Origin of the sequence: Sulfurimonas sp., from assembly GCF_018698455.1 — a bacterium.
Taxonomy (GTDB): Bacteria; Campylobacterota; Campylobacteria; order Campylobacterales; family Sulfurimonadaceae; genus Sulfurimonas.
The window spans coordinates 56,538-114,208 of the sequence record NZ_JABIOQ010000006.1 but is presented as its reverse complement, the minus strand read 5'-3'; the positions used below and the strand labels follow the sequence as shown (position 1 = coordinate 114,208).

Annotated in this window: 58 protein-coding genes (2 of these 58 cut by a window edge); 23 read left to right on the top strand and 35 right to left on the bottom strand. The window is 33.4% G+C overall.

Annotated features, from left to right (window positions below; all coding sequences use genetic code 11):
- The 4 genes from HOG88_RS01270 to uvrC form a co-directional block, all read right to left on the bottom strand.
- Positions 1–1,872, bottom strand: partial view of an ATP-binding protein gene (locus tag HOG88_RS01270; protein WP_295002309.1) — the 5' portion only. 1,359 nt of this gene lie to the left of the window's left edge; 1,872 of the gene's 3,231 nt are visible here — the first part of the coding sequence; the start codon lies at positions 1,870–1,872; its stop codon lies beyond the left edge, outside the window.
- A gap of 3 nt (positions 1,873–1,875) precedes the next feature.
- A complete protein-coding gene (locus HOG88_RS01265; protein WP_295002307.1) occupies positions 1,876–3,414 on the bottom strand; it encodes an Hpt domain-containing protein in 1,539 nt (512 codons plus the stop codon).
- 12 nt (positions 3,415–3,426) lie between these two features.
- Positions 3,427–3,840: a PAS domain-containing protein gene (locus tag HOG88_RS01260; RefSeq protein ID WP_295002305.1), complete on the bottom strand. Its 414-nt coding sequence runs from the start codon at positions 3,838–3,840 to the stop codon at positions 3,427–3,429.
- Positions 3,841–3,909: 69 nt separating this feature from the next.
- Positions 3,910–5,709: an excinuclease ABC subunit UvrC gene (uvrC, locus tag HOG88_RS01255; protein WP_295002303.1), complete on the bottom strand. Its 1,800-nt coding sequence runs from the start codon at positions 5,707–5,709 to the stop codon at positions 3,910–3,912.
- An 89-nt stretch (positions 5,710–5,798) separates the two neighbouring features.
- Here uvrC and HOG88_RS01250 point away from each other — a divergent pair, with 89 nt between their 5' ends.
- From HOG88_RS01250 to HOG88_RS01205, 10 genes are all read left to right on the top strand, one after another.
- On the top strand, positions 5,799–5,972 hold the full coding sequence (locus tag HOG88_RS01250; RefSeq protein WP_295002301.1) for a hypothetical protein: 174 nt from the start codon (positions 5,799–5,801) through the stop codon (positions 5,970–5,972).
- Entirely contained in the window at positions 5,972–7,420 is a 1,449-nt protein-coding gene (locus HOG88_RS01245) for an FAD-binding protein (protein WP_295002299.1), read from the top strand. Before HOG88_RS01250 ends, HOG88_RS01245 begins: the two co-directional genes overlap by 1 nt.
- On the top strand, positions 7,420–8,772 hold the full coding sequence (nhaD, locus tag HOG88_RS01240) for a sodium:proton antiporter NhaD (RefSeq protein ID WP_295002296.1): 1,353 nt from the start codon (positions 7,420–7,422) through the stop codon (positions 8,770–8,772). Before HOG88_RS01245 ends, nhaD begins: the two co-directional genes overlap by 1 nt.
- Positions 8,773–8,891: 119 nt before the next feature.
- Complete coding sequence (gene guaA, locus HOG88_RS01235) at positions 8,892–10,430, top strand: glutamine-hydrolyzing GMP synthase (RefSeq protein WP_295002294.1); 1,539 nt, start codon at positions 8,892–8,894, stop codon at positions 10,428–10,430.
- A gap of 32 nt (positions 10,431–10,462) precedes the next feature.
- Entirely contained in the window at positions 10,463–11,098 is a 636-nt protein-coding gene (locus tag HOG88_RS01230) for a uroporphyrinogen-III synthase (RefSeq protein ID WP_295002292.1), read from the top strand.
- Between the two features lie 356 nt (positions 11,099–11,454).
- Positions 11,455–12,720: a phosphoribosylamine--glycine ligase gene (gene purD, locus HOG88_RS01225; RefSeq protein ID WP_295002290.1), complete on the top strand. Its 1,266-nt coding sequence runs from the start codon at positions 11,455–11,457 to the stop codon at positions 12,718–12,720.
- Between the two features lie 9 nt (positions 12,721–12,729).
- Positions 12,730–13,179 carry an RDD family protein gene (locus HOG88_RS01220; RefSeq protein ID WP_295002288.1) on the top strand — a complete coding sequence of 150 codons (450 nt, stop codon included), beginning with the start codon at positions 12,730–12,732 and terminating at the stop codon, positions 13,177–13,179.
- Entirely contained in the window at positions 13,172–15,337 is a 2,166-nt protein-coding gene (locus HOG88_RS01215; RefSeq protein ID WP_295002286.1) for an LPS assembly protein LptD, read from the top strand. The genes HOG88_RS01220 and HOG88_RS01215 overlap by 8 nt, the downstream gene beginning before the upstream one ends.
- A 13-nt stretch (positions 15,338–15,350) precedes the next feature.
- The gene (locus HOG88_RS01210) at positions 15,351–16,007 is read left to right on the top strand and encodes a phosphoribosyltransferase (protein ID WP_295002284.1); all 657 of its coding nucleotides are present in this window, start codon (positions 15,351–15,353) and stop codon (positions 16,005–16,007) included.
- Positions 16,004–18,184, top strand: a complete 2,181-nt coding sequence (locus HOG88_RS01205) for a polyribonucleotide nucleotidyltransferase (RefSeq protein ID WP_295002282.1) — start codon at positions 16,004–16,006, stop codon at positions 18,182–18,184. The genes HOG88_RS01210 and HOG88_RS01205 overlap by 4 nt, the downstream gene beginning before the upstream one ends.
- 26 nt (positions 18,185–18,210) lie before the next feature.
- Here the strand turns inward: HOG88_RS01205 and mnmH are convergent, their stop codons facing one another.
- Both mnmH and selD read right to left on the bottom strand, forming a co-directional pair.
- On the bottom strand, positions 18,211–19,299 hold the full coding sequence (gene mnmH / locus HOG88_RS01200) for a tRNA 2-selenouridine(34) synthase MnmH (RefSeq protein ID WP_295002280.1): 1,089 nt from the start codon (positions 19,297–19,299) through the stop codon (positions 18,211–18,213).
- Position 19,300: 1 nt separating this feature from the next.
- Positions 19,301–20,335, bottom strand: a complete 1,035-nt coding sequence (gene selD / locus HOG88_RS01195) for a selenide, water dikinase SelD (protein WP_295002331.1) — start codon at positions 20,333–20,335, stop codon at positions 19,301–19,303.
- A 63-nt stretch (positions 20,336–20,398) separates the two neighbouring features.
- On the opposite strand from selD, the gene HOG88_RS01190 reads away from it, so the two are divergent.
- The gene (locus tag HOG88_RS01190) at positions 20,399–20,875 is read left to right on the top strand and encodes a haloacid dehalogenase (protein WP_295002278.1); all 477 of its coding nucleotides are present in this window, start codon (positions 20,399–20,401) and stop codon (positions 20,873–20,875) included.
- Between the two features lies 1 nt (position 20,876).
- On the opposite strand, the gene HOG88_RS01185 is transcribed toward HOG88_RS01190, so the two are convergent.
- The 4 genes from HOG88_RS01185 to HOG88_RS01170 form a co-directional block, all read right to left on the bottom strand.
- Positions 20,877–21,395 carry a 3'-5' exonuclease gene (locus tag HOG88_RS01185; RefSeq protein ID WP_295002276.1) on the bottom strand — a complete coding sequence of 173 codons (519 nt, stop codon included), beginning with the start codon at positions 21,393–21,395 and terminating at the stop codon, positions 20,877–20,879.
- A complete protein-coding gene (locus HOG88_RS01180) occupies positions 21,392–21,658 on the bottom strand; it encodes a hypothetical protein (RefSeq protein WP_295002274.1) in 267 nt (88 codons plus the stop codon). The genes HOG88_RS01185 and HOG88_RS01180 overlap by 4 nt, the downstream gene beginning before the upstream one ends.
- A 63-nt stretch (positions 21,659–21,721) precedes the next feature.
- Entirely contained in the window at positions 21,722–21,940 is a 219-nt protein-coding gene (locus HOG88_RS01175; protein ID WP_295002272.1) for a cold-shock protein, read from the bottom strand.
- Between the two features lie 186 nt (positions 21,941–22,126).
- Complete coding sequence (locus HOG88_RS01170; RefSeq protein WP_295002270.1) at positions 22,127–22,384, bottom strand: hypothetical protein; 258 nt, start codon at positions 22,382–22,384, stop codon at positions 22,127–22,129.
- A 159-nt stretch (positions 22,385–22,543) separates the two neighbouring features.
- Here HOG88_RS01170 and HOG88_RS01165 point away from each other — a divergent pair, with 159 nt between their 5' ends.
- Positions 22,544–22,900 carry a hypothetical protein gene (locus HOG88_RS01165; protein ID WP_295002268.1) on the top strand — a complete coding sequence of 119 codons (357 nt, stop codon included), beginning with the start codon at positions 22,544–22,546 and terminating at the stop codon, positions 22,898–22,900.
- Here HOG88_RS01165 and HOG88_RS01160 read toward each other — a convergent pair.
- Positions 22,881–24,497: a YcaO-like family protein gene (locus HOG88_RS01160; RefSeq protein ID WP_295002329.1), complete on the bottom strand. Its 1,617-nt coding sequence runs from the start codon at positions 24,495–24,497 to the stop codon at positions 22,881–22,883. The genes HOG88_RS01165 and HOG88_RS01160 overlap by 20 nt on opposite strands.
- Positions 24,498–24,675: 178 nt before the next feature.
- Between HOG88_RS01160 and HOG88_RS01155 the strand changes: the two genes are divergently transcribed.
- Positions 24,676–24,888, top strand: a complete 213-nt coding sequence (locus HOG88_RS01155; RefSeq protein ID WP_295002266.1) for a response regulator — start codon at positions 24,676–24,678, stop codon at positions 24,886–24,888.
- 113 nt (positions 24,889–25,001) lie between these two features.
- Entirely contained in the window at positions 25,002–25,199 is a 198-nt protein-coding gene (locus HOG88_RS01150) for a hypothetical protein (protein WP_295002264.1), read from the top strand.
- On the opposite strand, the gene HOG88_RS01145 is transcribed toward HOG88_RS01150, so the two are convergent.
- The 12 genes from HOG88_RS01145 to HOG88_RS01090 form a co-directional block, all read right to left on the bottom strand.
- Positions 25,185–25,418 (bottom strand): thioredoxin family protein, encoded by a 234-nt coding sequence (locus HOG88_RS01145; RefSeq protein WP_295002262.1) that lies wholly within the window; start codon positions 25,416–25,418, stop codon positions 25,185–25,187. The genes HOG88_RS01150 and HOG88_RS01145 overlap by 15 nt on opposite strands.
- The gene (locus tag HOG88_RS01140) at positions 25,415–25,609 is read right to left on the bottom strand and encodes a hypothetical protein (RefSeq protein ID WP_295002260.1); all 195 of its coding nucleotides are present in this window, start codon (positions 25,607–25,609) and stop codon (positions 25,415–25,417) included. Before HOG88_RS01140 ends, HOG88_RS01145 begins: the two co-directional genes overlap by 4 nt.
- Positions 25,606–26,520: an AraC family transcriptional regulator gene (locus HOG88_RS01135; protein WP_295002258.1), complete on the bottom strand. Its 915-nt coding sequence runs from the start codon at positions 26,518–26,520 to the stop codon at positions 25,606–25,608. The genes HOG88_RS01140 and HOG88_RS01135 overlap by 4 nt, the downstream gene beginning before the upstream one ends.
- Positions 26,521–26,523: 3 nt before the next feature.
- On the bottom strand, positions 26,524–28,074 hold the full coding sequence (locus HOG88_RS01130; protein ID WP_295002256.1) for a hypothetical protein: 1,551 nt from the start codon (positions 28,072–28,074) through the stop codon (positions 26,524–26,526).
- Between the two features lie 268 nt (positions 28,075–28,342).
- Positions 28,343–28,621, bottom strand: a complete 279-nt coding sequence (locus tag HOG88_RS01125; protein WP_295002254.1) for a type II toxin-antitoxin system RelE/ParE family toxin — start codon at positions 28,619–28,621, stop codon at positions 28,343–28,345.
- A complete protein-coding gene (locus HOG88_RS01120) occupies positions 28,622–28,879 on the bottom strand; it encodes a hypothetical protein (protein WP_295002252.1) in 258 nt (85 codons plus the stop codon).
- A gap of 55 nt (positions 28,880–28,934) precedes the next feature.
- Positions 28,935–29,846, bottom strand: a complete 912-nt coding sequence (locus tag HOG88_RS01115; protein WP_295002250.1) for a cation diffusion facilitator family transporter — start codon at positions 29,844–29,846, stop codon at positions 28,935–28,937.
- A gap of 11 nt (positions 29,847–29,857) precedes the next feature.
- Positions 29,858–30,802, bottom strand: coding sequence for a permease (locus HOG88_RS01110; protein ID WP_295002248.1), 945 nt, complete (start codon positions 30,800–30,802; stop codon positions 29,858–29,860).
- Positions 30,803–31,207: an arsenate reductase ArsC gene (locus HOG88_RS01105; protein ID WP_295002246.1), complete on the bottom strand. Its 405-nt coding sequence runs from the start codon at positions 31,205–31,207 to the stop codon at positions 30,803–30,805.
- The gene (locus HOG88_RS01100) at positions 31,204–31,527 is read right to left on the bottom strand and encodes a metalloregulator ArsR/SmtB family transcription factor (protein ID WP_295002244.1); all 324 of its coding nucleotides are present in this window, start codon (positions 31,525–31,527) and stop codon (positions 31,204–31,206) included. Before HOG88_RS01100 ends, HOG88_RS01105 begins: the two co-directional genes overlap by 4 nt.
- 63 nt (positions 31,528–31,590) lie before the next feature.
- Positions 31,591–32,274 (bottom strand): methyltransferase domain-containing protein, encoded by a 684-nt coding sequence (locus HOG88_RS01095; RefSeq protein WP_295002242.1) that lies wholly within the window; start codon positions 32,272–32,274, stop codon positions 31,591–31,593.
- On the bottom strand, positions 32,274–33,161 hold the full coding sequence (locus HOG88_RS01090; protein ID WP_295002240.1) for a rhodanese-like domain-containing protein: 888 nt from the start codon (positions 33,159–33,161) through the stop codon (positions 32,274–32,276). The genes HOG88_RS01095 and HOG88_RS01090 overlap by 1 nt, the downstream gene beginning before the upstream one ends.
- Before the next feature lie 150 nt (positions 33,162–33,311).
- On the opposite strand from HOG88_RS01090, the gene HOG88_RS01085 reads away from it, so the two are divergent.
- A complete protein-coding gene (locus tag HOG88_RS01085; protein WP_295002238.1) occupies positions 33,312–33,680 on the top strand; it encodes a helix-turn-helix transcriptional regulator in 369 nt (122 codons plus the stop codon).
- 10 nt (positions 33,681–33,690) lie between these two features.
- On the opposite strand, the gene HOG88_RS01080 is transcribed toward HOG88_RS01085, so the two are convergent.
- The 8 genes from HOG88_RS01080 to HOG88_RS01045 form a co-directional block, all read right to left on the bottom strand.
- The gene (locus HOG88_RS01080; protein WP_295002236.1) at positions 33,691–34,344 is read right to left on the bottom strand and encodes a TerB family tellurite resistance protein; all 654 of its coding nucleotides are present in this window, start codon (positions 34,342–34,344) and stop codon (positions 33,691–33,693) included.
- Positions 34,345–34,581: 237 nt separating this feature from the next.
- Entirely contained in the window at positions 34,582–35,640 is a 1,059-nt protein-coding gene (locus HOG88_RS01075) for a response regulator (RefSeq protein WP_295002234.1), read from the bottom strand.
- 89 nt (positions 35,641–35,729) lie between these two features.
- Positions 35,730–36,662 (bottom strand): SPFH domain-containing protein, encoded by a 933-nt coding sequence (locus tag HOG88_RS01070; RefSeq protein ID WP_295002231.1) that lies wholly within the window; start codon positions 36,660–36,662, stop codon positions 35,730–35,732.
- 85 nt (positions 36,663–36,747) lie between these two features.
- Positions 36,748–37,080 (bottom strand): hypothetical protein, encoded by a 333-nt coding sequence (locus HOG88_RS01065; RefSeq protein ID WP_295002229.1) that lies wholly within the window; start codon positions 37,078–37,080, stop codon positions 36,748–36,750.
- A gap of 92 nt (positions 37,081–37,172) precedes the next feature.
- A complete protein-coding gene (locus HOG88_RS01060; protein WP_295002227.1) occupies positions 37,173–37,340 on the bottom strand; it encodes a hypothetical protein in 168 nt (55 codons plus the stop codon).
- A gap of 72 nt (positions 37,341–37,412) precedes the next feature.
- Complete coding sequence (locus HOG88_RS01055) at positions 37,413–38,636, bottom strand: hypothetical protein (RefSeq protein WP_295002225.1); 1,224 nt, start codon at positions 38,634–38,636, stop codon at positions 37,413–37,415.
- Positions 38,637–39,412: 776 nt separating this feature from the next.
- A complete protein-coding gene (gene serS, locus HOG88_RS01050; RefSeq protein WP_295002223.1) occupies positions 39,413–40,663 on the bottom strand; it encodes a serine--tRNA ligase in 1,251 nt (416 codons plus the stop codon).
- Positions 40,664–40,676: 13 nt separating this feature from the next.
- Positions 40,677–41,588 (bottom strand): methylenetetrahydrofolate reductase, encoded by a 912-nt coding sequence (locus tag HOG88_RS01045; RefSeq protein WP_295002221.1) that lies wholly within the window; start codon positions 41,586–41,588, stop codon positions 40,677–40,679.
- A 56-nt stretch (positions 41,589–41,644) separates the two neighbouring features.
- Here HOG88_RS01045 and serB point away from each other — a divergent pair, with 56 nt between their 5' ends.
- The 3 genes from serB (at position 41,645) to HOG88_RS01030 (ending at position 43,014) form a co-directional block, all read left to right on the top strand.
- Complete coding sequence (gene serB, locus HOG88_RS01040; protein WP_295002219.1) at positions 41,645–42,268, top strand: phosphoserine phosphatase SerB; 624 nt, start codon at positions 41,645–41,647, stop codon at positions 42,266–42,268.
- Positions 42,269–42,583: a hypothetical protein gene (locus HOG88_RS01035; RefSeq protein ID WP_295002217.1), complete on the top strand. Its 315-nt coding sequence runs from the start codon at positions 42,269–42,271 to the stop codon at positions 42,581–42,583.
- Positions 42,584–42,675: 92 nt separating this feature from the next.
- Positions 42,676–43,014 (top strand): cytochrome C, encoded by a 339-nt coding sequence (locus tag HOG88_RS01030; RefSeq protein ID WP_295002215.1) that lies wholly within the window; start codon positions 42,676–42,678, stop codon positions 43,012–43,014.
- A gap of 20 nt (positions 43,015–43,034) precedes the next feature.
- On the opposite strand, the gene HOG88_RS01025 is transcribed toward HOG88_RS01030, so the two are convergent.
- Positions 43,035–44,759 carry an OmpA family protein gene (locus HOG88_RS01025; protein WP_295002213.1) on the bottom strand — a complete coding sequence of 575 codons (1,725 nt, stop codon included), beginning with the start codon at positions 44,757–44,759 and terminating at the stop codon, positions 43,035–43,037.
- A gap of 215 nt (positions 44,760–44,974) precedes the next feature.
- Here HOG88_RS01025 and HOG88_RS01020 point away from each other — a divergent pair, with 215 nt between their 5' ends.
- From HOG88_RS01020 to HOG88_RS01000, 5 genes are read left to right on the top strand one after another with little or no spacing between them, the layout of a single operon-like run.
- On the top strand, positions 44,975–46,705 hold the full coding sequence (locus HOG88_RS01020; RefSeq protein ID WP_295002211.1) for a long-chain fatty acid--CoA ligase: 1,731 nt from the start codon (positions 44,975–44,977) through the stop codon (positions 46,703–46,705).
- Positions 46,702–47,991, top strand: a complete 1,290-nt coding sequence (locus HOG88_RS01015) for a thiolase family protein (RefSeq protein ID WP_295002209.1) — start codon at positions 46,702–46,704, stop codon at positions 47,989–47,991. Before HOG88_RS01020 ends, HOG88_RS01015 begins: the two co-directional genes overlap by 4 nt.
- Complete coding sequence (locus tag HOG88_RS01010; protein ID WP_295002207.1) at positions 47,991–50,099, top strand: 3-hydroxyacyl-CoA dehydrogenase NAD-binding domain-containing protein; 2,109 nt, start codon at positions 47,991–47,993, stop codon at positions 50,097–50,099. The genes HOG88_RS01015 and HOG88_RS01010 overlap by 1 nt, the downstream gene beginning before the upstream one ends.
- Before the next feature lie 3 nt (positions 50,100–50,102).
- A complete protein-coding gene (locus tag HOG88_RS01005) occupies positions 50,103–52,367 on the top strand; it encodes an acyl-CoA dehydrogenase (RefSeq protein WP_295002205.1) in 2,265 nt (754 codons plus the stop codon).
- A 9-nt stretch (positions 52,368–52,376) separates the two neighbouring features.
- Complete coding sequence (locus HOG88_RS01000; protein ID WP_295002203.1) at positions 52,377–54,515, top strand: alpha/beta fold hydrolase; 2,139 nt, start codon at positions 52,377–52,379, stop codon at positions 54,513–54,515.
- 17 nt (positions 54,516–54,532) lie between these two features.
- On the opposite strand, the gene bioV is transcribed toward HOG88_RS01000, so the two are convergent.
- The 3 genes from bioV to HOG88_RS00985 all read right to left on the bottom strand — a co-directional run.
- On the bottom strand, positions 54,533–55,054 hold the full coding sequence (gene bioV / locus HOG88_RS00995; RefSeq protein ID WP_295002201.1) for a pimelyl-ACP methyl ester esterase BioV: 522 nt from the start codon (positions 55,052–55,054) through the stop codon (positions 54,533–54,535).
- Positions 55,055–55,173: 119 nt separating this feature from the next.
- Complete coding sequence (locus HOG88_RS00990) at positions 55,174–55,557, bottom strand: DUF302 domain-containing protein (protein ID WP_295002199.1); 384 nt, start codon at positions 55,555–55,557, stop codon at positions 55,174–55,176.
- Between the two features lie 121 nt (positions 55,558–55,678).
- Positions 55,679–57,671, bottom strand: the 3' portion of a protein-coding gene (locus HOG88_RS00985) for a CHASE domain-containing protein (RefSeq protein WP_295002197.1). Its footprint extends 869 nt past the window's final position; 1,993 of the gene's 2,862 nt are visible here — the last part of the coding sequence; its start codon lies beyond the right edge, outside the window — the gene reads right to left on this strand; the stop codon is at positions 55,679–55,681.

Genomic DNA, 57,671 nt, shown 5'->3' with positions numbered 1-57,671 from the left:
GAATGTCGTACCTTCTCCTGGTTCACTATGAAGGTCAAGTGTACCGCCCATAAGTTCGATAAATCTTGATGAAATAGTTAAACCAAGACCTGTACCACCATACTTACGTGTAATAGATGTATCGGCTTGTGAAAAAGCTTCAAAAATTCTAGATTTTTGCTCACTTGTTACACCAATACCGCTGTCTTGTACCTCAAATTTAACACGAGTGATACCCTCTTCAGAGTCAATTTTTCTAATGTCCACATTGATTGCACCAGCACTGCTCGTGAATTTAACTGCATTAGAAAGAAGGTTAATAATAACCTCTTTAATCTTAGTTGGATCACCTTTAATAGGGTGCTCAAGTTGAGGATCAATAAAACAACCAAGGTCAATATGTTTTTCACTTGCACGAACGGCATATACATCAACTGCAGATTCAAATTCTTCTGCAGGATTAAATGCGATATCTTCGATTTCAAGTTTATTTGATTCGATTTTAGAAAGGTCAAGAATATTATTAATAATCTCAAGAAGGTTTTCAGATGATTTTTCAATAATCTCAACAAACTCTGTTTGCTCTTCTTCAAGACCAGTATCTTTAAGAAGTTCAGTAAATCCAACAATACCATTGAGTGGTGTACGAATCTCATGTGACATATTTGCAAGGAACATTGATTTTGCTTCACTTGCTTCTTGTGCAGATTCTTTATCGAGTCGTGTTTGTGTAATGATACTTTCAAGAAGTTGGTATGCTTTTTCTGTACCCTTAGTATTGTTAAGATTAATGTTGTTGTCTTCTCTACCATCATTCGTATCTTTTGCAACACGCTTTAAAACCTCTTCTAGGTTTCTGATATTTTTTGCAATTTCATTAGAAAGGAGGTAGCCTAAAATAGCAAGTAAGATAGAGACAGCCCAAATAGTTAATGTGACAGTAAGTAGTTGAAGAGCATCAAGTTTTACAACTACAGCTCGTGCATCCATTTCATTAAGAACTAGTTCTTCAGCTTGAAAGATTATATTATCTTTTTCAGAGATCATTGCAAACCAGATTCCTGAACTTGTCTCAAACTCCCCACTATCAGCTGCTAAAATAACATCTGTTCGTTCGGTGTTAATATCATCGAAAAGTTCTAATGCATCCTCAGTTGTATAGATGGCATCTAGTGCTGAAATAAGAGTTGAATTTTTAAGAGTGTCATAACTAAGATTATCTGCTTTTGAAATAAGTGACATCCAAGTATTAAGCTCTCCCTCCTCAAACTCAGAAGCACGCGCAATGGCAAATGAAATGAAGTCACGTTCGTCAGCACTTGATGCGTTCGCACGAATTAGTGTAGTATACTCAATCGCATATGTATTAATTTCTGGATCAATTTGATTAGATGTAATTTTTTCTAATTCTGCAACAGCACTTTGTATAACTTTTCCATAGACATTTTTATATACGTCCTCAAAGTTAGTTTGTTGTTCATCTACAAGGATACGCATTTTTTTAATCTCTTCTAGATTTTGAGAAATAGTTTTAATGCTTTGACATGTTTTACAATTACTCATACCATTAGAATGTTCATGTAAAACTGATTTTTCTTTAATATGGCTAAGATATGAGAGTTCTTGTTGATCAACAAGTGCTCTTTGTTTAACAAGTGAACGTAATGTATTTTGAGATGAATTTCCAAGGTACATTACTGTCATTCCACGCTCACGTGAAATATTGTTCACTAGTGAATTTAGCTGTCTATTTACAGAAAGTTTATCCTGTAAAACTTGAGCAATTTTATAATTTTCATATGACTGATAAACATAATAACTCGTAATTGAAAATAAAATTACAATTGGAAAAAGACTGATTAGTCTTAGTCTGTTTTTTAATCCTAGTTGCATATTTTAAACCTCCGCTTGTGATATTTGAGCTATGATAGCATCAATTGTACTAATTGCTTCTCGGATTACTTCATTATCTGAAGAGTTAATAATAGTCTTGAGTTCTTCATTGAATGATGTGATTCGCATGTTGTCACCCATGCCTCTAAGCTTTATAGCTTCATGACTTGATGTTACAAAATCACCAATTTTTGTTGCTTCTTGTATGTTTTGAATGATAATTTTTGACTCATTAACATAGTCGTCAAATAATTCATTAAAAGTTTCTTGGTCGAGTCCTATGTCATTTGCCGTTGATACTTTAGAATAAGTACTCTTGGGAGCAGCTTCCGGAGTTACTTCTGGTTCGTCTATATCAAGAGTAGACTCAGGCTCTGTTGTTTCTACACTAAGTGCAGGTTCTGGCACTTCTACAGGATCACTATAAAGATCATCATAATCATCTTTAAAATCGATAGTGAATTCATCATCTTTCTCTATTTTAGGTTCTGGTATAGATTCTATTACAAGTTTTGTTGCTATTTGTGCTACTTCGGTTGGTTTCTCAACAGTAATTGTATCTCCAGCTAACTTAGCAATTATATTGTAAAATTTTGCAAGGTTTTCTTCTATTATCAAAGCATCCTCTGATGAATTAATAAGAACTAGTGCTTCAAGTGCATTCTCTATTCTTAAGTTTGCTGCAACACCTTTTAGTTTATGAGATAAAATCTTTAGGTCATCGCAGTTACATTCATTTAATGATGCATATAAAGCATTTTTAAAGTCTTTTGATTGTTCAATAAAATCACAAATAAATTCTTCAATTAGCTCAAGAGGAAGACCTAACTCCTCTGCAGCAATAGATGGATCAAATACATATCCATCACTAAAAGTTTTTTCTGTTACCGGAGTTTCACTACCTTGAATACTTAAACTATCTTCAATATCTAGAACTAAATCTTCCATATCTATAGTTTCTTCAATGATCTCTGGGGCAACTTCTATACTTTCTTGGAGTTCAAGAGGAGTGTCATCAGTTTGCATATCTAAATCAATTTCAAGAGGTGTTTCATAAGGGTCATGAGTAACACGATTATACTCTTGTGTCGCTGGTTCACTATTATGAGTTGCTACAGGTACTAAAGAATCAAATGTTTCTACAGCATATGGTTCTCTTGAAGGTATCGATTTATTAGCTATATCTTTTGATATTTCTTGTGTATCTTTATTGCTTAATTCTACTAATTTATTCAAATGAATTAAATAAGCTTTCGAAGAAGGACTATCTACAAGAAAAGCTCTGTTAATCGTTATAGTGGCTCTATAGTTTTTATTATTAATATTAATAATAACTTTTGATTCTTCGCTTGAGTTTGCACAGGCAATAAAGTCAATCCAATGAACATGTTTGAAATTATGAATATAGCCTGGGGTTTTTACAAAAAGATCAGCAAAGTCTGAAGCTTCTCGTTTTAATTCTTCTAAATCTTTAAGTCCTAAGCTTTTTAAATCTGACTCATCAATACCTAGAAATTCTTTTTTATAATTATAAATTAGCATATATCTCTTCCTTTACGCTTCAGACTGCAACATTTTGTTATATGTCTCTTTGTTTTCATCAATATCTTTTCTTGATGCAATTTTTCTTACGGCCATATATCCAGTAATGTTTCCATCTTTATCTTGAGATGGAAGTATTTCAGTATCTACCCAATAATATTGACCATCTTTTCTTAGATTTTTGACAAGACCATTCCATGCTTGAGCACCTTGGATAGTTACCCACATTTTAGAAAATACTAACTCGGGCATATCAGGATGTCTTACAATACTATGAGATTGTCCAACAAGTTCATCAAGGGGATACCCAGATATGGAACTAAATGCCTTGTTTGCATAGACAATGACACCTTTTAAGTCAGTTTGACTAACAATAATTTCATCATCAAAAAAATATTCTTGATCAATTGGTGTTACTTTGTTCATTTAAAACCTTTATATAGTTGTGAAAACTAGAATAAGTAAAAATATATCATAATTGAATAAAAAGAAAACTTATGTATAATATTTTTTTATGATATTTGCATCTTTTGTATTTAAAACTGTACTTATTTCCCCAACTGATACATTTTTTAATTCTTCGAATGTTCCAAAATGTTTGAGTAGTTTCACTATTTTAGCCTGCGAAATTCCATGTAAACTTAAAAGCTGACTCTCTTTATCGAGTTTTAGTTTTGTTTTTTTATGGAAAGTAATAGCACTTCTATGGGCTTCATCTCGAAGATTCTGTACCCATTGAAGTCTTTTATCAGAATTTTTTAGTCTAAATACTTCATCTTTTGTATAGATAATGTCATTCGCTTTACCTTTAGCCCTATGTGTTTTTGCATCTATCTTTTCTTTAGATATAGCTAATACATCTAAAAAAATTCCATTAGAGTTTAAGATTTCAAGTGCAAGTTTGAGAAGTGTGGCTCCACCGTCTAGAAGCCATAGGTCAGGTGGTGATTCTTTACAAAACCCTGCCACTCTTCGACTTAGCACCTCTCTCATTTGTCCATACTCATCCTTAGCCTCTAAATGGTATGTTCGGTAAGATTTTTTATCAAAAGAAGAATCATCATAAACTATCATAGCCCCGACAACTGCTTGACCCGATATATGAGAATTGTCAAAAACTTCAACTCGGTAAGGTGTCTTTTGAAGTTTACAAAGTTCTTGTATATCTTCTTGAATTTTATGTGAAGTAACATTTTTATCTTTTTTTAGCAGTTCATTAGCATTAAGCACGGCAAGTTCTATTAGGTCTTTGCGTTTACCTTTAATAGGCATAGATATAGAAGCCTTCTTTGAAAATATTTTACTTAAGTGAGTTTGCAGTAGGTCTACAGAATCAATCTCTTGTGCTATAAGAATAGGTGCTATAATTGGAGGCTTTTCGTCCTTATAAAAATTAAGAATCGTTCGAAAGTAAAGTTCTTGTGTTGTAAAGCTATCATCAACATGTATGAAGTTATGCGAAGAAGATATGATTTTTCCATTACGCATAAACACTCGTATGACAACAGCTCTCTTTTGAGTGTTTTTGACAACAAAAATATCATAATTCTCATTACTTGCAAAATCAATCTCACTTTTAATTTGAGAACGAGAAATTCTTTGGATTCTATCTCTAATCTCACCTGCTTCTTCAAAACGCATCTCTTGTGCATAAAATTCCATTTTTTCTTGGAGTTCATTCACGAGTAATTTTTTATTTTCAATGAGAGATATTGCTTTGTTTACCTCTTGAGAGTACCTTTCTTTTGAAATAGGGAGTTCACAAGGACCTAGGCATTTTTCTATCTGGTAGTACAAACAGAGTTTTTTGGACTTTAAACAGCTTTTCTTTTGTACTAGTTTACACGTCTCATAAAGAGAATCTAGAATATCCCGTGCAGCAACAGAGTAAGGCCCATAGTAAGTAATGTCTTTGGATTTTAAAATTTTTCTTGTAATATCAAAACGTGGGTACTCTTGTGAGTAATCTATGTATATATATGGATAGGTTTTATCATCTCGTAGTAAAATATTATACTTAGGGTTGAGCTGTTTTATAAGAGAGTTTTCTAGTATAAGTGCATCATGTTCGGAATTTACAACGATGTAGTTTAAAGAAACAGTTTGCTCCAGCATGCGTATGATTCGTAATGAAAGTTTAGCATTAGGTCTAAAAGGAGTAAATTGCCAATAACTTTTGACACGGTTAGCTAAGTTTTTTGCCTTACCTATATATAGTATATGTCCATTTTTATCAAAGTATTGATAAATTCCAGAAGATGAAGGAAGTTGTTTGATTGTTTCTTCAAGTATCATTGGTCTCTTGTCTCTTTATGTATAGTTTAAAAACATTTTAATCCTATTTACTATATTATCCATATAATATTTTACGAGTGGGAATTAATTTGAATAATATTTTTTATATGTTTATTATAACAATCTTTGCATTAAGTTTTAATGCTTGTGGATATAAAGGGGCACCTTACTATGAAGAAGTGCCAAGCGAAGATGAAAATGTAAAGTTTATTCTGAAAAAAAAGAGTTTTCTTAATCTTGAGAATAATACGAGCTGTGAATAATGTTTAAATATGATGTAATTATAATAGGTGCTGGTATTGCAGGGCTTTATGCCGCGATGAAGTTACCAAAAGAGAAAAAAGTTTTAATAATTAACAAACGAGAAACTTTCAAGTGTAATTCATTTTATGCTCAAGGTGGAATCGCTTTAGCTAGAGATAAAGCAGATATTCCTGTGCATATAAAAGATACGATAAACGCAGGGGATGGGCTTTGTGATGAAGCAGCTGTATCTGTTTTATCAAAGTTTTCTCGTGAAGTAATTGATGACTTAGTTGATAGCGGTTTTGAATTTGACAAAGATAATGAGGGTGAGCTTCTTTATACCAAAGAAGCTGCACACTCTTGTGAGAGAATTTTACATGCGGGCGGAGATGCAACAGGGCGTTACGTACACCACTTTTTACTCTCCAACAACCCTCATGCAATGCTCGGAGATGCTAGAGTAGTTGATCTACTTATAAAAGATGGTATTTGTTATGGTGTGACGGTTTTGGATCATAGAGAGACAAGAAATATTTATGCAGATAATATTATCATCGCTAGTGGTGGATTAGGTTCGCTTTATGAGTACCATACAAATGCACCTTGTATCAGTGGAGATATTCAAGGACTTTGTGTTGAAAAGGGGATAGAGTTAGAAAGAATGGAGATGTTACAGTTCCATCCAACGGTTTTTGTGAACAGTTCTGATGCTCAAAAACTTCTCTTGACTGAAGCTCTAAGAGGTGAAGGGGCGACAATTGAAGATGAAAGTGGTGCAAGATTTTTGTTTGACTATGATGAGCGGGGAGAGTTGGCATCTCGAGACATAGTGAGTAAATCTATATATCTTCATAAAAAGAAGACAGGACAGAATGTTTATTTAGTATTTAAAAATTTTGATGAAAAGTATTTTGAGCATAGATTTCCAAATATCTGTTCAAACTTAAGAGGACTAGGCTTTAATGTTCCCTCTCAAAGAGTGCCAATTTCGCCAGCATTTCACTATGCTATAGGTGGAATTAAAACGGACTTAAATGCAAGAGTGCCAGGTGTGCAAAATCTTTATGCTATTGGTGAAGTCGCTTCAACTCGTGTCCACGGTGCAAATAGACTTGCTTCAAACTCCCTTCTTGAAGGTCTTGTTTTCGCAAAAATAGGGGTTGAAGATATCCTAAGTAAAGATAAAGAGTATGACACTTGCGAATTTGAAGTGAACAACAGGGTAATGAGTCTCAAAGAGGATAAAATAAAGAAAAATCAATTAAGACGAATTATGTGGGAGAATGTATCTATAATAAGAACAAAAAATGGATTAAATGATGCTTTAGAGTCAATTAATGCACTTTTGAATGAAAAAATTGGTACACTACTGAAATTTCGATTATTAACAGCAAAAGAGGTCGTTCTAGGGGCAATTTCTAGAAAAAAATCAATTGGTGTTCATACAATTCAAGAGGAGATATAATGGAACAAAGTCCAGTAACAGACACAGTAACACAGGTTATTTCACATGCTGCAGCAGATGTGAACCTTGCCACAACATGGGTAGGTTGGTTAAGTTTAGCTATTTTCGTATTAGCTTATTATTTTATAGCTACAGAAGACAAATATGAGGTAAACAAAGCAAAACCAGCACTTTTTGCAGGTACATTTATGTTTATGCTTATTGGTGTATATTATGCAATTAATGGATTGAATCCAGATCCACTTCATGATGAGCTAGAGGTACTAATCTTAGAAATCGCAGAGATTTTCTTCTTTTTACTAGTAGCTATGACATTTATAGAAACTCTTATAGAACGTGGTGTTTTTGATCTTATGAAGTTTAAGCTAGTTTCAAAAGGCTATTCGTACAAAAAACTTTTTTGGTTAACTGGTCTTTTAGCATTTTTTATCTCTCCAGTTGCAGATAACTTAACAACAGCACTTATTCTTTCAACCGTACTCTTTACAATTGATAAGAAAAACCTTGCATTCTTAGTTCCTGGTGCTATCAATATTGTTGTTGCTGCAAATGCAGGTGGTGCATGGTCTCCATTTGGTGACATTACTACACTAATGGCTTGGACAGCTGGTAAGGGTCAGTTTGTAGACTTCTTATACCTTTTCCCTGCTTCTGTTGTTGGTTGGGTAATTACAGCTTCTTTACTTAGCATGTCAGTTCCAAAAGGGCAACCACCATTTGATGCTTCAACGGAAACGAAACCAGTTGTTGCAGATGGAGGAATGGGTGTTGCATATTTTGGAATACTGACAATTGTTATGGCTGTTCTTGGTCATCAATTTTTTCACTTCCCAGCAATGTGGGGTATGATGTTTGGTATGGCTATACTTAAACTCTATGCTGTTCATCTTCATAAAAGTGGGAAGAATGGTTTTAATATCTATATAAATATGCAAAAAGTTGAAAACGATACACTTCTTTTCTTCTTTGGTATTTTATCAGCAGTAGGTGCATTGCATTTCTTAGGTTTCCTCCACTATATACATGACCTATATACATCGTTTGGCCCAACTATTTCAAATATTGGTGTTGGTTTTCTTTCAGCTATTGTTGATAATGTTCCTGTAATGAGTGCGATTTTAAAATCATCTCCTGAGATGGGACTTGACCAGTGGTTGCTTGTAACTTTAACAGCAGGTATCGGTGGAAGTCTTATCTCTTTTGGTTCTGCAGCAGGTGTAGGTGTTATGGGTAGACTTCATGGTATCTATACTTTTGGTGCACACATGAAACACTCTTGGACTATCTTAGCTGGATATATAGCTTCAATTGCTGTTTGGTATTTTCAGTTTCAAATTTTGGGTCTCTACTAACCTTAATAACACTAGCTGCATTTAAACGCAGCTAGACTCTCTTTCGTGTAAATCAAAAATTAATCTTATTTATAGTATCCTGTCATCAATAAATTATTCCATTTTTTAAAGGTATTTCCATGACAAATGTTAGCATCATCGTTTTAGATTTCGGTTCTCAGTACACACAGCTTATCGCTCGTCGTCTTCGTGAAGATAAAATATATTGTGAAATTTTACCTTACCATACTTCAGCAGAAGAGATAAAAACAAAAAACCCAAAGGGTGTTATTTTAAGTGGTGGTCCATCTTCTGTTTATAATGAAGATGCATATAAAGTAGACCAAGGTGTTTACTCTATGGGTATTCCAGTTCTTGGTATCTGCTATGGTATGCAGTGTATTGCTGTTGACTTTGGTGGAAGTGTTGTCCGTTCAGATCATCATGAGTATGGAAAAGCAGAACTTAAACTAGAGACTGCTTCTCCTCTTTTAGCAGATTGCGATGATGATAGAATTGTTTGGATGAGTCACTCTGATAAAGTAGATGTTCTTCCAGAAGGTTTTGCACCAATTGCCACATCAGAAAATTCTCCATATGCAGCTATTGCAAATGAAGAGAAACGTGTTTATGCAATGCAATTTCATCCAGAAGTTCAACACTCAGAAGAGGGTTACTTAATGCTTCGTAACTTTGCAAAAAATATCTGTGGTGTTACTGAAAAATGGAAAATGGAGCACTTCTTGAAAGAACAAATAGAAGGTATCCGTAAAAAAGTAGGAACTGGTAAAGTTCTTTGTGGTTTAAGCGGTGGAGTTGATAGCTCTGTTGTAGCTGCTATGCTTTATGAAGCTATTGGCGATCAACTTATTCCTGTATTTGTAGATAATGGATTGTTAAGAAAAGGTGAACGCGAGCAAGTTGAAGAAGTTTTTAAAATCAATCTTAAAACACCACTCATTACAGTTGATGCTGTAGACAACTTTTTAGGAAAACTAGAAGGTGTATCTGACCCTGAGACAAAACGTAAAATAATCGGTCATACTTTTATTGAAGAGTTTGAAAAAGAAGCTAAAAAACATGATGGAATTAAATTTCTTGCTCAAGGGACACTTTACCCTGATGTTATTGAGTCTATCTCTGTAAATGGTCCATCGGAGGTTATTAAATCTCATCATAATGTTGGTGGATTACCAGACTGGATGGATTTTGAATTAATTGAGCCACTTCGTGAACTTTTTAAAGATGAGGTTCGTAAAATTGGTTTAGAGTTAGGTCTTCCAGCAAGTATGATTAACCGTCATCCATTCCCTGGACCAGGACTTGCAATTAGAATCATGGGTGATGTTAATGTTCCTGACTTAACTATTCTTCGTGAAGCAGATGTAATACTTCTTGATGAACTCAAAGCTAGTGGGTACTATGCTAAAACTTGGCAAGCATTTGTAGTTTTGCTTAACGTAAAATCAGTTGGTGTTATGGGTGATAACCGTACATACGACAATACAGCATGTGTAAGAGTTGTTGAAGCAGTTGATGGTATGACTGCTACATTTGCACACTTACCACACGATTTACTTGAGAGAATTTCAAGAAGAATTATCAATGAAGTTGATGGAATCAACCGTGTTGTTTATGATATTTCAAGTAAACCACCAGCAACAATTGAGTGGGAATAAAGTAAGAAAAGCACAAAAGAGTAGGAAGTTTTATGTCTAAGCAAATATATCTCTTCTCTACTTCTTTTCATCCAGATGTAATAAGTGTGAACTCTCTTGATATAACACTCCTTAAACCTTCTATAAATTTTTGTGATTATGATTATTTAATTATTACATCAAAACAAGCAGTGAGAGCACTACAGCAGTATGACACAACAACCTTTATAGATAAGAGAGCACTTTGTATCTCAGAGGTCACTGCTGCCTCATTTGAAGAGATTGATGGAACAGTTCTAGAGGTAGGCAGTGGTTATGGAGATGACTTACACAAGAGTGTTAGTCAGTATCCTAAAAAAACAAAATGGCTTTACCTAAGAGCAAAGAAGGTTGCATCAAATTTTGTAGAGACTTTAACTCATGAGGGTTATTGTATTGATGAAGAGATAGTCTATGAAAGTAAATGCTCTGATGAGATGAAGAATATAGAGATTGAGGACAATGCAGTCCTTGTATTTACTTCACCTTCTAGTATAAATTGTTTTTTGCAAAATAATCAAATTTCTCTAACGAATAATGTAGTTGTAATTGGCACTACAACGGGAAAATCACTTCCTCCTGGGCTAACATTTAATATAGCAAAAGAGAATACAATTGAGAGCTGTATAACACTGGCTAAATCTTTATAAAAAAAAATAAAGTTTGAAAGTGTATAATATAACATATAGATAATCTGAGTGGTTCGAGCAATCGCACCAATGAGGGTTCTACATTTTCACTTTGAGAACTAGTAGAGCTTTTGTGTGTCAATGTTTTCACTTGAGCTATGTTATGCATAGCGAGAAAATGTCGCCGTTATAAAGCACTCACTTCTCCTAAATTAGGCTTTTAGAACCAAGCCAAATGCGAGACGGCTGCTCGGGTTATCTTTTTATAATAAATCATTCCCTCCACTATATTTTTCATATAAAACAGCTATTTAAAATTGACTCTATGTTATAATAAAGAGAAAATATAATGTCTATATAATATTGGAGAATAACATATGAAAATTTTGATTTTAGGTAGTGGTGGTCGTGAGTACTCTATTGCAAGAGCTATAAAAAATGAGACAGAGGATCATGAACTTTTTTTTCAACCAGGAAATGGTGCTACTGATAACCTAGGAACTAATCTAAATATTAAAGACTATAATGAACTTGCAGTATTTGCACAAGAAAATGAAATAGAACTGACAATTGTTGGACCTGAAGCTCCACTTGTTGATGGCGTGGTAAATATTTTCAGAGCACAAGGACTGACTATTTTTGGACCAACCAAAGAAGCAGCTCAACTTGAGGGCTCAAAAGTTTATATGAAAAACTTTTTAGCAAAGTACAATATCCCTACAGCCGGCTTTATTGAGAGTGACTCAATCGAAGATTTATATAAATTTACTGATACACTAAGTACACCCATTGTTGTGAAGGCCGATGGTCTTTGTGGTGGAAAGGGTGTAATCATTGCTATGAGTCATGATGAAGCAAAGCAAGCAATCGGTGAAATGTTAAGTGGAAAAAGTTTTGGTGATGCAGGTAAAAAAGTAATAGTTGAAGAATTTCTTGATGGTTTTGAACTTTCAATGTTCGCTATTTGCGATGGGGATGACTACATACTTCTTCAAGCAGCACAAGACCATAAGCGTTTACACAATAATGATGAGGGACCAAACACTGGTGGAATGGGTGCATATGCTCCTACACCTCTTGTTGATGAAGAACTTTATCAAAAGGTAAAAGACAGGGTTATCGTTCCAACACTAGATGGTATGAAGAAAGAGGGTGCTCCTTTTGAGGGTGTTCTTTTCATTGGAATTATGGTTGTTAATGGTGAGCCAATTACACTCGAGTTTAATGTACGTTTTGGCGATCCTGAATGTGAAATCCTTATGCCTCTTATGACTTCATCTGTTTCAGATATGTTCTTAAAAGCTTCAACAAACCGTTTGAATGAGATAAAAGTAGAGTTCTCTAAACAGTATGCAGTTGGTGTTGTAATGGCATCACAAAACTATCCTTACTCAAGTTCAACTCCTGCTGAAATAATCGTAGATGAAGTACATCATGAAGAGATAGCAAACAATACTCATATTTCTTATGCTGGAGTAAGCAAAGAAGATGATGTTTTATATGCTAATGGTGGTCGCGTTTTAGTATGTGTTGGATTAGGTGACACTATTAAGCAAGCTAGAGACAGAGCATATCTGAGATGTGGACAAGTTCATTTTGTTGGTAAAAAACTTAGAACAGACATCGCTTATCAAGCACTTTAGGATATAAATTTGAATGAAGATATAGAAACATTACTTCATAGAGAAAGTATAGTCTTGGCACCTATAAAGAAAAGAGCAGTGGCGTTTATGATAGATGAAACATTACTTTCACTTTTACTGATATTTGCTCTGTGGGATTCTTTTGTAAATGCTCAAACAATGGAAGAAATGATAAACCTTACAAACAGTTTTGTTTTAGAGTACATGATGATGAAGTTTATTTACCAAGCATTTTTTGTAATGCAATATGGTGCTACTTTAGGGAAAATGGCGATGAAAATAAGAGTTATCGAACTTAAAACTGTGGCAAATCCAAATGTTTTAGTATCTCTTAATCGCTCATCTGTACGCATTTTGAGTGAAACAATTTTATATCTTGGTTTCTTATGGGGAATGTTAGACCCATCTCGCCAAGCATGGCATGATAAAACAGCAAGAACTCTGGTTGTAGATGCTTAAACTTCTTTTTCTCTTCACACTCTTTTTAAATCTTTATGCAATGGATAAAGTAGAAATATATGCCTCCTCGATGGATACTAAAGATTCAACTGTAGAAGCGAGGGGAGGGGTTAGTGTAATCTATAAAGATTATGTTTTAAGTGCGCAGAGGGCTATTTATAATAAAACAAGTGGTGATTTAGAACTATTTGAAAATATTAGAGTAACTAAGGGACGCGATTATAAAATTCTTGGTAAATATGCAAAACTCAATATTGCTAAAAAAGAAAAAACATTTGAACCATTCTATATGTCTGAACTTAAATCCAAAGTATGGATTAGTGGAGAAGAAGGAACTTCAAAAGAAAATGATATAAAAATTAGTTCTGGAAGTTTGAGTGGATGTGATCCCTTAGACCCACTTTGGAAGATGGAATTTAGTTCCTCTGAGTATAACTCAAAAACTAAATGGATGAACCTTTACAATACAAGACTTTATATAGGAAGTGTACCTGTTTTATATACTCCATATTTTGGATATTCTCTTGACACGACAAGACGTTCAGGACTTTTAATGCCATCGTTAGGAGTTTCTGACCAGGAAGGCACATTTTATGAACAACCTCTTTACATTGCCGAGTATAATTGGTGGGATACAGAGATTAGACCTCAGTTAAGAACATCTCGTGGATATGGAATCTATCAAACAACTAATTTTGTAGATTCAAAAATTTCTCATGGTCAGTTTAGTACGGGTTACTTTAAAGAGAATAAAGAGTATTTTGAGCAGAATGAACTGCAAAATGATTCACACTTTGGTTTTGATTTTAATTATGTAAATAGCGACTTTATCAATCAATGGCTTGGTACTGAATTTTCAGGACAATCGGGCATATATATAGATATAAGTCACATGAATGATGTAGATTATATAAATCTTTCTTCAAATGATACACAAAATAACTCTACTGCAACACAGTTACTATCGCGTGTAAATATGTTTTATAATACAAATGATAATTATGTAGGCACATATCTTAAGTATTACCAATCTTTAATCCTGCCAAGTAACGATGATACTGCACAAAAACTTCCATCTTTACAATATCATTATTATATTGATGCACTTTTGAAAAACCATTTACTTTACTCTTTAGATGTCAAATCTAAGAATATAACAAGAAGTATAAATAAAAAAGTTATTCAGACAGATCTCAATATTCCTATTTCTTTACAAACACCACTTTTTGATGAATACTTAAATATTGAATATAGGGCAAATGTTTATGTACAGCATTCAAAGTTTAGTGGTACTGAAGATACTGATATAACAGGAGTTGATTATAATGATGGGTATATTTTAAGAAATTATCATACTGTTTCTTTAAATAGTGAACTTACTCGTGCATATGAGGATGTGACACATTTTGTAGGACTTGGAGTTTCTTATAAGAAAGCTGGAACAGAGAGTAAGAATGGCTTTTATGATGATAACGATGAGTTTTGTTCAAATATATTAAATATAGATAGTAGACAGTGCGAGTTTTATAATATTTCAGCAGTTCAAGAGGAAGCACAGATAGATGTAGTCCAGTATTTATATAATGAATCGTCTGAGGAAATTTTATATCATAGACTAGCACAACGTATATCTTATGGAGAAGTTGCAGATAGATATGGTGAACTTGAAAATGAGTTAGAGATAAGGCCGACTAATTATCTAAAGTTTTATAATAATATGTTTTACAATTATGAAAAAGATCAATTTTCAAAAGTATTTAATAGCGCGACTTTGAGTAACTATGGAGCTAATCTTGGAGTTTCGCATCTTTATAAAAATAGTTTCATTGAATCACCTGAGCAGTATACAAGTTATTTAACATCTACTCTAAGCTATACTTATAAGAGCAGTTACTTTTTTAGTGGACAATATAGTTATGATATGGAAAGAGAAGAGGCGAAGAGTTTGGCGATTGGGCTTACTTATAAGAAAAGATGTTGGGATTTTGGAATCAAATATAGTGAAAATAATCGACCTATATTAACGACAAGTTCTTCAACAGGTTCTTCAACAAGTTCTTCTATTTATGATAAGTATATCTATGTCACTATAGTTCTTAAACCATTAATGCAGTCTAATTCAGCTTCATTTTTAACATATCAGTTACCTCAAGAGTAGGAGAAGTCTTTTTATGAGAAGATATAAAAATTTTATTGTTGATAGAGAAGATGCAGCTCAAAAGCTCAAAGAGATTATTCCAATGGCAAGGCTAAAAGAAGAATCTTGGGATATTATAGCTGTTTCCAATGGTGGTTTAGCGATTGGTGCTAGTATAAAGGGAAAATTAAAAAATCCTCTAAATATACTATTTTTAGAAGCTATTTATGCTCCTAATAACGATGAATGTGAAGTGGCACGTGTCAGTGAGAGTGAAGAACTTGTTATAAATGAAAGACTTGTGAACTCTTTTGAGATTAAATATGATTATATTTATGGAGAAGCACACCGCAAGCATGAAGAGAAAATTTTAAGTTCTATTTACAAGTACCGAAAAGGGCATCCTTTTCCTTCGATGAAAGATAGAGTAGTTCTTTTAGTTGATGAGGGTAGTGAGAGTGGTAGTAAGTTTATGACGGCTCTTAAAACCATACTAGTGCAAGAACCTAAGGCGGTATATATTGCTGTTCCTGTAATCCCAAGTGATATACTAGAAGAGTTAGAGAGTTTTGTAGATGATATATTCTTTTTGCATGAAATAGATGATTATGTTGAAACATCACTTTATTATAAAGAATTAGAAAAGATAGAAGACGAAACAATAGAAAAATTATTAGAGGAAAACAAATGAAATATGATGTAAATTTAGAGTTAGAAAATAGAGAAGAGTCCTACTCTTTTGGTGATGTTGCAAAACAAGCAAATGGTTCTGCATGGATAAAGTCAGGGAAAACAGTAATTTTAGCAACTGTAGTGATTAATGAAACTGAGATAGTTAAAGAGGACTTTTTACCTTTAACTGTTCAGTATATTGAAAAAACATATGCAGTTGGAAAAATCCCAGGAGGTTTCTTTAAACGCGAAACAAAACCAAGTGACTTTGAAACACTTACTTCTCGCATAGTTGACCGCTCACTTCGTCCACTTTTTCCAAAAGGATTTGGACATCCTACTCAGATTACTATTATGACTTTTTCAGCTGATAGTGAATCTGATTTACAAGTTCTAGCTTTAAACGCAGCATCAGCGGCTCTTTTTACTTCAGATATTGATATTAATACTTCTGTATCTGCTGTTCGTACTGCAAAAGTAGATGGTGAATTAGTTATAAATCCTACACTTTCTCAGTTAAAAGACTCTACTTTAGACCTGTATCTTTCTGGAACTAAAGATGACTTACTTATGATAGAAATGCGTAGTTTTGGTGGAGAAAAGATAGAAGTGACTGATATGATCATTGATCCTATGTTAGATCCAGCTATGAGTGGGGCTGTTATGAGTTCTCATGTTTCTAACGCGATGAATGAAGATGAACTTATAGAAGTTTTTGAGAAAACTCAAGAAGCACTTTTCGCATCAAATGCAAAATATGAGAATGAATTTGCAGCATTTAAAAAAGATGTAGTCTCTACTGATCTTAAAGCACATACTCTTAACTCTGAAATGGTTTCATATGTAAAAGATAATCACCTTAGTGATATTGCAAACGCGATGAAACAAATGGCAAAATCAGAACGCTCTACAGCTTTGAGAACACTCCGAAAATCTATACTTACACTTAAAGAAGAATGGGCAACAGTTGAAAATGAAGTTCAGTTAAAAGATGCAATAGACAGTGTTAAAAAAGCGGAAGTTCGTGCTCAAATTTTAAATGAGAATGTTCGTGCTGATGGCCGTACTTTAACAGAGGTTAGACCTATTAGTATAGCTACAAATGTACTTCCAAATGCACACTCATCATGTCTCTTTACTCGTGGTCAAACGCAGGCTTTAGTAGTCCTTACTATGGGTGGACCTAAAGATGCACAAATGTTTGAGTCACTTACAGAAAGTGGTACTCAGAACGAAAACTTTATGGTGCATTATAATTTTCCAGGTTTTTCAGTTGGTGAAGCTTCTCCTGTTATGGGAACAAAGCGTCGTGAACTTGGTCATGGAAACTTAGCAAAACGTGCACTAGATCCAATAGTTGATTTAGATGGCCAAACAGTGCGTTTAGTATCTGAAATATTGGAATCTAATGGTTCTTCATCAATGGCTACTGTTTGTGGTGGTTATATGGCTCTTAAAGCAGCAGATTTTGACACAACTGACACTGTAGCTGGGATAGCTATGGGTATGGTTAGTGATGCAGGTAAGTATGCAATCCTTTCAGATATCAATGGACTTGAAGACCATGATGGAGATATGGACTTTAAAGTAACTGGTTCTAAAGATGGAATCACTGCAATGCAAATGGACATAAAACTTGGTGGTGTAAGTCTTGAAATACTTAAAGAAGCACTGTATCAAGCAAAAGAAGGTCGTTCTCACATCATTGACATTATGTTAGATGCAGAGAAAGAGATAGAGTTTAATGATGGTGTTTTACCAAGTGTTGACTTTTTTCATATAGATCCAAGTTTTATCGGTGAAGTTATCGGTCAAGCTGGTAAAACTATCCGTGAGATGATTGAGAAATTTGAAGTTGCAATTGACATTGACAAAAAAGATGGAAAAGTAAAAATCACTGGTAAAAATAAAACTGGTGTATCTGGTGCTCGTGGACATATTGAAAACATAGTAAATACTCCAAAAATTGCTAAGATAAAGTATGAAGTAGGGGACAAATATGAAGGAACTGTAAAGCGTATTGTCGATTTTGGTGCATTTATAGAGTTACCTGATGGAACTGATGGACTTATCCATATATCTAAAATTTCAGATCAAAGAGTTGAAAAAGTATCTGATGTATTGACTGAAGGTGATAAAATCTCAGTTGAAATTTTAGAGTTCAAAGGCAATAAAATTTCTTTAGGCCGTGCATAGATTTTTTATATAAAACTCACTACTTTTTAGTCTTGAGATTTTATATAGGCTAGAACTTCTTTTTCATTCCCTCTAAAAACGATTGGAATGGCAGTTTGTTTGATCTGGTAATCGTACATCGGATCATAATAGTTTACTAAAAGTTTTTCTATCCACTTTTTATAAAGTACAATATCTCTATTTAGTAAATACTGTTGATTAGCTTCATCAAACATTTTTTTTAATTCGATATGAAGTTCACTCCCCAATCTTTTTTTGATTTTCTCCAAACTCTTGTTAACATCATCACTCCACTCTTTAAAGCCATCATCACCATACATTTTGGTATATGAGTTAATTGCCTCTGTAACATATTCATTGTGAGTTATATCTACTCTTACATCCATTGGTGTTTCTAAAATAACAAGATTGCCAGCCATCAAGTTGTGAAATACTGGTTTAGGTATAAAAGCTCTTCCAATATGGTGGCTCTCATGTTCAATAACAAGTTTAGAAAAACCTTTTTCTTCAAACTGTATGAGCTTATAGGCTAAATTATTTTCAAAATCAATTTGTGCAGGTTGAGAGAGAGCAAAATTTCCAAAAGAAGAACCTCTATGGTTTGCTAATCCTTCGAGATCAATCATATTTTCAACTTCTAAAAGAAGTATAGTTTTACCAGAACCAGTTCTTCCACCGATGATGATAGTGTCTAGTTTAGAGCTGATTCTCTCGGACTCTTCCATAAGAAAATTACGAAATTTTTTGTATCCACCATTGAGCCTAGTTATGGCAATACCTTCTTCTTCTAACCAAGCTTGAGCGATACCTGAACGCTGTCCACCTCTAAAGCAGTACAAAAGGGCAGAAGGGTTCTCTTTTATGAATGCCCTCCATTGAAGTACTCTCTCTTGCTTACCTGTTTGCTTTATGAGCTCTTCGGCTAGGACCATAGCAGCAGCGTTTCCATTTGCTTTATATCTTATACCGACAAGTTCTCTCTCTTTATCGGTTAATATAGGGAAATTTACTGCATTTACAAATGAGCCTTGAGTAAATTCAACTGGTGCACGAACATCAAGTAAAGGAGTGTTATTTATAACAATAGAACGAAAATCATCTGTTAAGAGAGACAAATTAAGCGACCTCTATAAAAAATTCACCGCGTTTATGAGTTGTTCCAATTGGAGTTAAATCCAAGCCTGCTTCTTTTGTAAGTTCTAAAAATTCTTTGACTGTATCTTTACTTACAACACATAAAAGTCCACCAGATGTTTGTGCATCACATAAAATATTTTCTTGCTCTAAAGTCATACTTGAAATTTTGTGTCCGTAACTGTCAAAATTACGACGAGTTCCACCAGGTACACAACCCATATCTAAATATTTTTTTACATTTTTAAGAAGTGGTACAGATTCGTAAATAATTTTTGCACTTATGTCACTCCCTTCGCAAATTTCACTTAAATGTCCGAGTAGTCCAAATCCAGTTACATCAGTTATGGCACTAACTCCTTCAAGTTTAGAAATTTCTGCACCAATTTTATTAAGTTGGCACATTGCATCAATGGCAATGTTAATGTCATCTTCCTCAATTTTCCCTTGTTTTTGGGCAGTTGTTAAAATACCAATTCCAATAGGTTTTGTAAGAAATATTTCACTATCCACCTGGGCAGTATTGTTGCGTTTAAGGTGCTTGTTATCAGCCATTCCTGTTACAGCAAGACCAAATATTGGTTCAGGTGAGTCAATACTATGTCCTCCAGCCAAGGGGATTCCAGCTTCTTCACAAACTGAGCGACCACCATCTATGACTTCACGAGCTACATCAGCATCAAGCTTATCAACAGGCCAGCCAAAAATAGCAATTGCCATAAGAGGATTTCCACCCATGGCATAAATATCACTGATGGCGTTTGTCGCAGCAATTCTTCCAAATGTAAAAGGATCATCAACAATTGGCATGAAAAAATCTGTAGTACTTAAAACAGAAGTACCATTTCCTAAGTCAAACGCAGCGGCATCATCTTTTGTAGAGTTTCCAACTAATAACTCAGGATAAACAATAGTTTCTCTCGAGCTTTTTAAAATACTGTCGAGAAGTTTAGGTGATATTTTACAACCACAGCCTGCACCATGACTATATTGTGTTAATTTTACGTCTTTCATAATGTATAATGTCCAATGAGAGTTATTTTTCATATTTTATCTCAATTGAGTTTAAGAAGGGCAACAATGCAAGAGACAATAATAGAGATACCTAATTATAAGACGATTAAACTTATTCATATCGTTCTGGATTACAATGGGACAATAGCTAAAGATGGTATTTTAAAAGATGAAGTAAAGATAATCTTGCCGAAATTAACAACTAGATTCAAAGTGCATGTGATAACAGCAGATACATTTGGAAGTGTAAATAGAGAGCTAAAAGGTTTTGATGTTTGTGTTAAAACACTTAAAAGCGACAATCATACTCTTGAAAAAGCAAATTATGTTCAAAGTTTAAATGCAACAAATTGTGCGGCAATTGGAAATGGAAACAATGATATGCAAATGATAGAATTGGCAGAAATTGGAATTTCTATTATTGGAGATGAGGGTTGTAGTACGAAAAGCATGATGAAAAGTGACTTGATTTGTAAATCTATAAATGATGCATTAGAGCTATTTTTAAATACAAAACGTCTCATAGCAACTTTGAGAGAGTAAACTACTTAGGCATCATATTTAGAATCTCTAGTGTTTTAGTGGTATCATATATAGCACTGTGGTACTGTTCATCATCAAAGTCAATATTATAATATGCACAAGTTTCAATAAGTTTAGGGTTTTTTAGATTACCTTTAACGTTAGTGGCTTTAACGATCTTTTTATTCTCTTTCATCGTACAAAAATGATTGTCAAAGGAGACCAAATCTCCAATATGTCTTAATTCAAATGATATATTGTGAGCAACTAAGGTTGTGGCATTTTTGCAAAATTCTACAAAGTCTCTGTCTTCTTCAAAATATTCTACATAATCCACATCTTTTCTTAGTCTTGCTAGTCTCTCTGGAGAGAGTTTATGTACAGCGAGTGCATGAGGATTTACTTCATACTCTGAAAAATAGTAACGATGAAAGGTATCTAGGATTTTATATTCATCATTTACGAGTTGGACACGAAAAGCAGCCACTTCTATGACATCATGAACATTAGATGAGTTGGTCTCAAAGTCTAGTATTATCATTGATTATCCTTATTTAATGCAATCCAATTTTTATTATTTGTAGGTTCTTTTTTCTTTGTGCTTGTTGCATCTATAAGTTGTTTAATAATTGAAGCTTTTTGCATCATATTATTTATAGGTAGTATTTTAGATAGGTTGATGTCGTGTTTAGTTTTTTGTGGAGCTGTTTGAGTTTTATTTAGGGGTTCGATTTGAATCCAGTTTTTATCTGAAAGTAAAGTTGTTGTTAGGAGGGTTAAAAGTGTGAGTGAGATCATTTTCATAATGACATCATATCGATATTTGAGAGAGACAGTCAAGTAGCAAAAAGCTACTTGAAATAAAAATTACAGACCTGTAACGTTTTCTGCTTGTGGACCTTTGTCACCTTGACCAACTTCGAAAGTCACTTTTTGACCTTCGTCTAGTGATACACGTTCGTGACCATTGCTGTTTACTTGACGAAAGTGTACAAATACATCTTTACTGCCATCTTCTGGTTCGATAAAACCGAAACCTTTTTCGCTGTTGAACCATTTAACTGTTCCGTTTGATAATGTTGCCATTGTAATTCCTTGTTTGAGTACAGCAAATTGCTGCATTTTTAAAATCTAATGTAAAGCTTTTCTTAAGGTGTCTGTACTGTTAACAAGAAGTCATCAATATAAAGCAAACGAAAGATGGAACTTAAATCATCTTTTATTAATCACAGTATAGCTAAATAAAATATAAAGACCAAAATATTTGTGTTCTTAGTGTGCTTTTGGTGTTTTATTTCGTATTTTGTGTCTATATGATGCTGGATTGATATATTTACCACTACTATCATTAGTCCCAGAATCCTCTTCCCTGATGATAGTATTTGTCTTTGGTTGGTATTGTGTAGTACGTTTTTTAAAAGATTTAGTATTTGTTTGGATATTTGTAATTAATCCATCTTTTAAGTTATTTAGTAAAGTTAGTACTACTTCTAAGTTTTTATCATCTACTGATAGTTTGATCTCGTTCATTATATTTCCAATATTTTTAAAACATTATACTAAAAATGATAAGATACCTGATGATAAATTATGATTATCCACTATTTAGAGGCTTTTAAATCTTCTCTATTAAGTAAGATTATGGGATAATGCCGAAATTAAAAATATAGTACAATTTAAAGGTGCAAGATGAAACCCTCTCCTAAAAAAAATTATAAAGCATCAGATAAACCAAGTGAAGCTAAAACTCCTCACAATAAACAAAGAAAAGCTCCTCCAAAAAGCAACGGAGAAGTGAATTACAAAAATCAGGTAAAACAGATGTTTAGTAACTGGTTTAAAAATCACAATAGAGTTGGTTATGTGATGAGTAAGCAAGATATTGTTAGAAATATTATCACTCAACTGAATTCAAAACAAGAAAACTCACTAGAAATAGCAATACGTGAGCTTAACAAAGATGGATATGTAGAGGTACAAGAAGACGGTCTTACTCTTGTACTCACTCAAAAAGGTGTAAATGACTTTAAGAAAATGTCTTTTTAATTTCTAGTTTGTCATACATTTCAAGCATATTTTCATAGTCTTGATGAAGTGTGACATCTATTAAAAAGTCATCTCCATCTAAAATTCTAAGTGCTTTTTGCACTTTTTCTTCTGTGAAAACATTGTTAAGTCCTTCTTCATATTCTCCTAAATCTTTCTCTAAACTTTCCATCCGAGCAAGTTCAACTATAATGTGTCCGAGTTGATTGCTTCCATATTCTAAAAGCTCAAGAGCCTCGTCAAAATCTTTGAGCATTAAAAGTACATGTGCTTTAAACTCACCCATATTAAAATTATTTTTAAATATAACACCGATATATTTTTCAATATTTAAAGATTCTTCAAGAGATTCTATATTTATCAAAATATCTTCTGGGTCATAATCTTTAAAGTTTAAAACCATATCTCTTATGAGTTTTCCGTTGTTTTTGTTGTTATAAATCATATCTTCGATAGGATAGACTTCAGATACACTTGGAACTATCATCTGGCATGAGTAAAAATCAAGGTAGTCATACTCTCTGAGATACATCTCTTTGTCCATACTTTTAAGTATATCTGTAAGGTAGTTGTACTCATCTTCACTTTTTTTACCATGGTAGTCACAGGCAGAGTACTCAAAGCTTTTTTTAGAACTTAAAAATCCAAAACCTAACTTTCCATTAGAGTCTATAAAGTGAGACTCAAGGTTAAAACTGTCTGAAACCAAACTCATGTCAAATGTAGGTACAGCAAAGCCATCTAAGTCATCTAATGAGCGACCTTGCATGAGTTCTGTCATAGTTCTCTCTAAAGAAACTTCTAAAATAGGATGTGCTCCAAAGGAGACAAATAGTGTTGAGGTTTTAGGGTTTATAAGAGAAATGGCAGTAACAGGAAATTTTCCACCAAGTGAAGCATCTAATACTTCTATAATATATCCGAGTTCTCTAAGTTTTACTACATCTTTATTGAGTCTAGTAAAAGATTGTAGTAATTCCTCGGGGAACTTAGGAAGAGCATATCCATTTTTAATGATTTCTATCTTCGAGTAGCGTTCAAAAATTTCACTTAAGGCTTGAACTTTTGCTTCTAACGCAGTGTTACCTGTTGCTAAACCATTACTAACATATAGATTACTAAGTATATTAATAGGTATGTATGTTTTTTCATTATTAGATTGTTTTATAAAAGGAAGTGCGACTACTTTGTCTTCGTAATCGCTATTATAATCAACTAAATCTTCAGGGTTTAGCTCCTTCGAGGGATTATAAATTTTAAAGAGTTCATCGTTGAGGTATTCACCTCCGAACTCAAAAGCAATTTCATCAGGGTAATACTTTCTGTTAGGTAAATAAAAGTCTATGAAAAAATTATTTGTTTGTAGTCTCTCAATGTATTCACCTAAAGCACTTGCAACAGATGCATCTGAGACGATACCTTTACCATTTGAGTATATGTGGCGGGGTGCTTCAACTGAGCTAAGGTTTACGGAGTAGCAATTATCAAGAGGATGTTTCTCGAAAGAAAAATTTGTTTTACATCCAACATCATCTAAAACTGCTTTCATTGTTTTAATTGACTCTTCTAAGGGTGCATTTTTAGATAGTAGATTCATGATAATATATCCTAGTTTGATTTGTACACGAATGATATCTAAATGTTGCATAGCTCTAGGTGTCCATATAACAGTCAGATATATACAATTAATGACTGAATATATAAACTAGAGTATATTACAAAGATAGAATAAATATTTCTTGAGCTAAAATGAAGTATTAAAATAAGGACTAGTTTTGAATATAATCATTTTAGATGCTAGTGAAACTGCTCGTATAAAAGTAGAAGAATTATTAAACGATATAAACATAGATAGTCACAATATTCAAAGTTTTGAAAATAGTAATGAAGCACTAGAATATATAGAAGATTCAGGAGTCGATTTAATTATCTCCTCAGTGGAGCTAGCAGGAATGGATGGTGTATCTTTTGTAGACATGATACTTTGATATATGCGGACATTGGAGCAATGGAGAAAAATCCCCCAAACTTTGCAACGATAAAACCTAAAATTGAAAAACTTATCATTACCCCTAATGCAAAAAGTGTTGCAAATGCATAGATGTATAATGCTTTTTTCTTCCCTTCTAAGTCTTTATTTAAAGCTACGGAAGTCCCAACTAGTAATGGAACTGACACAAGAGAGCAGGGTGCGATAGCTGTGATGCTTCCCGCTCCAAACGCACCAAGGAATGCTAAAAGTGAATTACTCTCTAAAGGGGCTAAGATAGTCTCTTACAATACTTTAGCCGTTCATTAATACTAACACTTCGTCTATACTAAGAACTTTGCCAGTGCTTACTACTTTACCATCTATGACAAGTCCTGGTGTACTTACCACTTGGTATGCCATTATCTTCATAATATCATCTACTTTTTCAAGCTGTACAAATTTTCCACTTTTTGCAATTGCCATTTTGACAACATTTTCAAGTTCTGTACACTTTTTACAACCCGTTCCTAATACTTCTATTTTCATCTATTTTCCTCATCTATTTGGTAAGAGTGCCAAATATTCTTATTGGCTACAAATGCTATCCATGTTTGTTTATGTAAAGCACTCTCTTTTGGCATAAAATACCTCATATTTTCATCTCTATTAATATCTTTTGCTAAAAGGTAAGTTCCTGAGAAAATAGCTGTCGTTTGTAAAAAGTCTCTTCTTGTCATCCTATCTCTTTTCCTAATGTATTTTGCATTCTATACACTTTGGGACTTACTCCCTCATAGCGTTTAAAGAAACGCCCTAAGTCAGATGAATTTTCAAAACTAAGAATAGATATAATTTGCTTTATACTCATACTTGTATACGACAAAAGGTATTGTAATTCTTTCATAACTCTTTGGTGTATCAAAAATAATACTGATGTATCTAATGTTTTTTTAATGGTTTCACTTAAATGTTTAGGAGTCAGTTCAAGTATGTCAGCATACTCTTGAACACTTTTTAGATTGTAGAAGTGTTCTTCTATAAGGCATAAAAACTCACTCGTTATCTGTTCTGCTCTGTTTTGAAATTCTATTCTTGGCTTGGAGAGTTTTTCACGTTTAAGTAAGTACAGTATTTGGGTAAGAAGCGTTTGTCCTATTTCTTTGTAGTGGCTCTTTTTATTTTTATATTCTAAGTTTAATTGTTCGTAAATATCTAAGATTCTTTTAAAAAGTATTCCTTGTAAATCCACAAATTGAAGATGCTCCTTATGAAAGGCTAAAAGGTTTTTTTCATCCAAAGATAAATATTCCTCATCAAATAAAATCACAAAAGATTGTGAATCATCACTTGTATCTTCAAAGGAATGTATAGACCCTGGAACAAGTAAGTGTAAACTATGTGATTTTATTTCATAAGTAAATTGGTTTACATGACGGAAAGAACCACCACTCAAAGTAAGAATTAAAGTGTAGTGACTACACCGAATAGGAATACCCTTCCTCCCTCCACCATTGTTTTGTAAAATTACAAAACCATAAGGCTCAAACTCTTCATCATACATATCCATCCCAAAGGATGGATTCTTAGCATGTAAAGATTTATATGTTTCTAAACTTTGAGCTATATTTAAAAGAGTAAGTGTTTTCATCTCTTACCATGTAGGTTCTACTGGTAAGTTTGCACCTCTACTTAGTATTTTTTGTGCAATAGGTGTAGTTGAATTTCCTTCAAATAAATCAAACTCTAACTCAGTACTCACAGCACCCACTTTTACTACAGAAATATCAGCACTATCAATAGCACCACTTAAGTCTCTATCGTAAGTAAAACTTGCACTTCCATCATATTTACATGAGTTTGTAGGTGCATATGTTATATCTGAACCCCCTAAAGGAGTTTCAAAAAACTTATTTGTTGTGTTAAAAGTTAAAAACTGTCTTTGCCCATAAAAAGTAGGTGAATGTTGCGCACCTGGTCCAGCCCAATTACAAATAAGACCTAAATTCTCACCAAATGTAGCATTTGTATCGAAGACTTGAGCACCATAACCAAAGTACGATTCACCATCTACTGGAGTATGGTTATTTAAATCTATTTGTAAAACTCTACTATGGCTATCTTGTGGCCCTGCTTGCCATACATAAGAGTATTGACCAGACTTGTTACTCTTTTTATAATTAGCTATAAAACGGTTATAGTTATTTCCCCATCCATCTGGGTTTGTTGTTACGTTATAAGTATCACTAGCGTTTAAAATTTTATTTACATCAAATCCGCCTGCAAAACTATGCGAACAAAAATCAGCTTCTCTTGCATCTACCTTAAAGTCATCTTGTGATGTTCTTTCATAAAGTAGACTCCCCTTTCTTGTTATGTCATTACTACCCGTACCACAATTTCCACCATTCATAGTATCTTCTATCTCATAACTCATAAGTCCTTTATACACATCTCCAGTAGAAGTTCCCTTATGTACAGTTTGAAATTTAACATCATAGTCTACGGCAGAACGTGTATATGTAAATTCTATTTTATAAATATACTCATCTGTTGCATTTTGCTCCAAACTAACACTTGTAAATGAGACATCGGGTACAGTTGGCATAGAAGATGTCAAATCTAAAACGCCTGCACCAACAGAGGGGATACTAAGATTTGCATCGTACATACTGTCTAAAGAACCTGCAAGTAAAAACAAGCCTGCAAGTGAGCGTTCTTTTACCCCTTTCATTCGAGCATCAAGCTGTGCAGCTGTACAAGCCTGTGTAGTATTTCCCTCATTTAATGTCCAAATCCCTAAGTCGCCACTTGGAAGTTCCCCACTATTTGTTGTGTTAACATCTGGATTATTTTTGTAGAGTAAATTTGGACCATAACATTGTGCATCTATGGAAGTTGCAAACAGTAAATTAGGTGTAAAGACATTAGTAAGTGGCAAAGTACCATTTAAAATTTTGTCTATTCTTGAAAGTTCTGGAAGAGGATCAGCCTTAAATGTAGGAGCTGCTTGTGGAAGTGCATTTTGTGTAGGAACACTTAGAGAAGTTAACTCAAAACCTTTGGGGAAAATAGCATCACTCACTGTTACATTCGTATCTACTGTGACATTTGAATCAGTAGTAGTTGAATTGGAAGTACCCTCTCCACCACAACCAATAAATAATAAACTACTTAGGGCTATTGCCATTGTTTTCATCTGCATCATATATCCTTTTTACTTATAATACTTTTTTTCATAAAACAAGCATATAAAATTTATGCTAAAATTTTACTTAAGGAACTAAAGGTACTTACATATATACTTTATATACATTCATGAATTTTCAAATACGGAAGATACAAACCTGAAAGTAAGAAAATTTCATTTGAATATCAGTTAGTTAAATTATGTGGAAATTGCAGTTATTTTTAAAATGAAGATTTCTAGTGTAACCCTATTTAATTTTTTTAGTTCTTCACGAAAGGTAAAGTTATTTATCTATCCACTTATAAATATCAAGTACCGAAATTCTATCTTTATCATTCTCAATAAGATATGTTATTGTGTAACCTTTAAAAATCATGTCTCTAACACTTTCATCATTATGGTTTATTGATTGCTTAAACTTATATGGAAAATTAACTAAGTTATTTATTTTATTATCAAGTTGGCTTTTAAAGCTTAATGCTCTATTCCTACTATCTTTTGAAATAAATGACAATATAACTTTTAGTGCTGTTAAATATTCTCTTTTTCTAATTACAAGCATTTACAATGACTTCATAAACTCATTCATTTCTTTGTCATACTCTTCTTGGGTTAAAAGTACTGCTTCACCATTTCTCACTTCTTCAACTGCTTGTGTTACTCTTTTTCTTGCTTCATCTTTAGAAATTGTGGGATAACCATCATCCAATGATAATTTAACAAATTTTACAAAATCACTTAGTAAATCTTGAGTATTATTGCCATATTGAGAAGATATAAAATTTTCTATTTCAGGGTTATTAATTTGTATTGTTTGCATTTAATAATCTCCTTTTTACTTGGTATTATATCATTATTTGGTTGATGGAAAATCATCATATGGCTTTTTGATTATGAATTAAATCTTTTGAATGATTCTGAGCATACTCAGATTGTAGAATAATGTATGATATCCCATATAAATCTTGTATCTTCTCTTGGATTTTTGTACACACCGCGTTTGCTTTACTAAGTGTGAGGTTTTCTTTAAAATCTATATGTGCTTGCATATGGATTTCGTGATCATTGAGTCTCCAAACATGTAAATGGTGAATATTTAAAATCTCTTCAAAATTTTCTACATTTTCTTTAATACTCTGGATATCTATGTCCGAGGGTGTCCCTTGCATTAAAATGTTTATAGATTCTATGAGCAAGGAATACGATGCTTTGATTAAATAAAACGCTATAAGAAGTGAGATTATAGGGTCTATGCAAAAAATATTGAAGTAGTACATTAGTAAGCCGCCTATAACAAGAGCTACTGATGTCATAACATCAGTGAGAAGGTGCAGGTATGCCGCTTTTATATTTATACTTTTGTCGGCATCACCTTTAACAAGTAAGACACTCAGAGCATTAAGTACAATGCTAAGAACCCCTAATCCAATGACTAAAGTAGAGTCAACACTATGTGGATTAAACAATTTGCTGAGTGATTCAATAATGAGATAAATTGCTATACCTATAAGAGTTGTGGCATTAAAAAGAGTTGCTAATATTTCTGCATGTTTATAACCAAATGTTTTCGAAGCAGTAGGGTCTTTTTTCGCAACTTGATTGGACCAGTATGCTAGTACAAGTGCAAGTACATCACTAAAGTTATGTAAGGCATCACTTAAGAGAGCAAGTGAACCCGATAGGATACCTCCTATTATTTGTGAGAGTGTAATTATTATATTTAAAATGATTGTTAAAAATAAGTTTTTACCACTTACTTCATGATGATGGTGATGGTGCTCTGACATTCTTAAACTCCTTATAAAATTAAATTAAATAGATACCCAATAGCGATAATTCCACTACCTACAATTCCAAAAAATATGCCTATAAGTTTGAATGAAATAATCTTTTTGAGTATAAGTGCTTCGGGTAGACTCAGAGCAGTAACAGCCATCATAAAACTTAGTGCGGTTCCAAGTAACATTCCTTTGCTTGTAAGTACTTCGACAAGCGGCATAACGCCAGCTGCGTTTGAGTACATAGGGATTCCCATAAGTACAGCAAATATAACTGCAAAGGGATTGCCCTCTCCCGTATACTGCACGATAAAATCAGTTGGAATATAGCCATGTATCCATGCACCAACACCAACACCAACCATGACATAGATATATATTTTTTTGAAAATGTCTAGTGTATAGTCCCAAGCTTCGTTAGCTCTCTCTTTAACTGACAACATTACTAAACTAGCTTCAAGATTTTGCTCCATTGGTTTGACATCCATTAAGATCTCTTTTTCAAGGTTTAATTTTCCTATGAGCCAACCACCAAATATGGCAACACTCAAACCAAAAACTATATAGATTGAAGTCACTTTCCATCCAAAGATGCCAAACAGCATAGCGATTGCGATTTCGTTGTTCATAGGTGCAGAAATTAAGTAGCTAAAGGTAACTCCAATAGGAATTCGTGCTTGAATAAATCCTAAGAATAGAGGTATGGCGGAGCATGAGCAAAATGGTGTAACTATTCCAAAAAGGGATGCACCAACATGTCCATACATTGAGGATTTTCCTTGTAAGTGAGCACGAACATATTCTGTGTTAACCCAAGTTCTTAAAAAAGAAACAGCAAATATAATGCTGATAAGTAAGAACCAAATCTTTATAGTGTCATAGATAAAAAAGTGAGAAGCATCTGCTAGTTTCCCTTCTAAACCTACAAAGTTATAAATAAATTCTCGTGAGAGTTCATGCCACATTTAGCAAAGCTCCTTTTGAACAACTGCTAGTAACTCTTGTTCAATTAAATTGAGTGTTTTAGCATACTCTTCTTCGGCTTTACCACTTGGATCATCAAAGCCTAGATGAATTGTTTTTACGGCCTTAGGAAATATAGGACAAGTTTCTTTTGCATGCTCACACACGGTGATGATTAAATCAAACGCAGTATCTAAAACCGTCTGGATTACTTTGGAGTGATATTCATCTCTCCAATAACCTTTTTTTTCTAATAATGCTTGTGCCCTTGGGTTTACAGTTCCACTGGCTTTTACTCCTGAACTTTGAGCAAATACACAATCACTTAGCTTCGCGTTTATGAGTGCTTCTCCCATGATAGAACGACAACTATTTCCAGTACATAAAATTAATACATTTTTTTTCATACTTTGCACTCTCCAATATCAGATACTTTTTTCAGTTGAGGCAACTCTATATCGAGATATTTAATCTCTGCTAATGCTTCACTTCTAAACTTGTCTAATGGGCTTCGTATAGAGTAGTATGCCCAAGTTCCTTTTCTCTCTACTCTTATAAATCCTGCTTCTTTTAAAATTTTAAGATGACGAGAAAGTCGAGACTGAATCATGTCAAGTGAAATTTGCAAATCACAAACACAAGATTCCCCATACTCATCTAAAAATCGTAATATTAATACTCGAGTTTCATCATTTAAAGCTGATACACTTTTTAAAAATATGTCCATATCTAGAGTATATCTAAAGTAAACTAATATATCAATATATATTGATATATTAGTTTTTCTCTTTTATTTTTTCATAATAATAAAAGAGTTGTAGTTTTGCTCGGTATTTTTTGGTGTAGTATGTGTGAATGCATGTGTCTTAATCAAAGTTAAGTCAGATGGTAATGCCTCAAGCATTCTTTCCTCATCATATTGAACTATTGGAAGTCCTGCACATTGAGTTTGAGAATCAATTGAAAAAGTATTAATTATTGCGATACCACCAGAAATAAGTGCTTTACTTAAAACTTCAAAATATTTTTTTCGCTCTTTTTGGAGCAGTAAAAAGTGGAAGAGGGCCCTATCGTGCCATATATTATACTTTGCTATTTCTTTTAAACCAAGAATATCTGAGCAGATATATTTGGGGAGCTTAGAGTTGGCATTTAACCTTGTTTTGACTATATCTAAAGATGTTTTAGAAGTGTCAAGTAGAGTTATATCTTTATAGCCTTGTGATATTAAACTATCTACTAGAAACGATGCTCCACAACCTACATCAATGATAGAATCTCCCTGGTTTGAGTAGTGTTCTATAAGAGATAAAGATTTAGAAGGCACATTTTGATGCCATAGTACTTGAGTATAATCTTTTGTTTGAAAAACATTTTCCCAATGTTTTTCTCGTAAGCTATCTGATGGAATTTTTGTAGCTTTAAATGTAGTGTCCCTCGTTGTTTTTTCTATTATCTGAGTGTTATCAGACATTACTGTGCATCCACTACTTTAAGTACAGTTCCTAGACCATTATCATAAGGGTACTGAGCTCTTACCCAGCCCTTAAGACCAGCACTCAGGTTATAAACATGAGTGTATCCTAGTTTTTGTAGGGATTGTGCTGCAAATAAACTTCTCGCTCCCATACGACTATAAAGTACTATTGGCATTGCTCTATCTTTTACTGCGTTTAGTATCTCAAACTCTAGGTTTGTACGAGGGATTGCAAGCATCTCATCAGCATAAATCTCACCTTCTGCATGCTGGATAACTTCTCTTACATCAAGTAAAATAAACGCATCTTCATTATCTATCATTTTTTTAAGGACTGCAGGGGACATCTCTTGTACATCTCTTCTTGCCTGTGCCATCATGTCATCTAAGGCGCTATAACCTGTTCCAGCACATGCTACTTGACCGCAAGCTGTAGGGTTTTCTTCTTCATCACTCATGTACTTTAAAACAGGTAAATCATCAATATTAACAGTTTGTGTTACTGGTTTCTCTGTTATATTAGTATCACATGCCCCTATTGCACAGCTCTGGGCAGTTGGAGCGGAAGAAAACACCTTGTTACCCCATTGAGGAAAACTTAACATTACTACTACAAAAACTGTAACCATTGCTAAAAAAGTTTTACCCGCAAAGAAACTAGATTCATCGCAGGCACAATCCAATGCCTTACTTCGTTTTAACTTATCATACCATGCATAAACAAGTACAAGTATAGTAAAAACTACTAAATAATTATGATAAGGTGCTAACCAAGAGAAAGAAGAAGCAAGAGAACTTGAACCTGCTAGAACAGCTAGAACTGGAGTGACACAACATAAAGAGGCTGCAATAGTTGCACCAATAACTGTGATAATATTTTTCATAAAATTCCTTTTATATTTAGCTAAATTGCTAAATTGATTTCAAAAGTTTACAGATATATTTCTTAATATAAAGTTAATTGTCTAAATTGCTAAATAGAATTCTTTTAGCTATACTTTTAAAAATTGTTAAATTTGAAATAGAGGTGAATAATGTTAGGCATGGATGATAAAATAAAAATTTTCAAAGCACTAGGTAATGAGACAAGGTTTAAAATTTTTAAGAGTATCTTTACTGGTGGTTATGCTTGTTCTGTTGATGATGCCCAACCAAAGGACGACCTGATTGCACAGGCTACTTGTGTATCAAGTATTGCAGAACAGTTTGATTTTGCTTTGCCTACTATATCGAGACATTTAAAAGAAATGAGAGATGCAAAAATTATTACAATGACAAAAAGTAAAAATAAGATTTATATTGAGCCAAATATTGAGATTATGAAAGAGATAGCAGAATGTTTTACTACCTTAGTTGGTGACTATGAAAAAGGTGTTGTCTATCAGTTTGACAACACCAAATAAGTAAAGGTTTTTAGTGCTTTTTGAGCTCTTTTAAAAGCTGATACGCTTGGTTTATTTCCTGCGTTTTAGCTGTTGCTTTTTCTATATATGCTTCATCTTTATTTTGTGATTTTATGATATCTGGATGATACTCTCGTACAAGTTTTCTATAAGTCTTTTTAATGGTGCTTAAATCATCGCCTTCATTTACACCTAAAACTTTACAGGCTTCTTGGGGACTCATAGTTTGCTGCTTATTTTTGCTAGTGCTTTGGAATTTATGCAACATTGAGGTGTATTCATCAGCTGAGATATTTAACTCAGTGAGAATTTCTCTTAAAATCCTATCTTCCTCGGAGCTAATTTTCTTATCTACAAACGCGAGTTGTATTAAAAATCCTACAAATTGTCTGCGTTTTAATCTACTACGACCCAGCAAGTGATTTAAGGCTTGTGCTATCTCTTTTGTATTGTCAGTTCTATCTTTTTCTTCATTGAAGATCTCTTTTAAAATGTTTCTTGTTTTTTCTTTATCTACAAATACTTTGGAGATATCATCAAGCATCATGCCTACAAGTTGTGCTTCTAGTTCATGAACTCTTCCATCTGCTTTTGCAACTTTTGCAACAAGTGCAATAAAAAGTCCTAACTGACTTTCTCTAAACAACTCTTTAGAACTTGACAACTTGTTTAACTTCTTTCTAGAATAAACCTTATATAATTTTATAGCTAGGTATAAAGAAGCTATAACCCATAACGTAACAAATATATTTACAATAAAAATATAATACAATAGACCCAAGGTTATTGCTAAATAAATCCATTTTTTCAATTGAATCCTTTAAATTCCTGTAAGTCAGAGAGAAGTTCATTTTTAAGTATTTTTCTTAGTAATAGTCTAGTATAGAAGGTATTTAAGAGTTTAAAAGAACTCCATTTCACCTTCTTCAATTTCTGCAGGTGAGATTAAACCAATAACTTGTTGAATACTAAGTGAGGTTGGATGGTGAATATGATGTATGTTCTTCATAGCCATACTCTCTACTGAAAACCTTTCAATGTATAGTTGTATATCGATTCTGACTGCGTTAAAGAGTGCAAAAACAGCATCTTGATTATCTGTGAAAACATTGGAGAAATCAGTTATATGGTTTACTATAGCAATGCCTAAAGCACACATACTTGAAGCTAATGGATCTAAAAAAGGTGTATACTGATAAAAAAGTGAACCCACTTTATTAAATGATTGACCTAGATCTTCTAAATGTTTAATATTTAAATCAGTAGAGTAGATAGATGCTAGCTCCATGACCTCTTCCATTGTTTCCTTTATTTCAGCTGCATCATCAGAAGTGAAAAGAACATTCTCATGACCTTCATCTTCATCAGTTTTAAAGTAGTCTTCCATTAGTTCGCTAGCCGCTTTATCAACTGGTGGGGCAGTTTCCTCTAGTAGGACTTCTACTTGGTGATTTTTAATTGATGTAGCATCTATCTGTGCTTTAAGCTCTAGGTTCTGTTTTTCTAGTGTTGCAGTTTGAATACTAAGCGCTTCGAAAAGTTCTTCATTGAGTTGAGATGTTCTAGCATCACGACAAACAGAATAGAGTGCTTTGTACGCATCTTCGTTATTAATAGGTTTTAGTATAAAACTACTTACCCCATTTTTGATCAGGTTTATAAGAAGGTCAGACTCATTATGTGCGGAAATAACAAGTATCTTTTGGTCAGGATTAATATCGTGTATATGATGGCTCATATTGATACCGTTCATATTGGGCATGTTGATATCTGTTATAACTACATTATAATGATTGTTATTGTACTTATCAAGCCCTTGCTGACCGTCAACTGCAGTGTCAACCTTAGCAAAAAATTGCTCAAAGAAAGAGAGGGTTGCCTCTCTTAATATATCATCATCCTCTACATATAATGCAGTTAATGTTCGTGAAAACTCAAATATCGCTTTAGCTGTTACCATGATGTATCCCTATATATATATTTAGGGATGATAGCACAAAGAAATAACAATTGATAACTAAAATATATAAATCCCTAAAATTGGTCCAATTATTTAGAAATATCACCTAAGTCTATAATCATTCCAGAGTTACCTGCTTGAACTTTAGACTTAACTCCATCCCATTTTAGGATTGCATTATTTTTAAGAATTTGTCTAGTAAGTGATTTACTGACCAATTCATTTGCTTTTGCTTGAGCAGTTGCTTTGAGTAAGATTGCATCAGCTTCACCTTGTGCTGTAATTTTGACTGCGTTTGCCGTACCTAAAGCTGCTGCTTCAACAGATTTAGCTTCATTTTCAGCTTTAACAATTAATTCTTTAGATTTAAGAGCTTCTTGTTTTGCAACTTGAACCTCCTCTTGTTTATCACGAATTTTTTGAGGAACAATAATGTCTTTAAGGTTAATATTTACAAGCTGAAAGTATGGATTTTCGGCATAACTTTTGTTAAGTAAATCTGTGAGAGTTTTCTCAACTGCTGATCGGTTATCCATAATGCTATCTACACTAAACCTTGAAATTGTACTTTGTACTGCATCTCTGTTTACTTGAAGAACTTTTTTATAAAATGAATTGTCAAAATCTCCATCTGATTTATACATTTCAGCTAATTGCTCTGCTACTGGAGCAACTTCAATAGATAGAGCCAACTTAATTGGAATACCTTTCTTATCTAGTCCCTTAAGTACTGGCTCGAAGATAAGTAATTCAGAGTCTTCTTTGTGCGCTTCTGAAACTGAGTAGTTAATCAACTTAGGACGAATTGTCTTGACATCAACTGTAGTGTAAATGGGTATAAAGAAATGATAACCAGGATTCATCTCTGTCATATCATAAGTCGTACCACTTTTTTTGACACCTCTTTCACCATCATTCACGATAGCAAAACCTGTTTTTGTTACAGCCATAAAAGCTAATGCAATTACTGCTAGAAACGCAATTCCAAAAGTCCAGCCTAATGTTTTAAATAATTGTTTCATTGTATTTCTCTTTTTTGTTTTGATTTATAAGATGATTATAACATTGTCTTTATATTTTTACTGTAAATACTCTCTTTTGATTTTTTTAGAGAATAATACTAGCTATTTTTGAGAATATTATATCCAGACCACTAACAACTTTGTTTGCTGTAGAAACAGAGTCACTAGTTTCTTGAAGATCTTGGATAATCTTTTGGGATACTTCTTTTATAGCATTAAGTTGCTCATGTAGTGCATTTATGTCTTTTGACTGCTCTTCAAGTGCTTCGATGTCAAATGTTTCTAATAAGTCAGCTAATTCTTCATGTCTTACTATCATCATTGAATGTTCTCGTCCAAGTTGAGTCTTTTCTAGATAGACTCTTATCTTAAGATATGTAATCTCTAGTGAATTGTATAGTGAATTGTCTATTGCCATGTACTGCTTCCTTATTCATTTATCTTTAAATTTAATATATTATATACTTAACTTTTGCACCTAAATCCAAGTAAATCTTAAGTAGTGCTTCGTTATGTAGTGATTATACTTGTAAAATCCTTATTGTTCTTTACAATCTCATCAATCTGTGCTATTTTGACCATGATTTCAATAAATGCTTGCAAAGTAATAGATAAATTTTGAAGTTCACACTCCAAATCTTTAAAGAGTCCACCTATAGTTTTAGGTTCATTGCTCATTCTGTTAATGTAGCTGACAATAGTATAAGCAAAAATAAAAAAGACTTTAAGAGACCAATTGGTCCCTTAAAGTTAAAAGTTATAAGTAAAGTAAAGTTGTATCGTAGACATAGCATTAACATAATCTACTGGTTTTACAGCATCTTGATCGAACATGTCATAAAGTAATGCAACTGATGTATCTAGTGAACCAAAAGATTTTGAAGCAGTTAATGCGACTTCTTGTACACTATTTTCAGAAACACTATTGTCTGAACTATAAAGTCCTAAGAATAGATCTACATCAGACACACTTGCTTCAGCACTTAAGCTCATAGAAGTAGCACCTACTGAACTTACCGTACCAAACCACCACCACATTTCAGTATACAGTGAAGATGCAGCTCCAGATGTTTGGCCATTAGTAGCCATGTTTACTACTCCATTCGTACCAGTATCAGATACTACTGAATATGCAGCCGTAAGAGCAACAACATCTTTGAGTGTATAACCAAGTTTAGCAGCATAAGCTGTGTCATTTTTAGAACCTGTAGCTTCATAACCTATATCAGTATACTGAAGACCAGCAGATAGACCAGCTATTTCTAAGTCAGTCTGAAGCCAGTAAGCACTTCCATCAGATGGCATATTATAATACCAAGCTTGAGCGGTAAGTGGCTCAAAAGAGTTATTTACTGCACCTAAAACTAATGCTCCATTAGATCCAAATGTATCAAACTTACCACCAACAGCTGTGATGTTTGCAACATTTGCACCTGAAGTGTCATCTGCATAACCATTAGATTTTCCGATAAACGCAGCGGTGATAGTGGTAGAAGGGATATCCTCATTTGTTATCATCCCAGCTTCAAATGTGTTGGTGTCAATACTCCATGTTTCTGTAAATATAAGTGGTGTTTGAAGTTCCATTCTACCTAGAGTACCAGTAGTTTTACCATAAGTACCACTTATCCATAGATCTGAAATCCAAGCTTCAACATTATCATCTGTCGTACTATGAGATCCAGACCATCTACCATCTGCTATTCCATCGGTACCTAGAGTAGTTATTGCAAGTGCAGTTACCCCCATACTAATATCTTTAGCTAAATCACCTGTGAAATTTAAACGAAGAGCAGCATCTGCATAACTACTTTCTTTTTGAAATAAAGAAGCATCTTTGTTAAAATCATTCCACTCTTGAGTCTGTGTTCCATAAAAGAATCTTGTATCCCCTTCAAACTTTATATTATCCAGTGCATAAGCACTTGACCCTAGCGCTAAAGCAGCTATTAAACTAATTTTTAAAAATTTCATTTTTCATCCTAAGTATGATTTATTAAAACATGGCAGTAAAGTTATTACAAAAGTTACTACAAGGAGAGAATAAATTTTCTACCATGTTTTGTGAAGATAGTTTAATATAATAAATATAGAAAAAATATGATTTAATGATTAATTTATATACAATGATATGATTTTTTATATCAGCAAACTACCATAAAAGAGTTTTTTGACTTATTTAAAAACAAGAACTGGAAAACCTTGTGGTATGAATTATTTTATACAAAGTGAAATTTATAGCATATATTTAAGCTGTAGTATACTTTAAGCAAGGAGTAAATTTGAGAAATAAAAAATAGCAATATTGGGTACAGGCCCCAGTGGATAAGTACAGTAACTCATAACTATATATTAAATGAACACCTTATCATCAAGTACTCTACGGAATGTCTCCTGTAAACTAGATAGTTACTAAACCTGTAGAGTAGGTCTTACTAAGTCAGAATATTGCCACAGGAAAATTAATTACTTATATCCTACAGAATAATATATCTTGGATAGTGTCTTTTCTATTTGTCTTCAGTCCCTAACATTAAAGCTCCTCAAAATCTAGTTACTAGCTTTTCTAGGAAAACGGAACCATTGAACGAATAGGTCTCTTTTTGTGAGTTATATTTAAGTGTATTATTTTAATGACTATACAGTAGTATAGTTGATTGTAGTTCGTAGTGTTTTGAAGGGTTAAAGTAGTAATAAAAGTGGCAGTATGTAGGCAGTTGAATCTGCCTATTTAGTATTAAAAGAGTAGATCACATCCCAAGATAAGGTTTTAAAACGTCAGGGATATCTATAGAACCATCTTCGTTTTGATTGTTTTCCATAATAGCTACTAATGTTCTACCAACAGCGAGAGAACTACCATTTAACGTATTAACGAAGCTATTTTTCTTTCCATCTTTATAACGGATTTTTGCTCGTCTTGCTTGGAAGTCTCTTGTGTTTGAGATTGAAGAGATCTCGCGGTATTGGTTTTGACCTGGTAGCCAAACTTCTATGTCTGTTGTATGTGCCGCACCGAAACCTAAGTCTCCAGTACATAAGTTTACAAGACGATGAGGTAACTCAAGAGCTGTCAAAATGTCTGATGCACATGAAACCATTTCATCAAAAACTTTTGCATTTTCCTCGGGTTTTACTATAGCAACAAGTTCAACCTTGTGAAACTGATGTTGTCTTATCATTCCACGAGTATCACGTCCTGCGGCTCCTGCTTCTTTTCTAAAACATGAAGTATAAGCAGTCATCTTTTTTGGAAGTTCATCTGAGACAAGTATCTCATCTTGGTATAGATTTGTTACAGGTACTTCAGCTGTAGGGATTAAAAAAAGTTCTTGTCCGTCCATTTTGTACAGGTCATCTTCAAACTTTGGAAGTTGTCCTGTTCCTTCTAGCGCAGCACGATTTACAAGAGCAGGAACACTGACTTCCTCAAAGCCGCGTTCACGGTTAAAGTCAAGCATAAAGTTTATGAGTGCACGTTCAAGTCTCGCACCCATCCCAAAAGAAACAGAAAAACGTGAAGTCGCAAGTTTTACACCGCGTTCAAAGTCTATCCAACCATTTTCTTCTGCTAGTTCCCAATGTTCTTTTGGAGTAAAAGAAAACTCTTTAGGAGTAAGAATCTTTCCTATTTCTATATTGTCCTCTTCATCTGCACCATCTGGAACAGAATCATCAGGTATATTTGGTATAGCCATAGCCATTTTCTCTAACTCTTCTTGTCTCTCGCGTTGGATGTCAAGTGCTGTAGTTATTTCTATCTTGTTTGCGTCTACTTTAGCTTTGAGTTGTGATACATCTTTACCTTCGCGTTTATAAACACCAAACTCTTTACTCATTGCATTTTGTGAAGCTTGAAGAGCTTCAAAAACCTGCTTTGCAGCTCTGAGTTCTTCATTTTTTGTTTGAAGGTTTTGCATAAGAGAAGCATCAACACCTTTACGTGCTAATTTTGTACTAAGTGTGTCGAAATCTTTTTGAAGTAGTTTTAAGTCAATCATTTTGTTCCTTGAGTTATGTGAGTATGTCTTTGGCAACTTGAAATTGGTTTGCTGTCATAAGATGTATTTTTGGGTGGAGTTCTTTTAGGTCTTCAAAGATTTTTTTACTAAGTTCAAAACCAACTTTATATTCTTCTTCTGGACCTTTTTCATGTGCAAGACGAAGTTTTTCTATCCAAATGTCAGGAACATTTATTCCTGGAACATGAGCGGATAAAAACTGAGCAGTTCTGAGTTTAGTTATTGGGAAGACACCAAAGATGAGTTCACCTTTCTTTTGCTCAGGGCAACACTCTTTGTTTGCATTTTCTTTCATCTCAAGTAAAATCTTTGCACTTTCCATGTCATAAACTGGCTGAGTAACGATTCCTAATGCCCCGTTTTTTATTTTCTTTTGGATCTTCTTTTGAAGTGTTTTAGGATTTTTTGCATAAGAGTTTACAACAGCAAAAGGATAAATCGTTTGGGGTGCGACTGCTAAAGGCTTACCGGCATAGTTCATTCCTGAGTTAAACGCAGAGATCATTTGAAGTAAAAGTGAACTATCACCTTCAAAAACACCTTTTGTATGTGGTTGGTCACTCATGTTTGCTGGATCACCAGTGAGTGCAAGTATTGCTCGGATATCTACTTCGTTAGCGCCAAGTAGGTCTGACTGAAGGGCTATCTTGTTTCTATCTCTCATACTCATTGTTGCAATGACAGGTTTGTGAAATCTATCTTGAAGCATTTTTGCAGCGAAAAGAGCATTGTACTTTAGTTTTGCAAGAGGGTTGTCTGTTGTAGAAAAACCGTCAACATGCTTGTCTAGTCCTAACTCTGCAATCTTTTGGATAATAGGAGCAAAAACAGGAGAGTGACCAGGAGTAGTCTCAAGTGTAATCAATGTACCGTTATTTAGTTTATCTATGAGTGTGTCAAACAAATCTAAAGTCCTCTTTCGTTATAATTTCAGCATTATAACAAAAGAGAGTATTTTATATGTTAAAACTTGCAGTATTTGACTTCGATTCTACACTTATGGATGGGGAAACTATCGATTTTTTTGCCAATGAGCTGGGAATCGGTGAAGCAGTAGCTAAAATAACAGAAGAAGCTATGAGTGGAAGACTTGATTTTTTTGAGTCACTACAGCAGAGAGTAGGGCTTTTAAAAGGTCTTGATTTTTCTGTGGTAGAGAAGATAAGTCAAAACTTACCTTATATGCCAGGTGCTGTTGAGACGATAGCGGAACTTAAACGCAGAGGTTTAACGGTAGTCTGTTTTTCTGGTGGTTTTAGAACCGCAACAGGACATGCAAAAAGTATCTTAGGTTATGATGCAGATTTTTCAAATGTTTTACATGAGAAAGATGGCGTTTTAACAGGGCTTGTTGGTGGAGACATGATGTTCTCTCACTCAAAAGGCGATATGCTAGAGCGTCTACAAAACATACTAGGAGTGACTGAGCAAGAAACTTTAGTATGTGGAGATGGTGCAAATGACTTGAGTATGTTTGCTCATGCGGGAATTAGAGTGGCATTTTGTGCAAGAGAGATTTTAGAAAAAGAGGCAAATATAATCATAAAAGAGAAAGATTTGACTCAAATATTGGAGAAGATATAAATGTTAGATAACACAGTCTGGAGACAGTACCACAAAGATAATAGTTTTAGAACTTACATAGCAGAGTTTTGTTCTATAGATGAAGTAGACCTAATAGTAGAAGATAATGAACTTTACACTGTTCTTAAGGCAAAACTTACAAAAAAAGAATTAAAACTTTTTGCTATGGATTGTGCAAACAGTACTGAGAAAGCTTTGAAAAAAGAGTTTTCTTATGAAGATGCAGATTTAGAAAAGGCAAAGTTTAAACTCTACAAAAAGCTTAAACAAGACAAAGTAAGACTCGACTTTCGTGAATCTTCAAGAGAAAGATAATTAGAAATATTTTCAAATTTCTTAGATTAACCTACTCTTTATCTAAGAGACTGTAACATTATGGCAGACTAATTCAGATACAAGGAACAAAAATGAAAAAAACGACATCACTATTATTAGCAGCAATGGTTGCTGGATCAGTATTGACTACAAGTGCAATGGCTGAAGCTAAAAAAGGTCAAAAGTATTACCTTAAAAAACTAAAAGTTTGTAAAAAAGACGGACTTAAGAACGGTGCTGTTTTCGCTACTAAGCATGCACGTAAAGAATGGGCCGCAATTAATGATAGTGGAAAGCTTCTTGATGAGTGGAAAACAATCTGTCCAAGTGGTGCTAAGAAAATTAGCAAAATGAAAGAAAAAGACATTAAAAATCTATATGATTTCGTTTGGAAATTTGCTTCTGATGGTGAAGTACCATCTTGTGGTTAATCCCTTAGGGTTTAGCACAACTACTTCAAAACAATCTTAAAAGTAACTCTTCGTGAGTTGCTTTTATCTTCTTCCATTTTCTTCATTACATTTTTAGAATAATTAAAACCACTTCCCTTTATAATTTTACTTAACAGTTTTTGCTCATTTTTATTTTGTGACTTAAATATATAACTCAGTACAGAAAATGAACGATTAAAAGAAAGCTTTTCATTTTTAAGATATCCATCTTCAAAATTAGTTTTCGCCCACTCGCTAGATGTATGTCCATTTATTTCTAAGCTTTTAATATGGTCCTTATTCTTTTGTAAAAATGGTATAAGTTTTGCACTAAATGTATCTAGAAACTTTTTTTGTGCTTTGGAAAGTTTATATGCACCAACTGAGAAATAAAGTTTTTCATTATTTAGGTTTAAGATGAGGTCTTTATCTATTGTGAGGGTATTTGAAGAAATTTCTTTATTAAAGACTTTTTTCAGTTGAGGCAGTATCTTTTTATTGCTAGGTTTTACTTCTAGTATAGTAGCATCAGAGTTTAATTTTGTAACCCACATATTTGACTCTTGAGATTTGTTGTCTGTATGTAGTCCTGCAACTGCAACTTGAGAGTTATGGAGGATACTAAGAGCATTAAAAGAATCATAACTCTCATCACCGTAGTGTTCTTGGTTTAGAAGTACTAAGTTTGCACTCAGTACCATTGCTAGAGCATCACTATTTTGAATGTCTTTTACATAACCAACAGCCATGATAGTACTATCTGTAAACTCTTGTAAATCATTTATAGCACTAGGGTAAGTAGTAAATATCTCTTTATCTATAAGTATATTTTGATATATATCAAATTTAACTAAGCGAATATGCTCTTGTCTCATATGGTTGTATTGTGCAAGTGAAACTAAAAAATTATTATCTTTTAGTTTGATGATCTTTTTTGGTATAAATGTATCATCACTTTGTAATTGTGACCCATAATATTTAATCCATAGTTTATTTCCATTTTCATCTAAACGCATAAAACTCACATCTCTCTTGTTCTCATATGAAGTACTACTAAGAACCATAAGTGAGCCATCTCGAGATTCAACTATATCAATACCTTTGTCATCATTTTGAGTACCATACTTTTTACTCCAGAGTTGTCTTCCGTCTTTAGTAAATTTTGTAAGTGAAATATCACTTCCTCCAAGTCCTGTTTTAAATATTGCATCAGAAGAAGAACGCGATGTAACAGAAGAACCAATAGCGAGAACCCCACCATCTCTTAAAAGTAAAAGATTACTCATAGTGTCGTTATTTTTCGTACCAAATATTTTTGTATAAATTGGCTCTGCATTAGCAGTTAGTTTCATTAACATCATGGAACCATCAAGGGTATAACCACCTATAAAGTATCCATCTTGAGGAGTTTTTACAATAGCAACAGCTTCATTAAAACGCGAGAGAGAAGACATTTTTGATAGTACTATCTTGGCATCTTTATCTATTTTTAAAAGGTGCATTTGTGAACCATGCTTGCTAGAGAGACTTGAAAGGTAGTCAAAAGCATTTGAGTAAGAATGATTTGTAGTAGTGTTTGCTTTTTGAAACACTTTTGAAAAACCTACAGCAGTTATAGTTCGGTCATAGTCCTCAGTAACATCAAACAATGCAGCATTAAATGGTTTTTTAACGATAACTGAGAAGTCTACTTTATCTGCGAAGAGTGAAAGGGTAATAAATAATAGGATGAATAAGGGTTTCATTGAGCTACTTTTTTATTTTAAATATAGCAATAAAGGTACCAGAAAGTATTGGTTATGGAGGGTAGTAAAAAATTGAATGATTTTCTACAATATGGCTTAATATTTTTTTAGCATAACATAAAAATGGCTTAATATTTTTTAAGCATAACATAAAATTTAAAGTAGTATTATCTAACTATAATTAATTATAATTATAATAATTATGGAGGAAAATTATGTTTGAATTTAATACACTTAAAGAAATTCCATCATACTTAAATAAAAGCATATTTAATGATAGTTTTTTAAACTACATAGAAAATGGCAAATATAGAAGTATCTCTTCTCAAAAATTTGTTGAAAATATTTATAAATTATCACATGCATTTTCAAAAGTGGGGGTAAAGAAAGGTACAACGGTTGCAATAGTGTCAAACTCATCGCCATTTTGGCTGATGGTAGATTATGCACTCCAAGATTTGGGGGCTATATCTGTACCAATCTTTGCAAATATTGCAGAAGAAAATTTTATATATCAATTAAATAATGCAGATATAAAATATATATACATTGCATCTCAAGATAAATATGATCAAATTAAAGATAATATTTCTTCTTTAAAACTAGTCATTACACATAATGTAAACTGTAACAATATAAACAGTGTTGATTTTTTTGACTTTATAAATGAAGAGGCTAAAAAAAGTATGACATCCGTACTTGAAAACGATACGGCAACAATCATTTATACTAGTGGCTCTACGGGTACACCAAAAGGAGTTGAACTATCTCATAAAAACATACTAACACAACTTAGAAATACATCAAAATATTTTCCATTGCTAAATACAGATAAAGCACTGAGCTTCTTACCTTTAGCTCATATATTTGAGAGAATGGTGATGTCTCATTATTTAACAAGTGGTCTCAGTATTTATTTTGCTGATAATATTGATAATGTGGGTAACCTGATAAAAGAAGTTAAACCATCAATAATGACAGTTGTTCCGCGTTTACTAGATAAGATGTCTATTAAAATGCATGATAAGATCCAAAGTTATAGTCCTTTAAAAAAGTTTTTAGGATCTTTAGCCCTTAGTGAGGCTGATAATAAAGAGCTTGAAACTAGGACTATATTTACTCCATTATTTGAAAGACTTGTATATTCAAAACTTTTAGAGGCTCTTGGTGGAAATATGCGCTTTGTAATTTGTGGAGGAGCACCTCTCAGTACTAAAACAGAAAGATTCTTTACTAACATTGGCCTAAATATTTATCAAGGTTATGGGCTAACAGAGACATCACCCGTAATAAGTGCAAACTCGCCAAACAATAAAAAACCTTTTACTTGCGGTAAAGCTTTTGATAATGTAGAAGTTATGATTGCAAAAGATGGTGAGTTATATACTCGTGGTGACTGTGTAATGAAAACTTATCATAAAGATATAGAAAAAACTAGAGATGTGCTTAGTGCGGAAGGGTGGTTTCATACGGGTGACTTAGCATCTATGGATAATGAAGGTTATATCACTATAAATGGTCGGAAGAAAGAGCTATTTAAAACTTCAACAGGAAAATATATATCAGCAATACATATTGAAGAGTTACTAACACAAAATAGATGGTCTGATTATGCTGTAATTGTTGCAGATAACAAACCCTTTGTTAGTGCTATTATATTTTTAGATTCTGTAGTTATGAAAAACTATGCAGTGCGTAAAAATCTAAAATATTCAGATTTATCAGATTTATATAATACTAAAAAGGTTAAAGACCTTATTGCTAAAGTTATAAAAAGAGCCAATAAGCATCTGAATTATGAGGAAAAAGTAAAGAAATATCATATAGGTATAGATGAACCAAGTATCGAGAATCTTATGCTGACTCCATCCATGAAGGTGTCTCGAGGTGGGGTTTACAAAAAATACGAATACATAATAAATTCATTATATGGAGAAGAATCATGAAAGAAAGAATTGCAATAATAGATGGCCTTAGAACCCCTGTAGCTAAGGCCGGAGGAAAATTAAAGAATATTCAAGCCGAATCACTTGGTTCATTTATTTTAAATGAATTAGCATTGAGGGTTGGTTTGGACTTAGATATGTATGACGAGATTATCATAGGTAATGTGTCTCAACCAGGACATGCTGCAAATATTGCAAGGGTAATTTCTTTAAAAGCTGGTTTTCCTGAAGCAACACCTGCTTATACAGTTCATAGGAACTGTGCTTCGGGTATGGAAAGTATTACAAGTGCTGCTGAAAAAATACTAGCAGGTCGTGGAGAAATCTATATGGCTGGTGGTGTTGAAAGTATGAGCAATATACCTCTAATGTTTAACAAAAAAATGTCTGCACTTTTTGAGGCACTTTTTAAGTCACGGACACCTCTACAAAAGATAAAAACTCTCTCTACATTTACTCCATCACATCTAAAGCCTATTATAGGATTGATGCAAGGTTTGACAGATCCTCTAAGTGGTCTTATGATGGGTTCAACTGCTGAAATATTAGCTCAGGATTTTGGTATTAGCAGGAAAGAACAAGATGAGTTTTCTGTTTTATCTCACCAAAAAGCAGAAGCCTCACAAAAAAACAAGATTTTCGAGGATGAAATAGCACCCATAGTTTATGACACTGTAAAAGGTTTAATAATGTGTGATGATGATGGTATTCGTTATGGACAAAATATGCAGGCACTGACTAAATTAAAGCCATTCTTTGATAAGAAGAATGGAACAGTTACTGCCGGGAACTCCTCTCAGGTCTCAGATGCTGCAGCTGCAGTTGTACTTATGAGTGAGAGTAAAGCAAAAGAGTTAGGACTCAAACCTCTTGGATTTTTAAGAGAGTATACCTATGCTGGACTTGATCCTACTAGAATGGGATTAGGACCTGCATACTCAACTGCGAAAATTCTAGAAATGACTAAGATGCAAATGAGTGATTTCGAATTAATAGAATTAAATGAAGCATTTGCTTCACAAGTTTTAGCAAATCTTGCAGTATTTGAATCACAAAAGTATGCAAGTGCTCACCTAAACCGCACGACGGCTCTTGGTTCTATTGACACTAATATTTTAAATATAAATGGTGGTGGTATTGCACTTGGTCACCCTGTAGGTATGACAGGCACACGTTTAGTTATACACACACTCAAAGAGTTACGACGTCAAAATAAAAATATTGGCCTTGCCACACTATGTATTGGTGGTGGACAAGGTGCATCTATGATTTTGGAGGTAGAGTAATGAATGCTTTTAACTTACAAGTCGAAAATAAAATTGCGACTTTAATGTTTGATATGCCGGATTCCAATGTTAACATCTTATCAATAAGTGTGATGAGAGAACTTGAAACTATTTTAGATGAACTAAAAAATTCTAAAGATATTGATGTACTTCTTTTTAAATCAGCTAAGAAAGATATTTTTATAGCTGGTGCAGATATATCAGAAATTAAAGCTCTCAGTGATGAGCAAGTAGCTTATGAAGTTGTTAGAAAAGGACAAACCATCCTTTCAAAAATTCGTATCTTACCCTTTCATACTATTGCAGTTATTGATGGGGCATGTCTTGGTGGTGGTTTTGAGTTAGCACTCAAATGTGACTACAGGATTACAACAGAGAACCCTAGTACAAAAATAGGATTACCAGAAGTAAATTTAGGTGTACTCCCTGGTTTTGGTGGTACTCAAAGTTTAAAAAATCTTATAGGCAAGCAAAAATCCCTCGAGCTTATTTTAGGTTCAAAGCTTATCAATGGTCAAAAAGCTCAAAAACTCAAGATGGTTGATTCTTGCGTACCAGTCGGCTACCTAGATTTTAAACTACAAAGCCTTATAAAGTCTATTATGAATCCATCGGAGAAAGAGAAGATAGATGCTCGCCGCTACAAGTCTAATCTAATAGAGAGGTTTGCTCCATCAATAATTTACAGTATTGCACAAAAAACAGTTATGAAAAAAACTAAGGGTAAGTATCCAGCAGCACTTGAGGTCATAAAACTATTTCGTGAGACAGACAAGTTACCGGTTAATGAAGCACTTTCGCTAGAAGCATATGCCTTTGCTAGACTTTGTGTTACAGATGTATCTAAAAATCTTATTTCATTATTTTATGCGTCGGAACAACTAAAGCATGATTCTTTTGTAAGTAAGGATATAAATGCCCTTCCTATTCATTCTCTTTCAGTTGTAGGTTCAGGGATTATGGGTGGTGGTATTGTATGGCTTTTTAGCAATATTAATAAAGCAGTACGATTAAAAGCAAGAACATATGATTCTATCGCTGCATCTTTTAAACCAATATCTGCAGCATACAAATCAGTGATAAAAAGAAAAAGATTAACACCAAAGCAGGTTGAACTCAAAATGGGTCATATCTCATATACAACGGACTACAATGGTTTTAAAAATATAGACATTGTGCTGGAAGCTGTAGTAGAGAGTAGAGAGACGAAACAAGCTGTGTATAATGACTTAGAAGAAGTAGTTCGTGACAATTGTATTATTGCTTCGAACACATCATCCTTATCTATTAGTATGTTAGCAGAGGGAATGAAAAACCCTGAACGTTTTATTGGTATGCACTTTTTTAACCCAGTACCAAGAATGCCACTTGTAGAAGTAATAGCTGGAGAAAAAACTTCAGATGAGACAATAGCCACGGTTGTAAAACTAGCTCGTGATGCTGGAAAAACTGCAATAGTTGTTGGAGACTGTGCCGGATTTTTGGTAAATCGTATACTGTTACCTTACATCAACGAATGTGCCAGACTATATGAAGAAGGTGGTAGCATTGAAAATATAGATAAAAATATAGAAGACTTCGGTATGCCCATGGGTCCTTTTACTTTAGCAGATGAAGTGGGACTTGATGTTGGTTATAAAGTCTCTAAAGTGTTAGAAGATGCTTATGGAGAGAGAATGACTGTAGCACCAATACTGCAAAAAATGTTAGATATAAAACTACTTGGTAAAAAGAATAAAAGAGGCTTTTATATACATGAAGGAAAGAATCAAAGTGTGAATCCAGAGTTAAAAACCTTCCAGTTTCATAATAAAACATTTATAAAGGCAGAAATAGTCGATAGAGCTATTTTAATGATGGTTAATGAAGCAGCTAGATGTTTAGAAGAAGGTATTATAAAAGATGCTTCTAGTTTAGATATGGCCATGATTATGGGCACTGGTTTTCCACCATTTCGTGGAGGACTTCTCAAATATGCAGACTCTATTGGTATTGAAAAAGTACACCTTACTTTACTTCATTTAGAGGAAAAGTATGGTTCAAGATTTGCACCAGCACAGCTTATTTGTACAATGGCTGAAAAAAAAGAATATTTTTACAAAGGATAAATTATGGAAATTTTAACTTATATACTTATTACATTCGGATTGATGCTTTTTGTTCCTCCAATTAGACGGGGACTGATTTCTGGACCACTCGTTTTATTAGTAGCTAAACTAAAACTAATGCCGAGTATATCTGAGACTGAAAAAATTGCTCTTAGAGCTGGTGATATTTGGATAGATGGTGACTTTTTTTCTGGTACTCCTAACTTTAAAAAGATACTATCAGAACCATATCCTCAGCTTACAGAGGAAGAAGACAAGTTTTTAAATACTACTGTTGATGAGTTGTGTAGTATGACTATCGACTTTGAAGTATTCTCTAAGCGTGACCTAGATAAAGAAACTTGGCAATACTTAAAAGACAAAAGATTTTTTGGTATGATTATTCCAAAAGAGTATGGCGGTCTTGGATTTTCAGCACTTGCACACTCTGCTGTAGTACAAAAGCTAGCTTCACATTCTCAAGTTTTAGCGATTACTGCTATGGTTCCAAACTCTCTTGGGCCTGCTGAACTCATCTTACATTACGGTACAGATGAGCAAAAGAAACATTATCTTCCTCGTCTTGCAGATGGACGAGAAATTCCATGTTTTGCACTAACTGAACCATTAGCTGGAAGTGATGCAACTTCAATTAGCTCACGTGGTGAAGTATTTCTTAAAGATGGTGAGATATTTATACGACTAAACTTCAACAAACGCTATATCACACTTGGATCTATAGCTACAGTTATAGGACTAGCATTTACTCTAAGTGATGAAGATGAGTTACTTGGTCGTGGAAAAGATTTAGGTATCACTTGTGCCCTTGTAGATTCAAAACTACCTGGTGTAGTTCAAGGAAAACGCCACGATCCGCTTGGTGTTCCTTTTGTGAATTCTCCACTTAGCGGAGTTGATGTAATCATACCATTATCTAATGTAATAGGTGGAGTTGATGGAGTATCTAAAGGCTGGTTAATGCTTATGGAATCCCTCTCAGTTGGCCGTGGTATCTCTTTACCTTCAACGAGTACTGGAGGGACAAAACTAGCAACTGCTGTCGCTGGTTCTTACTCAACAGTCCGTGAACAGTTTGGTTTATCTATATCGAAATTTGAAGGAGTTGAAGAGGTACTTGCTCGTTTAGCAGCAAATACTTATATGCTTGATGCTGCTAGAATTTTTACATTGGGTGCCATCGATTCTGGAAAAAAACCAGCTGTAATCAATGCTATTATGAAGTATCACTCAACAGAGATATTTAGAAAAGCCATAAATGATGGTATGGATATTATCGGTGGAGCCGGTATATCTTTAGGTAAAAAGAACTTACTAGGTAATGCTTATATGGGCGCTCCAATTGCAATTACCGTAGAGGGTGCAAATATTATGACTCGTACCCTTATAATATTTGGTCAAGGTGTGATTCGCTGTCATCCTCATGCTTATAATGAAATTACAGCATTAGAAGAGGAAGATGTTAAGGCATTTGATAAAGCATTTTTTGCACATGTCGTGTTTACATTCAAAAACATGTTTAAAATGGTACTTTATTCTCTTACTCGTGGGTATGCATATTTTACAGTATCTAAAGGTGCAGCTTCATATTATGAAAGAAAAATAGCATGGGCAAGTGTAACTTTTGCTTTTTTAACTGACTTTATCATGGCTTACTATGGTGGCGGTTTAAAACAAAAAGAGAAAATTACAGCAAGGTTTGGAGATATTTTATCAGCTATGTATCTTCTCTCTGCGACACTTCGTAGATATAAAGAAGATGGAAATAAAGATGATGATTTTGTAAAATATATAGGTGATGAACAACTGCGCATAATTCAAAATGCTTTTAATGAGATAGCAGCTAATCTATTTACCGGTGGTATTATGAAGGTTCTATTTAAACCTTTTAAATGGTACATGTCGGTTAATTCACTAAGCCGTGATGTAAGTGATAAACTATCTCATAAACTAGCACTATCAATCAGTACAAACAGTGAGTTAAGAGGAAGGTTGGTTGAGGGAATTTATCATAGCAATGTATACAATAAACTTCAAGAGGCATTTAAGCTTCATGAAAAATCTATTCCAACTATACACAAAATAAAAGCAGCTATAAGAGCTAAAAAACTTCCTAAAACAAGTGTAACTTCACTTATAGATGAGGCAACAAAACTAGGTGTTATCACGGAAGATGAAAGCTCAACTTTAACATTAGCCCAGCAGCTCAAGGAAGAGGTGGTTCAAGTTGATGGCTTTGATGATGAGCAGTACTTAAAAAGAGAAATCTAAGGCTTAATTATGCAAGATCAATTGTACGATGTATCTCAATATGTGTTTTCTCTTTTAGAAAAGACCATGTCAAATCATATAACATTTTCTGGAGAAGAGAATCTCGATGAGAACTTCCCTACACTATTTGTTGCAAATCATTTTACAAGGATTGAAACCTTTCTAATACCATATGTGCTATATAAAAAACTAGGATTTAAAGCTAGGTCACTTGCTGACTCGTCTATATTTACTGGTGTGCTTGGTGAGTATCTATCTGCCGTTGGTACTGTCTCTACAAATGATGAGAAAAGAAATGAAAAAATACTAGGTGATTTGATTACAGGGCGTTATAACTGGATAATCTATCCAGAAGGTTTTATGATAAAGAGTAAAAAAGTTCTGCTAAGTGAAGATACATTTATGGTTGAAAGTGCAGAAGGTCTTTATCCTTTGTTTACAGGTTCTGCTGTCATTGCCCTTCAAAGTGAAATAGAAAAAACAAAATATATACAAGCAAAAAACAACTGTGATGCCCAAGTAATAAGAGAAATGAATGAACTTTACTATATTGAAGGTACTGAGGAGATATCTTATCACAACACACAAATTATACCTCTGAATATATCTTATACTCCAATTAGAGGTGGTGAAAATTCTATTTCAGACTATGTACATAAATATGTGAAAAGTGATAGTGAGCAAACGAAAGAGGAAATTGAGATAGAAAGTAATCTACTCTTAAATTCACAACTGCATATACATTTCTCCAAGCCTATAGATGTAAAGGATTATTTATTAAATACAAAAAAAGAGCTACAGAGGCAAAACAAAGATTTTGATAATACTGCAGTACTAGAATATGCTAGAATCCCCCTCACTAATTTAATGATGAATGAGGTATATAAAAATATTTTGATTAGTTTTGATCATGTTTATGCTCTTTGTTTGGAGTACTTCGAAAATAAAGAATTTATTCTCAAGGAGTTAAAAGCTAGAATATATTTAATATCTAGAGAGTTGAAAAGTTTAGGAACTTATCGTTTAGATGATGCATTAACAGCCTCTTTATATAAACTGATGAATGATGAGACTTATGAATTATTTGATGATGTATTTACTTTATCTTTAGAACAAAATATTTTAAAACTAGTTAAAGATGATATATATACTGTTAATGTAGAAAACTACAAAAATGAACATAGTTTTTATACCATTAGACTGAAAAATACTCTCCGTGTACTAGTAAATGAAACAGTAATCTTACATGAGCTTCATAACATTATAAAAACAGTGATGAATAGGGATTCTAAAGCTGTATATAGAGATGTGTTTTATGTGATTTATAGACGAGATTTAAAAGAGTTTAAACATGACTACAACAAATTTTATTCTGTCTTCTCTACAAAAGAGAAAGAGATAGGTTCACCTTTTATTTTGTATGATGAAAATAATTCTACCTCTTGTGTGATTTCCCATGGATACAAATCAGCACCACGGGAGATAGAACCATTGGCAAAATACCTTTTTGATAATGGTGTTAATGTGTATGCAATTAGGCTTAAAGGGCATGGCACAATGCCTGAGGACTTAAGAGATAGAACTCATCAAGATTGGTACGATTCATTTGATGTTGGCTACTCTGCAATAGCTGCAGTGAGTGAAAAAATATATCTTTGTGGTTTTTCTACAGGTGGTTTAATAGCTATGCTAAAAGCAACTAATGTTAAAGATAATATAGATGGAGTTATTTGTATAAATTCAGCCATATCTCTTCAAGATATTAGAGTGAAATATATAGTACCAACTATCAATATTTTAAACAACTTTTTATCTTTATTTAACGCCGATATGGATACTTATGAGAGTGAAGCGGAACATCCTGAAATCAATTACAAAATGCATTACCTTACATCTCTAGGGGAACTTAAATCGTTAGTAGATATTGTAAATAATAAACTCTCCCTTATTACGGAGCCTACATTAATAATCCAAGCAGATAATGACCCTGTTGTTAATCCAAAAAGTGCAGATATTATCTACGATAAGATAGCTTCAAAAAAGAAAGAAAAATTTATAGTTAAAAGTTCTAAACATGTTATTACACTTGATGAAAAGGTGAACAAAAGTGTGTTCGAGAAGATTGTCAAGTTTATAAAATCTACTTAAGTGTTAACTTTACGTGCTTAGTCTACTTGTAAGAAATGGTTTGCATCTTTGATATAAGTTACTGTTGCTACTTGAGTAAAAAATTCTCTTGCACTTTTTACATCAATAATTTTATCTGCTGAACCTATATAAACTTCTAGCTTAATGCCCTTGTTCACTAAGTCTTCAAACTCATTCAAAATCCATTGATGATTTAGCAGCTCTTCTAAATCTCCTATTGTATTTTTTTGGAACTCTATCTCTTTATGTGGGTATGGTTCAAAACAACAATCTAAGAACTTTGACATATATTCTTTGTTGTTTGTGTTGTAAGCCATAGTTTGAACACGCTTAAACCTTTGACTTTTTGTCTGAAAAAATACAGGCGATAGTAGTTGCAGAATATCTACACTTTTTCCATCTTCTAGTAGTTTTTTAGCATGCTTAAGCGCTTTCATGGAACCATACGAGAAACCACATACACAGTATTTACTTTCATTTATAAACTCTTTAAAAAGGTGTTGCTCGTTTTTAAGAGAAAAGCCGCTAAAAAAAGTCATATGTTTTCCTGTGATTTATTTTATACATTATATCTACTTTTTATTGAAACCTAAAAGTATTAATAAAGAAATGAATCAAGGGTCTAGAGGTAAAGGTGGTGCTGGAAAAAGATAACTCTTTAGTTCCAGCTATTGAGCATCTTCTTTAAATTATGAAATACTTCATTCATATGATTTTTAACCATATCATCTATGTCAAAGTTTTTCGTAATTTCATCCATTTCGACAGTACTGAGAATTACTTGTCCATCTTTTTCATATACAGAGACCCTACATGGAAGATATACTGAAACTTCAGGGTATTTACTTAATACTTCTTCTGCTGTAACAGGATTGCATAGCTCATATACCGTTATATCTTGTTCTATAGGATGACCTTTTGCCTTAAGAATATCTTTAAATGGATACTCATTTAAAATACCCAAACCATTATCTTTAGCTTTCTCTGGAATTTCATCTTTGATTGTTTTTAGATCTACATTTGATTTTACAGTATACAACATGGATTATCCTTATATATTTTTTGAATTATATCTTAACTATGTGAAAATTAAAGAATTACTTATAATAAATATAAATAAAAGAACTTAATTCAAGTTTAGTAGGAAAAGTCCTGTATTTAGCCTAGAGAAACTCTTTTAAAGTCTCATATAACTCATTCTCATCTATAGGCTTAGCTAAATAGCCATCCATTCCATGTTCTAAGAATTTTTCTTTATCGCCTTTCATAGCGTTTGCTGTAAGAGCAATTACAGGGGTAGTCTTTTCTTGGTATTTCTCTTTCATAGCTTTCATTGCTTCAATACCATTAAGGTTTGGCATATTTTCATCCATAAGAACTAAAAGGTGCTTTTGTGGAGCATACATTGCAACAGCTTCTAACCCGTCGTTCGCTACATCACATGTTAATCCAAAGTCTGTTATTAACATTTTTACTAGCATTTGATTGGTTTTATTATCTTCAACTATGAGTATATGACCTTTTAAAGTATCTTCTTTATTATCTTCAATTATCTGAGCTTGAGTATCTGTGTTCCTTTGTTCTTCAACCTTTTTCAATGGGATTGTGACTTTAAAAGTTGTTCCTACTCCCTCGGCTGATTCAAGTTCAATATATCCACCGATAAGACCAACTAAACTTTGAGTTATACTTAGACCTAACCCCGTACCACCATACTTTCTTATAGTATTTCCATTAGCTTGAGTAAATGGTTCAAATATTTTGTCTTGAAGCTCTTTATTCATTCCTATACCATTGTCGGTAACACAGAGAATTAAATTTTCATCTTTATAATCTCCATTAAGGATAATGAGACCATTTGCTGGAGTGAACTTGACTGCGTTAGATATCAGGTTTAAAATGATTTGGCTTATTCTATCCCAGTCTCCAAAGAATATTCCTCTTAGCCTATCATCGATATTAATATTATAACTCAAAACTTTTTTATTTGTTAAACCTTCAAACTGCCATGAAAACTCTTGAAGTTCTTTATACCCATTAAATTCATAAGGTTCTATCGTAAAATTAGAATCTTTAATTTTAGCTAAGTCTAAAATGTCATTAATCAGTTTGAGTAAAGACTTAGCACTTGTATTAATTGTGCGGGACAACTCTTTATGACTTAAATCAGTTTGTTTTTTATTTAGGATTGAGCTAAAGCCAAGGATTGCATTTAATGGTGTTCTAAGCTCATGGCTCATGTTTGACATAAAGTTTTCTTTAGTCTTTTGCGAAGTTATATCATGTCTAACAGATGAATAACCTACAAGTTTATTCTCGTTATTATACTCGGGGATTATTTTTGATTTCACCCAATAAAACTCCCCATTTTTATTTTTATTTTTAATTTCACCAACCCATTTTTTTCCTGCAAGTATAGTTTCCCAAAGCTCTTTATAAACAGCAGTTGGCATGTCAGGATGCCTCAAAATACTATGACTATTCCCAATGAGCTCTTCTTTAGAATAACCTGAAATATCGCAAAATGCCTGTGAGGCCTTAGTAATCAATCCATGTAAGTCAGTAGATGAAGATATTACATTATTATCTATTATGATTAAATACTCATCTAGCTTAATTTGAGTATTCTTACGTTCTGAAATATCAGCATGCGAGCCAACCATTCTCAAAGGACTACCATCAGCATCATAGCTTACAATCATAGCCCTATCAAGTATCCATTTATATGAACCATCTTTACATTTTACTCTATGTTCATTTCTATAAGCATCACAATGACCTTCGAGATGTCTTTTTACATCAGAGAAAACATCCTCCAAATCATCTTTATGTACCCTTTCTTTCCATTCATCTAGAGTCCCAGCTATTTCATCTTCATTAAACCCCAACATTTCTTTCCATCGCTTTGAGAAAAAGACCTCATTTGTTTTTAGATTCCAATCCCATAAACCATCGCCAGTACCTTCAATTGAGAATTGAAGTCTCTCTTCTGATACTTTCAAATCTTTTGAAAGTTCATTTGCAATTCTTTGAGCATTCTCTTTAGTATTTATTAATGATTTCATCAATAAATAGAGTAAGAAAGTTGGCATAATAATAAAAAATGGAGCAAGTATAAGCATAAAGATATTATTATTTTTTAATGATTCGTTAATT

What these genes read in the sequence shown, in the direction of transcription:
- HOG88_RS01230 (WP_295002292.1), top strand. Translation starts at nt 10,463, where the DNA reads ATGTCTAAGCAAATATATCTCTTCTCTACTTCTTTTCATCCAGATGTA.
- guaA (WP_295002294.1), top strand. Translation starts at nt 8,892, where the DNA reads ATGACAAATGTTAGCATCATCGTTTTAGATTTCGGTTCTCAGTACACA.
- HOG88_RS00990 (WP_295002199.1), bottom strand. Translation starts at nt 55,557, where the DNA reads ATGTTGTATACTGTAAAATCAAATGTAGATCTAAAAACAATCAAAGAT.
- HOG88_RS01010 (WP_295002207.1), top strand. Translation starts at nt 47,991, where the DNA reads ATGAATGCTTTTAACTTACAAGTCGAAAATAAAATTGCGACTTTAATG.
- HOG88_RS01000 (WP_295002203.1), top strand. Translation starts at nt 52,377, where the DNA reads ATGCAAGATCAATTGTACGATGTATCTCAATATGTGTTTTCTCTTTTA.
- HOG88_RS01020 (WP_295002211.1), top strand. Translation starts at nt 44,975, where the DNA reads ATGTTTGAATTTAATACACTTAAAGAAATTCCATCATACTTAAATAAA.
- HOG88_RS01085 (WP_295002238.1), top strand. Translation starts at nt 33,312, where the DNA reads ATGTTAGGCATGGATGATAAAATAAAAATTTTCAAAGCACTAGGTAAT.
- HOG88_RS01100 (WP_295002244.1), bottom strand. Translation starts at nt 31,527, where the DNA reads ATGGACATATTTTTAAAAAGTGTATCAGCTTTAAATGATGAAACTCGA.
- HOG88_RS01205 (WP_295002282.1), top strand. Translation starts at nt 16,004, where the DNA reads ATGAAATATGATGTAAATTTAGAGTTAGAAAATAGAGAAGAGTCCTAC.
- HOG88_RS01165 (WP_295002268.1), top strand. Translation starts at nt 22,544, where the DNA reads ATGAAACCCTCTCCTAAAAAAAATTATAAAGCATCAGATAAACCAAGT.
- HOG88_RS01025 (WP_295002213.1), bottom strand. Translation starts at nt 44,759, where the DNA reads ATGAAACCCTTATTCATCCTATTATTTATTACCCTTTCACTCTTCGCA.
- HOG88_RS01125 (WP_295002254.1), bottom strand. Translation starts at nt 28,621, where the DNA reads ATGCTTGTAATTAGAAAAAGAGAATATTTAACAGCACTAAAAGTTATA.
- serS (WP_295002223.1), bottom strand. Translation starts at nt 40,663, where the DNA reads ATGATTGACTTAAAACTACTTCAAAAAGATTTCGACACACTTAGTACA.
- serB (WP_295002219.1), top strand. Translation starts at nt 41,645, where the DNA reads ATGTTAAAACTTGCAGTATTTGACTTCGATTCTACACTTATGGATGGG.
- HOG88_RS01120 (WP_295002252.1), bottom strand. Translation starts at nt 28,879, where the DNA reads ATGCAAACAATACAAATTAATAACCCTGAAATAGAAAATTTTATATCT.
- HOG88_RS01110 (WP_295002248.1), bottom strand. Translation starts at nt 30,802, where the DNA reads ATGTGGCATGAACTCTCACGAGAATTTATTTATAACTTTGTAGGTTTA.
- HOG88_RS01070 (WP_295002231.1), bottom strand. Translation starts at nt 36,662, where the DNA reads ATGAAACAATTATTTAAAACATTAGGCTGGACTTTTGGAATTGCGTTT.
- HOG88_RS01150 (WP_295002264.1), top strand. Translation starts at nt 25,002, where the DNA reads ATGTATAATGCTTTTTTCTTCCCTTCTAAGTCTTTATTTAAAGCTACG.
- HOG88_RS01130 (WP_295002256.1), bottom strand. Translation starts at nt 28,074, where the DNA reads ATGCAGATGAAAACAATGGCAATAGCCCTAAGTAGTTTATTATTTATT.
- bioV (WP_295002201.1), bottom strand. Translation starts at nt 55,054, where the DNA reads ATGACTTTTTTTAGCGGCTTTTCTCTTAAAAACGAGCAACACCTTTTT.
- HOG88_RS01145 (WP_295002262.1), bottom strand. Translation starts at nt 25,418, where the DNA reads ATGAAAATAGAAGTATTAGGAACGGGTTGTAAAAAGTGTACAGAACTT.
- HOG88_RS01140 (WP_295002260.1), bottom strand. Translation starts at nt 25,609, where the DNA reads ATGACAAGAAGAGACTTTTTACAAACGACAGCTATTTTCTCAGGAACT.
- HOG88_RS01170 (WP_295002270.1), bottom strand. Translation starts at nt 22,384, where the DNA reads ATGAACGAGATCAAACTATCAGTAGATGATAAAAACTTAGAAGTAGTA.
- uvrC (WP_295002303.1), bottom strand. Translation starts at nt 5,709, where the DNA reads ATGATACTTGAAGAAACAATCAAACAACTTCCTTCATCTTCTGGAATT.
- HOG88_RS01095 (WP_295002242.1), bottom strand. Translation starts at nt 32,274, where the DNA reads ATGTCTGATAACACTCAGATAATAGAAAAAACAACGAGGGACACTACA.
- HOG88_RS01055 (WP_295002225.1), bottom strand. Translation starts at nt 38,636, where the DNA reads ATGAAATTTTTAAAAATTAGTTTAATAGCTGCTTTAGCGCTAGGGTCA.
- HOG88_RS01160 (WP_295002329.1), bottom strand. Translation starts at nt 24,497, where the DNA reads ATGAATCTACTATCTAAAAATGCACCCTTAGAAGAGTCAATTAAAACA.
- HOG88_RS01210 (WP_295002284.1), top strand. Translation starts at nt 15,351, where the DNA reads ATGAGAAGATATAAAAATTTTATTGTTGATAGAGAAGATGCAGCTCAA.
- HOG88_RS01005 (WP_295002205.1), top strand. Translation starts at nt 50,103, where the DNA reads ATGGAAATTTTAACTTATATACTTATTACATTCGGATTGATGCTTTTT.
- HOG88_RS01115 (WP_295002250.1), bottom strand. Translation starts at nt 29,846, where the DNA reads ATGTCAGAGCACCATCACCATCATCATGAAGTAAGTGGTAAAAACTTA.
- HOG88_RS01090 (WP_295002240.1), bottom strand. Translation starts at nt 33,161, where the DNA reads ATGAAAAATATTATCACAGTTATTGGTGCAACTATTGCAGCCTCTTTA.
- HOG88_RS01075 (WP_295002234.1), bottom strand. Translation starts at nt 35,640, where the DNA reads ATGGTAACAGCTAAAGCGATATTTGAGTTTTCACGAACATTAACTGCA.
- HOG88_RS01030 (WP_295002215.1), top strand. Translation starts at nt 42,676, where the DNA reads ATGAAAAAAACGACATCACTATTATTAGCAGCAATGGTTGCTGGATCA.
- HOG88_RS01035 (WP_295002217.1), top strand. Translation starts at nt 42,269, where the DNA reads ATGTTAGATAACACAGTCTGGAGACAGTACCACAAAGATAATAGTTTT.
- HOG88_RS01175 (WP_295002272.1), bottom strand. Translation starts at nt 21,940, where the DNA reads ATGGCAACATTATCAAACGGAACAGTTAAATGGTTCAACAGCGAAAAA.
- HOG88_RS01180 (WP_295002274.1), bottom strand. Translation starts at nt 21,658, where the DNA reads ATGAAAATGATCTCACTCACACTTTTAACCCTCCTAACAACAACTTTA.
- HOG88_RS01015 (WP_295002209.1), top strand. Translation starts at nt 46,702, where the DNA reads ATGAAAGAAAGAATTGCAATAATAGATGGCCTTAGAACCCCTGTAGCT.
- HOG88_RS01185 (WP_295002276.1), bottom strand. Translation starts at nt 21,395, where the DNA reads ATGATAATACTAGACTTTGAGACCAACTCATCTAATGTTCATGATGTC.
- HOG88_RS01245 (WP_295002299.1), top strand. Translation starts at nt 5,972, where the DNA reads ATGTTTAAATATGATGTAATTATAATAGGTGCTGGTATTGCAGGGCTT.
- HOG88_RS01060 (WP_295002227.1), bottom strand. Translation starts at nt 37,340, where the DNA reads ATGAGCAATGAACCTAAAACTATAGGTGGACTCTTTAAAGATTTGGAG.
- HOG88_RS01105 (WP_295002246.1), bottom strand. Translation starts at nt 31,207, where the DNA reads ATGAAAAAAAATGTATTAATTTTATGTACTGGAAATAGTTGTCGTTCT.
- purD (WP_295002290.1), top strand. Translation starts at nt 11,455, where the DNA reads ATGAAAATTTTGATTTTAGGTAGTGGTGGTCGTGAGTACTCTATTGCA.
- HOG88_RS01265 (WP_295002307.1), bottom strand. Translation starts at nt 3,414, where the DNA reads ATGCTAATTTATAATTATAAAAAAGAATTTCTAGGTATTGATGAGTCA.
- HOG88_RS01065 (WP_295002229.1), bottom strand. Translation starts at nt 37,080, where the DNA reads ATGGCAATAGACAATTCACTATACAATTCACTAGAGATTACATATCTT.
- HOG88_RS01215 (WP_295002286.1), top strand. Translation starts at nt 13,172, where the DNA reads ATGCTTAAACTTCTTTTTCTCTTCACACTCTTTTTAAATCTTTATGCA.
- HOG88_RS01260 (WP_295002305.1), bottom strand. Translation starts at nt 3,840, where the DNA reads ATGAACAAAGTAACACCAATTGATCAAGAATATTTTTTTGATGATGAA.
- HOG88_RS01190 (WP_295002278.1), top strand. Translation starts at nt 20,399, where the DNA reads ATGCAAGAGACAATAATAGAGATACCTAATTATAAGACGATTAAACTT.
- nhaD (WP_295002296.1), top strand. Translation starts at nt 7,420, where the DNA reads ATGGAACAAAGTCCAGTAACAGACACAGTAACACAGGTTATTTCACAT.
- HOG88_RS01135 (WP_295002258.1), bottom strand. Translation starts at nt 26,520, where the DNA reads ATGAAAACACTTACTCTTTTAAATATAGCTCAAAGTTTAGAAACATAT.